The following is a 55,007-nucleotide window of genomic DNA, read 5'->3' as shown; positions in this document are numbered from 1 at the left end:
GCGCGATCTCGGCTTCGCTGCGGGCATGCCCGAGCCACTGCTTCTTCAGCGTGCCGATGCCGTGCTCGGCGGAGACGCTGCCGCCCATCTCGCGCACCAGGCCATAGATGATCGCATCCATCGCGTCCTTCGGCTGACGCTCGGTCGGCAGACCCGTCACCCAGGATACCAGGTGCAGATTGCCGTCGCCGATATGACCGTAATAGACGCTCTCGCAGCCCTTGATGCCTTCGGCGAGCGCGGCCTTGCAGCGCGTGACGAACTCGTCCATCCGGGCCACCGCAAGGCCAATGTCGTAGGAGATGTGCGGCCCCAGCACCTGGCCGAACTCGGCGCAGATGTCGCGCACCGCCCAGAATTTCTGCGTCTGCGCCAGCGATTGCGCGACGGCGGCGTCCGCGAGCAGGCCGCGCTCCATCAGCTCTTCTAGCCAGGCCTGGAAACGCGGCGCATCGATGCTCTCGTCGGTGCCCTGCGCTTCCACCAGTACGTAGAGCCCGCGTCCGGCAGCGACCGGCGGTTTGACGCCGGCGCGCGCGGTGATCACCTCCCAATAATCCGGCCACATCACCTCGAAGGCCGACAGCAGCGGGCCGAGGCCGGAGCGCGCGGCAGCGAGCAGGTCGACCACAGCGGCATAATTCTCCAGGGCGCACAGCGCGGCCATGGTCGAGCGCGGTTTTGGAAACAGCCGCAGCACCACGCGCGTGATGATGCCGAGCGTGCCCTCCGAGCCGATGAAGAGATGCTTCAGGTCGTAGCCGGCATTGTTCTTCATCAGCTTGTTGAGACTCGTGATGATGGTGCCATCCGGCAGCACGACCTCGAGTCCGAGCACCAACTCGCGCGTCATGCCGTAGCGGATCACGCGATTGCCGCCGGCGTTGGTGGAGAGATTGCCGCCGATCGCGCAGGAGCCGCGCGAGCCCAGATCGAGTGGAAAGAAGACGCCGGCCTCATCGGCCGCCTTCTGGATCGTCTCCAGCGGCGTGCCGGCCTTCACTGTCATGGTCGCGGAAGCGCGATCGATCTCCTCGATGCCGGTCATGCGTTCCAGCGAGATCGCGACCCAGCCGGGCTCGGGCGCCGCGCCGCGGCACAGGCCGGTCAATCCGCCCTGCGGCACGAACGGCAGACTTGCCTTGCGGCAGGTCGCAATCGCCGCGGCGACGCCGGCCGCATCCATCGGCCGGATCACCGCAAGCGGCGTCTGCGGCAGGCTCGCGCTCCAGTCGTTGCAATTACGCGCGGGCACCTCGTTGCCGATCAGCACGGCTTGCGGGCCGAGCCGGTCGCGCAGATCGCGCAACATGCCCTCGGAGCCTTCGAGTAGCGTCGTCATGTCGATGCGGAGCCTCTTGTTGCCGGGGTACGTGTGTTGCCGGGGTACGTCGCGGGTCGGCGCCTGCCCATGCATTTTTGGCGGCGCGACCCGCTTCACCGCGGAATTGCAGTGGTGTTGTATGTAAGGTACAAGAAGTAAATGGGAACGCCAAGCAGGTTCCGCACTTTTCAGGAAGTGCAAGCCTGATCAAAGCTTTAGAACGATTGCTCTTGCAGAGGACAGGTCATGACGGACGCAATTCGCGGGTTCTGGGTCGCCACGCCGACGCCGCTGACGGCCGAGGGAGCCGCTGACCCCGGCCGGTTGGCGGATCATGCGCTTCGGCTCTTCAAGACGGGCGTCGACGGCGTCGTGGTGTTCGGCACCACCGGCGAAGGCACCTCATTCAACGTTGCAGAGCGGGTCGCGACCGTGGAGGCCTTGCTCAAGGCCGGCATCGCCGCAGATCGCATCGGTGTCGGCGGCGGCTTTCCCGCGATCAGCGACAGCATCACCTTGACGCGTTCGATGCTGAGCCTCGGCGTGAACCATGTGCTGTACCTGCCGCCCTATTTCGATCGCAACGTCACGTCCGAGGGCCTCGAGGATGCCTTCGCCGCGATCTTCGATGGCGTCGCCGACGATCGCCTGCGCGCCTACCTCTACCACATCCCGCAGGTCTCCGGCGTCGCCGTGCCGACGCAAGTCGCGGCGAACTTGCGCAAGCGCTACGGCAAGCTCGTTGCGGGACTGAAAGACTCCAGCGGCGACTTCAAGCAATTCCAGGCGTTTCGTGCTGCTGCGCCCGAACTCGCCATCACCGTCGGCAATGAAGCCGACATCACCCGCGCCATCGCGGCGGGCGGCGCCGGCACCATCTGCGGCATGGCCAACATCGTGCCCGACCTCGTCAAGGACATGGTCGATGGCAAGGACGTCGAAGCACGCATGCAGGCGGCTATCGATATCGTCGTCAACACGCCTTCGTTCGCGGCGACGCTGAAAGCCATTCTCGCAGCACAGACCGCCGATCCCGGCTGGCTGCGCGTGCGCCCGCCGCTCCGCGGCCTCTCCGACGGCAAGCCGCTGAAGGCGAAGATCGACGCGCTGGTGAGTCCCGCGATCGCGTGACGTCCGCGAACCTTTCTCGCGTTCGCGGAGCGGCTAGCCAAGGCCGCGGCAATGGTCCAAAAGCGGCAGACTTATTCTCGCGAGGATCCGCCGCTCCATGAAGCTTCCCACCGTCACCCCTGCCGATATCCGTCGCGCGCTGCTGCTGCGCGAGGAGGTTGCGCTGCTCGATCTCAGGCATGAGGCGGCGTTTGCCACGGGTCATCCCCTGTTTGCCGCCAACATGGCGGCGGGGCGCATCGCGATCGAAGCCGAGGCGAGGCTGCCGCGCAAGGATGCAGGTATCGTTCTCTATGATGACGGCGAGGGTCTGGTCGGGACGGGCGCCGAACGGCTGCGGGCGCTCGACTACACAAATCTTCGCGCGCTCGACGGCGGCCTCAATGCGTGGCGCGCGGCCGGTTACGAAGTGTTCGAGGATGTGAATTCCTATGCCAAGGCCTTTGGCGAGCTTGTCGAGGCGCGCCGTCACACGCCCTCGCTTAGCGCCGACGAGGTCGCAAGCCTGATTACCGACAAGGCCAATGTCGCGATCCTGGATGTTCGCCGCTTCGACGAATATGCAACCATGAACATCCCGGGCTCGGTCAGCGTGCCCGGCGCCGAGCTCGTGCTGCGCGCGGGCCGCGCGGCCCCCGATCCAGACACCACCATCATCGTCAATTGCGCCGGCCGCACGCGCTCGATCATCGGCACACAGTCGCTGATCAATGCGGGCATCCCGAATCAAGTGCGTGCGCTGCGCAACGGCACGATCGGCTGGACTCTTGCCAAGCACTCGCTCGAGCACGGCGCCGGGCGGCGTGGTGCGGTCGGAGCGTTTGAGGGCGCCGCGGCCAATGCCCGCGACGTCGCCTATCGTGCCGGCGTTCGCCACATCGGCGCGGGCGAGGCGGCATCGCTCGCTGCGCAACCGCATCGGACGCTGTATCGCTTCGATGTGCGTGACGCCGAGGACTATGCGAGTGGTCATCTCGCAGGCTTCCGCCATTATGCCGGCGGCCAGCTCGTTCAGGAGATCGACATGGCGGCGCCCGTGCGCGGCGCGCGCATCCTTCTGACCGACGACAAAGGCGTGCGCGCCGACATGACGGCGTCCTGGCTTGCGCAGATGGGCTGGGAGGTCTACGTGCTCGAGGGCGGCTATGACGGCGCGCTCGAAGTGGGACCGCCGCAGGTATTGCCCAAGCCCGATCCTGCGCACCGGTACCGGCGTCCCTACGAGGGCACCGATGTCGCGGAAAGTGCGATGCAGGCCTATCTCGACTGGGAATACGGCCTCGTCGAGCAGCTCCGCCGCGACGCGACGCACGGATTTTACGTGATCTGAGCGGGTGAGGCGGGCCTGGCGAGAGGCCAAGATGCCCCGCCTTCCCGTGTCCACGCGAGAATCATATTGTCTTCAGCCTCGCCGGCGACTAAGCCGCGCGCGAAGGTGATACCCACGGAGATTCCATGCCAGCTACAGCCCCGACCCCTGAGAGGACAGCGAAAGCCCTGTTGCTTGAAGGCGTCAATGACAGCGCAGTGGACCTGTTCAAGGGCGCCCGCTTCACCAATGTCGAGCGGCTGACCAAGGCGCTCGACGGCGAGGCACTGCGGCAAGCCGTGAAGGGTGTATCGCTGCTCGGCATCCGCTCGCGCACCCAGCTTACCGAGGATGTGCTCGCCTCCGCCGACCAGCTTCTCGCGGTCGGCTGCTTCAGCGTCGGCACCAATCAGGTCGATCTGCTCGCTGCCCGCAAGCGCGGCATTCCCGTCTTCAATGCGCCGTTCTCCAACACGCGCAGCGTCGCCGAGCTCGTCATCGGCGAGATCGTGATGCTGCTGCGGCAGATCTTTTCGCGCTCGGTCGCGGCGCATGACGGCGGCTGGGATAAATCCGCGGCTGGCAGCCGCGAGGTGCGGGGCCGCACGCTCGGCATCATCGGCTATGGCAATATCGGCTCGCAGCTCTCCACGCTTGCCGAAGCCATGGGCATGCGGGTGATCTTCTTCGACCGCACAGACAAGCTGCGTCACGGCAACACCGAGCCGGTCGAGAAGCTCGAGGACCTCCTGGCCCAGAGCGACGTGGTCAGCCTGCATGTGCCGGAAACGCCGGAGACCGCCGGCATGATCGGCGAGCGCGAGCTGCGGCTGATGAAGCCGGGCTCGTTCCTGATCAACAACAGCCGCGGCACCGTCGTCGATCTCGATGCACTGGCGCGCGCGTTGCGCGATGAGCACCTCGCCGGCGCCGCCGTCGACGTTTTCCCGGTCGAGCCCTCCTCGAACGCCGATCGCTTCAAAAGCCCGCTGCAGGGTCTCACCAACGTGATCCTCACGCCGCATATCGGTGGCTCCACGGAAGAGGCGCAGGAGCGGATCGGCGGCGAGGTAGCCCGCAAGCTCGTCGACTATTACGTCACCGGCTCGACCATGGGCGCGGTCAACTTCCCGGAGGTGCAGCTCCACCTTCGCCCCACAGGTGTCCGCTTCAGTCACGTTCACCGCAACGTGCCGGGCATGCTGCGCCGGTTGAACGAGGTGTTCTTGCAGCGGGACGTCAACATCGCCGCGCAGTATCTGGAGACGCATGGCGAGCTCGGCTACGTCGTGCTCGATGCCGATCTTGGCGGCCAGGATTCGAACGAGCTGCTCCAGCAGATCCGTGGGCTCGACGGCACGATCGGCGCGCGGCTGGTGTTCGAACACTGACGCGCGCCCGAACTGGCGGCTTTTCGCATCACGACGCTGTGACGCGTCCGGGCGGGCTGCGCTGTTGCGTGGCCCGCCTTTCACTTTCTACACTACCTGTGGTTACCTGGGCGCTGAAGGCAAGTCTCATCTAACAAGTCCCGTCTAAAGTCTCATCGAACTTGAGCTTAAGTTGCGTGAGTGCGGACACGATGGCCCGAGACCTCATACCGATCGACCTTGCACTTCAAGGCGGAGGCTCGCACGGCGCGTTCACCTGGGGCGTGCTCGATCGGCTTCTCGAAGAGACATGGCTTGATGTCGTCGCGATCTCCGGGACCTCCGCCGGAGCGATGAACGCCGCGGTGCTGGCCGACGGATGGACGGCAGGCGGCGCCGAGGGCGCGCGCGAGGCGCTGGATCAATACTGGCGCCGCGTTTCGCGCGCCGCGGCATTCAGCCCGCTGCAGCGCTCGCCGCTCGATCGCCTGATGGGACGCTGGACGCTAGACACCTCGCCGGCCTATGTCTTCACCGACCTGATGTCGCGGTTGTTCTCGCCCTACGACCTCCCGGTCGATTACAATCCTCTGCGCAAGGTCCTCGCCGAGAGCATCGATTTCGAACGCCTCGCGCGTTCCGAGATCAAGCTGTTCATCACGGCGACGCGGGTGCGCACCGGCCGGGGCCGGATCTTTCGCAACGCGGAGATCACGGCCGACGTTCTCCTGGCCTCGGCGTGCCTTCCGACCATGTTTCGCGCCATCGAGATCGACGGCGAGCCCTATTGGGATGGCGGCTTCGCCGGGAATCCGACGATCACGCCACTGGTCCGTGAAAGCGAGGCCTGCGATACCATCCTGGTGCAGATCAATCCGACGGAACGGCCGGAAGACCCGCGCAGCGCAGCGGAGATCCTCAACCGTCTCAACGAGATTTCGTTCAACTCGCCGCTGATGAAGGAATTGCGCATGATCGCGCTGCTCCGTCAGGCCGCCGATCCCGGAAGCGGCGAGGGTGCGCGCTGGGCGCGGATGCGGACGCACCGGATCAAGAGCGACATCCTGACGAAGTTCGGCGCCTCCTCCAAGCTGAATGCGGAATGGGAGTTCGTCTCGATGCTCCGCGCCGAGGGCCGGCTGGCTGCAAGCGAATTCCTCGAACGTCACCGCGAGGACGTCGGCCGGCGCTCGACCGCCGATCTCGATGTTCTCCTGGCGGAGTGCTGAGACGTGGGGCTTCTCGGCATTCTCGTCGGGCTCGGCCTGCTCGTGGTGCTGGCTTTCCGCGGTTGGAGTGTCCTGCTGCTTGCCCCGTTCGCGGCGCTCGTCGCCGCAGCATTCGGCGGCGAGCCGCTGCTCGCCAACCTGACGCAGGTGTTCATGGCGAGCGCCGCGGGCTTCCTTGCGCAGTTCTTTCCGATCTTTTTGCTCGGCGCCGTCTTCGGCAAGCTGATGGACGATAGCGGCGCGGTGACGGCGGTCGCCGCCTTCATGGCGCAGCGACTCGGCGAACGCCGCGTGATCCTCGCTGTCGTGCTGGCAGGAGCGCTGGTCACCTATGGCGGCGTCAGCCTGTTCGTCGCCTTCTTCGTCATTGCGCCGATGGCGCAGTCGCTGTTTCGAGCCGCCGGGATTCCACGCCGTTTGATCCCAGCGGCGATCGTGCTGGGAACGTCGAGCTTCACCATGTCGGCGCTGCCGGGCACGCCGTCGATCCAGAACGCGATCCCGATGCCGTTCTTCGGCACGACGCCGTTCGCCGCACCCGGGCTCGGCATCATCGCTTCCCTCATCATGCTCGGCACGGGCTTGTGGTGGCTGCAGCGGGCGGAGGCCGCGGCCCGCCGCGCCGGCGAAGGTTTTGGCGCAGACACGCAAGAGGCGGCCGAGGACGTCGTTGACGATGAATTGCTGCGCGAGCGCGCCACGCTCGCCCGCGAATTCGATCCGGCGGAGATCCGCCATGGACGTCGCAGCGAGGCCCCCTCGCCGGTGCTGAGCGCGGTCGTGCCGCTCATCGTCGTCGTTGCCGTCAATCTCGTGATGTCGCTAGTGGTGTTGCCGCGGCTGGATTTCTCCTATCTGGGTGAGCCGCGTTGGGGCGGCACGTCCTTGTCCGCCGTCGCCGGCGTATGGTCTGTCTCGGTTGCGCTTGCGGTCGCGATCGTCGTGGCCATTGCCATGAACTGGACGAGGCTCGCGTCGTTGCGGCAGACGATGGATGCCGGCGCGAATGCGTCCGTCCTGCCGGCGCTGAGCGTTGCAAGCCTGGTCGGATTCGGCGCGGTGATCGCCGCGCTGCCGGCTTTCGGGACAGTGCGCGACTGGGTGCTCGCGATCGAGGGCGGACCGCTGGTGTCGCTCGCGGTCGCCACCAACATTCTGGCCGCGCTGACCGGCTCGGCATCCGGCGGCCTCACGATTGCGCTCGACGCGCTCGGCCAGACCTATGTGGAGATCGCCGCAAAGGCCGGCGTTGACCTCGCGCTGATGCATCGCGTGGCGGTGATCGGCTCGGGAACGCTGGACATCCTGCCGCACAACGGCGCGGTGGTCAGCCTGCTCGCGATCTGCGGACTGACCCACCGCGAGAGCTACCGGGATATCGTGATGGTCGGCATCGTCTCGTCGCTGCTGGCGTTGGTCATCGTCATCGCGCTCGGCAGCGTCGTGGGGTCGTTCTGACCGTGGGCAATCCCGCGCTCGCGATTGACGGACGCCCGCGCGCTGCGTTCAATGCGACGCTTGCCGTGATAACAAGAGATCCGGGTGGAAACGATGACGCGTTCTCAGATCAATATGCATGTCTGCGCCGCGAGCCTGCTGATGGCCATGGCTCATGTCGACGGCGCATCCGCGCTGACGCTGGCCGAGGATGCCGACAACGTCTGCAGGGGCCTCGCTTCGGACGCCGGTGCCATCAAGATCGACTCCGCGGCGATCCAGGCGCCGTCGCCGCTCGCCGTCGCCGAACGCGGACCGACACCGTCGGGACGTGTCACCCCGGCTAGTCCAGCTTTCTGCAAGGTGCTCGCTCACATCGAGCCAACAGACCCAAAAGCGCCGCCGATCAAGTTCCAGGTCAACCTGCCGGTCGAATGGAGCGGGCGCTCGCTGCAATATGGCGGCGGCGGATTCAACGGCGTTCTGATCACCGGCCTTGCGCTGCCGCCGTCCTATCCCTTCGACAAGCCATCGCCTCTCGCGCGCGGCTTCGTTACCTATGGCACCGATTCCGGCCATGAGACCAGGCCGGGCGAGCCGCCTCAGGCCTTCGCGCTCAATGACGAGGCGTTCGAGAACTTTTCCCATCGTGCCTACAAGAAGGTGCGCGACGCAGCCGTCACCCTGATGGAGCGCGCCTACGGCAAGAGACCTGAGAAGATGTACTTCATGGGCTCGTCCGAGGGCGGCCGCGAAGGACTGACCATGGCGCAGCGCTACCCCGAGGATTTCGACGGCATTTTTTCGCGCGTGCCGGTGATCAACTGGGTCGGCTTGCAGCACGCCGGCACCCGGTCCGGGCTGGCGACCATGGGCGACGGCTGGATCAGGCCGGCCCAGGTGAAGCTCGTGGGTGATGCGGTGCGCGCCGCCTGCGACAAGGCCGACGGCACCGACGATGCGCTGGTGCAGGATCCTGTCGGCTGCAAATCGATCTTCAAGCCTCAGAAGCTGCGCTGTGCGAGCGGCCAGAGTGACGACCGATGCCTCACCGACGCGCAGATCAAGGCGATCGACACCCTGCACGACGCTTACAAATTCCCGTTTCCACTCGCCAACGGCCTCGATGATTATCCGGGCTGGGGCGTGTCGGGCGAGGATACGTCATCCGGCGGCCCGACCGGTGGATGGACGGCGTGGTGGCTTGGGACCGCGGCGCCCGCGCAGCCGCCGGCGCCGAACAACGGCATCGCCTGGATCTATGGCGCAGGTACAATTCAATATGTCTTTGCACGCGACCCCAAGCTCGACGTCACCACCTACAAGCCCGAAGACCACAGCGCGCGTTTGCTCGAAGTCTCCCAACTGATGGATTCGACCAATCCCGACCTCCGCCGCTTTCGCATGCATGGCGGCCGCCTGATCATGCTCGAGCATATGGCCGACTATGCGCAGAGCCCCTATGCCGGCATCCGCTATTTCGAGAACGTCGAGCGCTTGATGGGCTCGGCGACGACGGATTTGTTCGCAAGGCTCTACACGGCGCCCGGCGTCGACCATGTCGGCTCCGGCGCGCCGGCAAATGTCGATATGCTGAGCGTGCTGATCGACTGGGTCGAGAAGGGCAAGGCGCCCGGCGACCTCGAGGTCACCGAGCAGAAGGTCGAGGCGCCGGCGTTCTCGGTTGTGCGCGCGCTGCCGCTGTGCCGCTGGCCGGCCTGGCCACACTACGAGGCGGGGCCGGTGACGGAGTCGGCGAGCTTCTTCTGTGCGCAGTAGGCGGCACAAGTTCCCGTGCTCACGCCTTGGTCAGCACAGCATACGCATCTCGCCGTGGTGGGCTCGCGTTGATTTGAATCAACCCGCTTGCGGATGAAGGGTTGAATGTCGAAACGAAAGCTGGAGCGTCGACATGAGCGGCCTGATGATCCCCCACGGCGCCTTCGTCTTCATCGGCGACGGCTGCAAGGCGCTGTTCCTGCGCAACGAAGGCAATCCCGCGAAGCCGAACCTGAAAACCGAGGACGTGTTCGCAGATGATAATCCGCCGACGCGCGAACAGGGGACCGATCGTCCCGGCCGTGTCAGCAAGCCGACAGGGCAAAGGGCGGCGGTCCAGCCGACCGACTGGCACGATATCGAGGAGCATCGCTTCGCCCGGCGTGTCGCAGCCGCGATGGAGCAGCTCGTCCGCGAGCGCGACGTGAAGGCGCTCGTCGTCATTGCACCGCCACGCGCATTGGCGGACCTGCGCGACGCGTTCCATGCGGACGTCAAGGCGCGCATCGTCGGCGAACTGCCCAAGGACCTGACGCGGCTTCCGGTCGACGACATCGCCCGGCATCTCGCGGCGGAGTACTAGACCAGTCTAAAGCGCGATGAGATTGGAATGAATCGTCATCGCGCTTTAGATTTTCGTTTGAGCATGATCTCCGCGCAAACGCGTTCCGCGTTTGTCGCGAGGGAAAACCGCTTCACACTTTTCCGGATCATGCTCCAGCGGCGAGAACGGTCATCATCCCGCCGCCATCGCCTGCGCGCCGCCGAGCAGCTGCGCATTGAGGCGACCGCCGGAGAACAGCATGTCGTCGAGCGCCTCATTGATGTCGGCTGAGATGACGGAATGGCCACCGTCACGCGCCAGGCTCGCCTGTGCCAGCCGCCGCATCAATTCCTTGATGAAGGCGCAACTCGTACCTTCGCTGCGCCGCGCCGCTTCGATGATGATCGCGTCATCGAGCGGCAGCCCCTTGCCGTAGAGTCGTACCAGCCTGCTGCGGCCGATCTCGTCGGGGAGAGGCACTTCGATGGCCTGGTCGATGCGGCCGGGCCGGCCGGCAAGCGCACCTTCGAGGTCCTCCGGCCGGTTGGTGGTCAGGACGAACAGGATGTCTGCATCCTCCTTCAGCCCGTCCATCTCGTTGAGCAACCTGTTCAGCAGCGATTCCTCGCACGGACCCATGTCATTGCGGTTGCGGGCGATGAGATCGACATCCTCGATCACCACCATCGAGGGCTGGAGGAGCCGCGCCAGGCTCATATACGCGCCGAGAAGGCCCATTTGCTCGGCGGTGATGATCAGGGTCGTATGCCCGGGCAAATGCGTCGCGAGATAGCGGATTGTGTGCGTCTTGCCGGTGCCCGGCGGGCCGTACAGCAAAATGCCCTTGCGCGTCGACTGGCCGAGCTGGCGCAATTGATCGCGGGTGCCGACGAATCTCAGGACGTTGCGATCAAGCAGCCGCAGGGTCTGCTCCGGCAGGATGACCTCGTCGCGTGCGACCAGCGGCAGGCGGTGTACGGTGATGCCGCGAGAGCGGCCGCGATAATCGCGGTCGGCGTCGAGCGAGAGGATTTTGCCGCGATAGGTGCGCGCGGCCTGCATCGCCTGCTCCAGCTCGCCGAAGCATCGCTGGACGAGGGCCGCGCCTGCGATGCCCGAGGGTACGGCGATTTCGATCCGAATTCCGGCCTCACGGCTGTATTCACGATGCGCGCAGAGCAGTACCGCGTAGCGGAGATCGCCCTGCGTGCACAGCCACAGCCCGTTGTCGAGGCACTTGACCGGATTGTTCTCGCCAACGTCGACATCGAAATATTGCAGCGGTGCAATCGCCTGCGCATGGCGGCCGTCACGCAGAAGTCTCGCAATCGACAGCGTCTCGTAGCGTTGTTCGTCGTTGATGCCGAACAACCGGATCGCGGAGGCGAGCAGCCGATCGATGGCCGCCTGGACGTCCGCGCGCATGTGTCCTGGAAACTGGCGAACCGTGGTGACGAGCTTGCTGAGCGGGACGCCGGTAAAATGCCGGTCCAGAACCTCGCAGGCATATTCGAACTCCTCTTCTTCCGGCTCATGGCCCGTGTTGCCTGCCGCACGCATGCAGTCGCTGCACAACCAGATCGTACGGCTCCCGAGCCGCACGTCGGTCTGCGCCTCGGGCTTGCCGCAAAGTTCGCAACTCGTCTTGACCGGCTCGAGCGTGATCCGCAGGCCGTGACCCGCAAATTGAATGTGCTGCAGCGCAGATTTGAGAAGGGCATCGGCGACGGATCGCGGGTAGGGGCCGCAACCTGCTCGTTGCTCCCGCTCAATCCGGGTCATCAGCGCGACCGCGTCACGCTCCGACTTGCCGAAAACCCGGCGCAGCAGCTCGATTACGAATTCCTCCGGCGTATCTTCATCATCATGAATCACGAGCTGGGCCGGCCCGCCGCCATCGCTGTACATATCACTCATCATGAAATTAACTCGTGCTACAACTTAAACTTGAATGGAACAAAGAAAGAACATAAAAAATGGCGGCCGTCAAGCGTGACGGCCGCTCAAAAAATGGATGGGCGACGCCTAGTGCGCCGGGCCGCCCGCCACCTTGCCGCGCCGCATCAGCAGCACCGCGATCGCGGCCAGCACCAGCACGACGCCGATCACGGCAAAGGTGTCGGAAAAGCCCATCACCAGCGCCTGGCGCTTGACCAGCTTGCCGAGCGCGATGACGGCCTGCTCATGCGCGGCGTTGGGATCCGGCACGCCATGGGCGACAAAGTAGTTCGTGAGCTGCGCGATGCGGCCGCGGACCTCCTCGCGGCCGAGCGTCACGGATTGCCCGATGATGTTGGAATGGAATTGCTCGCGCTTGGTAACGATGGTCGCGAGCACGGCGGTGCCGATCGCGCCGCCGAGGTTGCGCATCATGTTGGAGATGCCGGAGGCGGCGGCCGCGTCCTGCGGCGCGACGCTGCCGAGGCTGAGCGCGGAGAGCGGCGCCAGCGTCAGCGCCTGGCCGACCGCTCGCACGACGTTGGGCGCGAGGAACTGATCGCCCGCATAATCGAGCGACATCATGATGTTCATGAAGGAGCTCGTGGCGAACAGCAGCAGGCCGACGGTCGCGATATAGCGGGCATCGAAGCGCTGCATCAGCTTCGGCACCAGCGGAATCAAGAGAAGCTGCGGCAGGCCGGTCCAGGCCAGCACGTTGCCGATCTGCTCGGCGTTGTAGCCCTGCACCTGGCCGAGATAGGCGGGCAGCAGATAGACCGAGCCGAACAGAGCGAAGCCGAGGAAGACCGAGGCGATCGTGCCGACGCCGAAATTCCATTGCGTGAGCAACCGCAGGCGCAACAGCGGCTTTTCCACGACCAGCTCATTGTAGATGAACAGCGCGAGGCTGACGGCCGCGACAATGGCAAGTCGCACGATGAAGGGCGAGCCGAACCAGTCGTCCTTGTTGCCTTCCTCGAGCACGGCCTGGAGCGAGGCCAGGCCGACGGCCATTGTGGCGATGCCGAACCAGTCGCCTTCGCGCAGCAGGCCCAGCTGAAGCGGCTGGCGCTCCAGCGTGAAGAACAGCGTGGTGACCATGACCGCGGTCGGGACGACGTTGACGAAGAAGATGGTCTGCCAACCGTAATTCTCGGTGAGATAGCCGCCGATGGTCGGGCCGATCGCGGGCGCAAAGGTCACCGCGAGCGAGAACATCGCAAGGCCAATCGGCTGCTGGCCCTTGGGCAGCTTGGTGAAGACGAGCGTGAAGGCCATCGGGATCAGCACGCCGCCGAAGAAGCCCTGCAAGCCGCGCATCGCGATCATCGAGGGCAGGTCGTGGGTGAAGGCGCAGGCGACGGAGAATGCCGCAAACAGCGTCGCAAAGCTCAGGATGATGTTACGGAACGAGAACACGCGCGACAAATAGTCGGTGAGCGGGATGACGATGATTTCGCCGATCAGATAGGACGTCGAGATCCAGGAGCCGTTGTCGACGCCGGTGCCGATGCCGCCCTCGATGTTGAGCAGCGAGGCGTTGGTGATCTGGATGTTCAGGATCGCCATGAAGGCGCCGATCATCGCCGCGAAGACGGCGATCCAGATCGTGGCGCTGGCGCGATTCGGGTCAGTGACGACGCGATCAGGCGTCGCGGCCGGAATCGAGCGTGCGGGCGCTGGGATTGAGGGGCTGCTGGACATGGCGCGACCCTCCGGAGGTCTGGTTTGCCGTGGTCTGATTTGTCTTGGTCTGATTTGCCTTGGTCTGATTTGCCTTGGGTGCAGTCGCTGCCAGCGCGGCAGGCGCGCTGGAACGCGTCGCAATCGTCGGGATCACCGACATGCCCGGCCGCAGCGCGATCGACGGCGCGTTCTCGGCGTCGAGCGCGATCCTGACGGGGATGCGTTGAACCACCTTGGTGAAGTTGCCGGTGGCGTTGTCGGGCGGCAGCAGCGCGAACTCCTGACCGCTCGCGGGCGCGATCGAATCGACATGGCCATGCACGACCTGGCCCGGGAACATATCGACCTCGATGTCGACCGTCTGGCCGGCATGCACGTTGGTGAGCTGGGTCTCCTTGAAGTTGGCGACCACATAGGCGCCATCGGCCGGCACGATCGACATCAACTGCGTGCCGGCCTGCACGTACTGGCCGACGCGAAGTGTGCGGTTGCCGATCACGCCGTCGATCGGGGAGACGAGTGTCGTGTAGCCAAGATTGAGCTCGGCCTGGTGCTGCACGGCTTCCGCGCGGGCGAGAGCGGCCCTGGCCTGCACGATCTCGGCCTTCAACAGATCGACCTGCTTGAGGGCGGAGGCGAGATTGGCGGTGTCGCGCTGGATGGCGGCGTTTGCGCCGGCATCGCGCGCCTGTGCCTGCTGCGCATTCTGCACGCTGCCGTAGCCCGTCGCAGCGAGGTCCGTGTAGCGCTTGTTCTCCTGGCCCGCGAAGGTCTTGGTTGCAGTGTCGACGTCGATCGTCGCCTTGGCTGCCGCGATCACCGCCTGCTGAACCTCGAGCTGCGCCTCCTTGCTCGTGATGGTGGCGCTCGCGGCCGCAACGTCGGCGCGGGCCTGGTCGAGCGCGACCTTGAAGTCGCGGTCGTCGATCCGGGCCAGCACCTGGCCCGCCTTCACGTGCTCGTTATCGGCGACCTGCACCTGGACGAGATAGCCGCTGACCTTCGGCGCGATGGTGGTGTTGTCGGCTTTCACATAGGCGTCATCGGTGGAGACGAGGAAGCGGCCGACCGTCCAGTAGTCGTAACCGTACCAGCTCGCGCCGGCCAGCGCGGCAGCTGCGACACCGGCAAGCAACAGCTTGCGAAGGTTGAACTTTCTGGGTGGGGCGGACGCCGTTTCGGCGGGCAGCAGGCTCTGCGGCAGACTGGCCGGAACCCCTGTGGCTTCGATCTTGGATGGGCTGGTGTGGACGGACATGGGCGGCTCCCTGAATTAGGAAACTTGACGATTTCCAAAATACGACTAGCTTGAAAACTGTCAATAGAATGACAGGCATCATGTAAAGACATGGCTCAGGAAAAATCTTCCAGCGAATACCGCCCCCGCGGACGGCCGCCACTGCGCGATGACAGCGAGACGCGTCAGATCATCTTCGACGCCGCACGGCACGCCTTTGCCGAGAACGGCTACGCGGCGACCAGCACCGAGGAGCTGGCGCGCCGCGCCGGCATTTCTACCAAGACGCTCTATCGGCTGTTTCCGGCCAAGGCGGCGTTGTTCGAGGCCATGGTCGCCGATCGGCTCGACCGGCAGCTTTCCGACGTGCAACTCAAAGGCATCGATCACGCCGACATTGCGGAGGCCCTATCCACCGTGCTGCTCGCCTGCGCCGAGCTCGCGCTCGATCCGGAGGTCGTCGCACTGCAGCGCATCGTGCTACAGGAATCCGCCGCGTTCCCGGATCTCGCCGTGACCTTCTACCGCAACGGCATTGCGCGTACGGCGGCCGCGCTGGCGCGCTGGCTGCGCGTCCAGGTGAAGACAGAGCGCCTTGCGCTCGACAATGTCGAGGAGGCCGCGGGCATGCTGATCGGCATGGCCGTCTCGGCCCCTCAGCGCGCCGCGATCTATGGCGGTGTGCCGTTGCCGTCGCGCAAGGAGATCGAGCGCCGCGTCCGCACCGCCGCGGTCTTGTTTTTGGACGGCTGTCGCGTCGCGCCGGCTTGACGCCGCGGCCGCTTTACAGACCGGTTGCGTCGGACTATATATTTCGCATGCGAAATAAATTGCGCCGCGCGTGACAGCCGTAAGGCACCATCGGCTGATCTACCTCCTGAACGTCGCGCAGCGCCGGCTGCAGCGCTTCATGGCGGCGCAGCCGGAGAGCGAGGTGACGCCATCTCAGGCGGGCCTTCTGTTCATCCTCGGCCGACAGGACGGCGTGCTGATGGGCGAGGCGGGGGCCGCGCTCGATCTTGGGCCGGCGGGCATCTCCGGTCTCGTCGACCGGATGGCCGCGGCAAGGCTGGTCGAGCGGCGGGCCGACCGCGAAGACGGTCGCGCTTGGCGCGTCTGGTTGACGCCGAAGGGCCGTGTGGCCGAGGCGCGTGCGAAGGCGGCTGCCGCGGACATCAACGCGGCGCTGACGGAAGGATTTTCCAGCGCCGAGATCGACATCGTCGCACGCTGGCTGGCGAGCGTTCAAACCAAGTTTCCACGAGCAACAGACGAATGAGAGGAGCCGTTCCATGACCGAGCATGTCCGAACCGAGATGACCAATGGCGTGTTGACGCTGACCCTGGCGCGCCCCGATAAGAAGAATGCGCTGACGGATGCGATGTACGGCAAGCTCGCCGATACCATCGAGGGCGCCGAGACCGATCCGTCGGTCCGCGTGCTCTTGATCCGCGGAGAGGGCGACATGTTCACGGCTGGCAACGACGTTGGCGAATTCGCCGCGGTTGCCACCGGCAAATCCGAGGGCAGCCGCAACGTCGTCAGGTTCATCCAGTCGCTGGCGCGCTGCACGCGCCCGCTGGTGGCGGCCGTCCAGGGCCGCGCGGTCGGCGTCGGCACCACGATGCTCCTGCATTGCGATCTCGTCGTGCTCGCCGACAATGCGCTGTTGTCGACGCCGTTCGTCAGCCTGGCGTTGGTGCCGGAGGCGGCCTCGAGCCTGTTGATGCCGCTGCGTATCGGTCACGTCCGCGCCTACGAGATGTTCGCGCTTGGCGAGGCCGTGCCGGCGAATACCGCGCTCGAATGGGGTCTCGCCAACCGGATCGTGGCGCTCGACAAGCTCGATGTCGAGGTTGCCGCGCTCGCGCAGCGCCTCGCAAAGCAGCCGGCCGGCGCGCTGATCGCCACCAAACGGCTGATGCGAAACGGTGAGGCGCTGGTCGCGCAGATGACGGCCGAAGGCGAGCAGTTCGCACAGCGCCTGCGTACCGCGGAGGCCCGGGAGGCCTTCACCGCCTTTGCCGAGCGCCGCCCGCCGGATTTCACCAAGGTTGCGTGACCTCGCGTGAGGCCGGCGCAGCGCGCCGGCCTCCTCGGCCGTTCGTCCAGATTCATTGTCTAGACCAACCAGTCGTTGCGGCAGATTTGCATTGCAGCCAATTCAATTAGAACCTTAACGGAACGTTGGCAGGTCGCGCGGCACAGTGCCGCCGCACGAAACTGGACGCCCTGCCAATGACGATAATTAGGAAATCGGTAAGCACGCTTCTCCTGGTGCTGATGGCCCTGCTGGCCGTGGGCGCCCTGACCAGCACGGCGATCCAGATGGCCGGCGCCTTCGGCCGTTATCGGGACAGCCTTGAGACCGGGCGGCTCGCTGCCGCCGACAAGGCCATTTTTCAGGGCGTGCTGTCGCTGCGGACCAACCGCGGCGATGCGCAGAGCGCGCTGCTCGGCGAGGACGATCCGCGCGCCCGCTTGAGTGAGGTCGAGAAGCTCGAGCAGGGCGGCTATGATTCGATTGCCGCGGCCGTCGAGACCGTCGAGTTCGCCCGCCGCGACGAGCTTGCAAGCACGCTGAAGCAACGCTGGAGCGAGGCCGCGCCGCAATTCCGCTTGTTCTTCGAGGAAGCCGCGCGTCCGCGCGCCGAGCGCAAGATCGACCGCACCAACTCCTGGTACGATGCGGTGACCAAGACCATCGACACTGCGAACCTCGCCTCCACCGCGGTCTCGAACCGCGCCTGGATGAACGATCCTTTCATCGCCCGGATGATCCAGGTTCGCCGCCTCGCCTGGCAGGTGCGCGACCGCTACGGCATCCAGTGCTCGGCGTTGCGCCCCAACGTGAACGCCAGCAAGCCGCTCGACGAGACCCAGAAGCTGAACGTGGCGCAATGGAACGGCGTCGTCGGCGCAGGCTGGACCGGAATCGAGGAACTCCTCGCCGCGCCTGATGTGACCGCAGATCTCGTCTCGGCAGCCAAGGAGGCGCATGCGAAAACCGACTCGGTCGTGCAGCAGATTTCGCAGCTCACCAGGAATTTCGACGGCAGCGGCCGTCCAGCCGTTGCCGCGCAGGAGTGGAATGCGCTCTGCCAGTCGCCGTTCGGGCCGATCGTCGCCGTCGCCAACAAGGCGCTCGACCAGTCGATCGCGCGCGCGGAAGCCGTGCAGGAGACGGCGCTCACCAAACTCGTGGTGCAGTCGCTGGCCTTCCTTGCGGCGCTGACCGTGACCCTGACCGGCGTGTTCGTGGTGCGCAATCGCCTGGTGCGGCCGGTGCAATCGCTGATGGGCGCGATCGCGCGGATCAGCGCGCGCGACTACGCAACGCCGGTGCCGCAGTTGAAATACCCCGACGAGTTCGGCACCATGGCGTCAGCGCTCGAGAGCCTGCGCGAGAGCGCGGCGACGGCGGAGCGGCTCGGTCAGGAGCGCGAGGCGCAGCAAGCCCAGCAACTCGCCCGCTCGGGCGCGGTCGACGCGGCTTGCCGGCGTTTCGACGACACCGTGCAGGCGGTGATTCATAACGTTGCCGAATCGACGAGGGAGCTCGACGCCACGGCGACGGGTGTGCGTTCGCTGGTCTCGGAGTCGAGCAACCAGACGGCTGCGGTGTCCTCCGCGGCCGAGCAGGCCACCAATAATCTCGAGACCATTGCGGCCGCGACCGAGGAGCTGTCGGCATCGGTCGGCGAGATCTCTGCGCAGGTGCAGGCCAGTGCGCGCGAGGCGCGCGAGGCGGTCGCGCAGGCCGAGCAGACCAATGCGACGGTCGAGATCCTCGATCAGACGGCGAGCCGCATCAGCGAGGTCGTGAAGATGATCCACGCCATCGCCGGCCAGACCAACCTTCTCGCGCTCAACGCCACCATCGAGGCGGCGCGTGCCGGCGAGGCGGGCCGGGGCTTCGCCGTGGTCGCCGGCGAGGTCAAGAGTCTGGCGTCGCAGACGGCGACCGCGACCGAGGAAATCTCGCGCCAGGTCGCGGAGATCCAGTCCGCGACGGGGCAGGCGGTTTCCGCGATCCGGTCGATCGGCGGGGCGATCAGCGGCATCGACGAGAAGATGACGGCGATCGCTGCGGCCGTCGAGGAGCAGCGCGCGGCGACCACCGAAATCTCGCGCAACTTCCAGCAGGCCGCGCTCGGCACCCGCGAGGTGACCGATACCATCGGCAGCGTCGCCGGCCTCAACCGCGAGACCGGCAATGCCGGCACCGTGTTGACGGAGTCGGTCAAGAAGATGTCGGCCGATGCCGACCGCCTGCGCGTGGCGGTCGAGGGCTTCCTGGGCGCCGTGCGGGCGGCGTAGACTCGTCAGATCTGAAGTTCCCGCCGCGATCGGCATTGCCGCAGCTGCGCGACCGCGCTAAATGGTAGCGGTACCATGCTCGCGCGGCATTGCGGGCGGCCCACCAGAAAGTCGCGGCAAGAAATCCAGGGAGTAAGTTTCGATGTCGGCCACGCCCCAAAGCAAAGCCCAGCGTCCGTATCGGGGCGTCTTTCCCGTCGCCCCCACGATCTTCAACGAGCGTGGGGAGCTCGACCTCGAGGGCCAGCGTCGCTGCATCGATTTCATGATCGATGCCGGCTCGAATGGCATCTGCATCCTCGCCAATTTCTCCGAGCAGTTCGTGTTGACCGACGCCGAGCGCGAGACCGTGATGCATGCCGTGCTGGAGCATGTCGCCGGCCGCGTCCCCGTCATCGTCACCACCACCCATTTCTCCTCGGCCGTGTGCGCGGCGCGCAGCAAGCAGGCGGAGGCCGCCGGCGCCGCCATGGTGATGGTGATGCCGCCTTATCACGGCGCGACCTTCCGCGTACCTGAGAAGGGCATCGTCGAATTCTTCAAGGTGCTGTCGGCGGCGATCGAAATTCCGATCATGATCCAGGACGCGCCGGTCGCGGGCACGCCGCTGTCGGTGGAATTGCTGGCCCGGCTGGCACGGGAGTTTTCCAACATCCGCTATTTCAAGATCGAGGTCCCCGGCGCTGCCGCAAAGCTGCGCGGCCTGATCGAGGCGGGCGGCAAGGATATTGAAGGCCCGTGGGACGGCGAGGAAGCCATCACGCTGATGGCCGATCTCGACGCCGGTGCCACCGGCGCGATGACCGGCGGCGGCTATCCCGACGGCATCCGTCAGATCATCGATCCCTATTTCGCTGGCAAGCGCGAGGAGGCGAAGGCCGCCTATGAGCGCTGGCTGCCGCTGATCAACTACGAGAACCGCCAGTGCGGCCTGATCGCCTGCAAGGCGATGATGCAGGCCGGCGGCGTGATCAAGTCCGACGCCGTGCGCCATCCCCTGCAACCGCTGCACCCGGCCACGCGCGCGGGCCTGCTCGAGCTCGCCAAGGAACGCGACGCGTTGGCGCTGCGCTGGGGGAAGTAGCGAGCCACATATTCCGCTGTCGTCCCCGCCTGCGCGGGGACGACACCGAGCTTGTTGAAGCGGCGGCTGCAGGAACAGTAGGAATCCCTATGCGATAGCCCTGCCGTTTGGGCGAAGCGTCGAATTGGCGCGCTTCGGCCGGTTTCGCGCGACTGTGCGATGACGTAATGTTCCCGGGCCAACCAGGCCCGCGCAGCACCTCGAGACATCGCGCGTCAGCACTTCATTATGCCGTTATCCCGGGCCAGGTTGGCGCAAGCCGACGCAAACAGGGAGGCAGTGCCATGACAATGCGGCCAGATCCGACCTTCCACGCATCGCCAAGACTCGCGATGGAAGCGCCGCCCGAAAATTTCGCTTATACGTTGCTGCTCAGCCCGGATTTCTCCAAGCCCGACGCACTCGCGGTCATCGACGTCAAGCCGGGATCGCCGACCTATAGCAAGATCGTCCACACCGTGACGATGCCGAACAAGGGCGACGAGTTTCATCACTTTGGATGGAATGCCTGCTCATCCGCATTGTCTCCGCTCGCCGGACATGCGTTCATCGAGCGACGCTATCTCATCATTCCCGGCCTGCGCTCATCGCGCATCTACATCATCGACACCAGGCCCGATCCGACCCAAGCTAAGATTCTCAAGATCATCGAGCCGGAGGAAGTCTTCAAGAAAACCGGCTACTCGCGACCACACACCATCCATTGCGGGCCGGACGGCATCTACGTCAGCACGCTCGGCGGCGGCGGCAAGGACGGCACGAGCGGGCCTCCCGGCGTCTTCATCATGGATTGCGAGACGTTCGAGGTGCTCGGTCGCTGGGAGATCGATCGCGGTCCGCAGACGCTGCACTATGACTTCTGGTGGAATCTGCCGCGCGACTACATGGTGACGAGCGAGTGGGGATTGCCGCCGCAATTCGAGAACGGCATCGTTCCCGAAGATCTGCTGTCGAACAAATATGGCCACCGGCTCCATTTCTGGGATCTCCGGGCACGGCGCAACGTCCAGACCATCGATCTCGGTGCGAACCATCAGATGGCGCTGGAGGTGCGGCCCGCGCACGATCCGGTTCGTGAGTACGGCTTTGCCGGCGTGGTGGTCGATACCACCAATTTGGAAGGCTCGATCTGGACCTGGTGGCGCGAAGGCGGAAAATTCCATGCCGAGAAGACCGCGACCATCCCGCCGGAGCCTGCCGCCAAAGAAAAGCTTCCGCCGCTTTTGCAGGGGTTTGGTGCCGTCCCGCCACTGGTGACCGACATCGATCTGTCGATGGACGACAGGTTCCTTTACGTCTCCTGCTGGGGCACCGGCGAGATGCGCCAGTACGACGTCAGCGATCCCCGGAAACCCAAGCTCGCGGGCTCGGTGTACACCGGAGGCATCGTGCGCCGCGCGCCGCATCCGAGCGGCAAGGCATATGCAGGTGGCCCGCAGATGGTCGAGATCAGCCGCGACGGCAAGCGGGTGTACTGGACCAACTCGCTCTACTCGACCTGGGACGACCAGTTCTATCCCGATGGCGTTCCCGGCGTCGAAGTGATGGCCAATGTCGGTCGCAACGGCGGCCTCGAACTCGCGAGCGACTATTTCGTCAGCTTCCCGGACGGCTACCGGGCGCACCAGATCAGACTTGAGGGCGGCGACTGTTCGACGGATTCCTTTTGCTATCCGTCGGCCTAGATTGGGGAGAGGCGAGCCGGACACTTGTCTGGCTCTGGCTCGCTCTTATTGCGAGCGGCATCTATCACGGGCTCAATCCGGGGATGGGATGGCCGCTCGCGGTTTCGGCAGGGCTCATGGAACGAAGCCCGACTGCGCTGTTTGGAGCGCTGGGCGCTCTATCGGCCGGCCATCTGCTGGCGACATTCCTGGTGCTCCTGCCGTTCGCGCTGTTGCTGACCCTGGCCGAATGGCAGCGTCCGATCCAACTCGGCGCGAGCCTCCTCGTGATTGGTTTCGGCATCTTTCGCTTCATCAACAGGCGCCATCCGCGGGCACTGGCGCGGATACCGCCAACGCAGCTGGCGCTGTGGTCGTTTGCCATCGCTCTTGCCCATGGCGCCGCGTTGATGCTGGTGCCGATCTATCTCGGGCTATGCCAGGTCGCGGACCTCGACGTCGGCCACCAAGCAGCCGGCTCCCTCATCACGGCAAATCTTGCGATGGCGGTGTTGGTTTCGCTTGCGCACGTCGTCGCAATGGTCTTCGCGGGTGGTTGCCTTGCGTGGCTGGTCTACCGCTATCTCGGTCTTAAGTTCGTGTCGCGAAGCTGGTTCAATCTGGACGCGGTCTGGGCCGCGAGCCTCATCTTCGTTGGCGCAGCCGCGCTCGCACTCAATCTCGCGAGCTGGCGATGAGCCCTACGTCGCCAATGGCCACTCTCCGATGATGTGAAAGCGTGCCGCTGCGTTTTCCTGTCGGAACAGCGCGATGCGGTCGATGGCGAGCGTCACAAGGCGCAGCTCGGCAAACCGCTTCCGCAGCATCTCGACGATCGGCCCACGCCGCTCCGCATCGAGCCGGCCCGTGAGCGTCATGTGAAAGCGGAATTCTTCCATCACGTAGGGGTAGCCCCAGCGATCGAGATAATCGCGCTGCCGCTCGGGCAGCCTATCCGGGTTGCGCCTCGCGCGATCGTTCGCCGTCAGCGGCGCACGAAACGCATCGAAATCGCGCACGCAATCGGCGGCGAGCTGTGTCAATTCGCCGACGGGCTCGGCCGGGATCACCGCAATGAAGCCGCTGATGGAATCCACGATCGGACGAATCACGGGGATCGGCCGCGGCTTGCCAGCGAACGCTGCGCACGCCGCTACCAGTTCGGCCTCGGTCTTGCCCCCCGCCAGCGCCATCGGCGCCTTCAGCGTGCCGTGAAAACCATATTTGCGGGGATCGGCCGTGACGTCATGCCAATCGGTTGCAAGGTGCAGCGCCTCTGCAGGGAAGGGCGACTCGCGGCCGCCATGGGCATCATAGCCGAGCAGCCCGGCGCCGAAGCGCGATAGCACGCTCTCGGCATCGGCGGCATAGTAGATCGCGTAGCGGGGAAAACCTGTCATCGCCTCAGCTATAGCGGGTTTAGACGGCGGCGACAGCCTCACGCGGCGCCGCGGCTGAGCCCAGCAGGCGCGAGCCATCGGTGAGGTGGACGAGCTTGCCTGCAGCGATCACCGCGACCACCCGCGGCCGCAGCGGCACGGTGTCGTCGACCAGCAGGATGTCGGCGCGCCGTCCTTCCTTGATCGTTCCGCGATCGGACAGGCCCGCGGCCTCTGCCGGAGCTTCCGAGATCAGCTTCCAGGCCTGCGCCAGCGGCAGCACGCCATCGGCCGCGAGCCGGAAGGCGGCGAGCAGTTGCGCCGGATAGTAGTAGTCCGAGGCCAGCACCGAACAGAGTCCCTTGGCGATCATGTCGGAGGCTTTGGTCCAGCCAGTATGGCTGCCGCCGCGCACCACGTTGGGCGCGCCGTAGATGATGGCGTCGCCGGCCTCCGCGGCCGCGCGCGCCGTCTCTTCGTTGACCGGAAATTCGGCGATCGTGGCGCCCATGTCACGATACGCCTTGCGCACCGCCGGTGTCGAATCGTCATGCGAGAGCATCCGTACCTCGGCCGCGCGGGCCGCCGCAGCAAGCCGCGCGGTCGTCGCCGGGACGTCCGCCGCGCGAGCGGCGACGCGACCGACCAGCTCTTCGAAAGCCGTGTCGGACAGTCCGGTCCGGTCAACCAAGCGGCCGCGCTTGTTCGGCTTTGAAAGATCGCGGATGGTCGCAGCCATGTGATCGTTGAAGGCGAACAGATCGATCCGTCCTTCGGCGAGCCATTGGCCGATCTCGTCCTCCGCGTCGAGATTGTAGGTCTCGTGCCGCAGATGGAAGCGGGTATCGGCGGCAAATTGCGGCCGCAAGCGTTCGATCGCCACCAGCAGGCGCCGTGCATTGTCGCCAGAGCGCAGGCCCGGCTCCCACGACCAGGTCGTGCCGTGGAAGACGGTGGTGATGCCGTTGCTGATCACCTGCCGGTCGCTGTCGGCGAGCGCCACGTCGATCGGGAAGTCGACGCCAGGGCGCGGCATCATCTGCCGCTCGAAGGCATCGCCATGCAGGTCGACGATGCCCGGCAAGACCAAAAGACTCCGGGCGTCGATCGCAAGTGGCGCACGTGCGCGGCCGCGATCGATTGCTGCAATTTCCTGCCCGGACAGGACGAGTGAGGTTTCGACGATCTCCGAGCCGATCAGTGCCCGGCCGCCTTCAAGATAAATTTCAGTCACGCGGGGATGCTTCGCTTGCTGGGAGAGGACTGGTTGGCAACGATCCGTGCTTCGTACTTTGCGAGGAAATCTTCAATCCCAAGCTTGCGGAAATCAGGCAAGGCCTCACGCAAGCTTTCGTGATGCCAGTCCCACCAGGCGAGCCTTGCCAGGCGGTCGGCGATCTCGTCGGAGAACCGCCGTCGGACCGGACGGGCCGGATTGCCGGCGACGATGGTGTAGGCGGGGACGTCCTTGGTGACGATGGCGCCTGCGGCTACCACGGCGCCGGTGCCGATATTGCGGCCTGGCAGCACGATCGCGCCATGGCCGATCCAGACATCATGACCGATGTAAACGTGATGCTGGCGCCGCCAGTCGAAGAACTCGGCCTCGTCGCTCTCGCCCGGAAAGTAGGCACTCGCACGATAGGTGAAATGCGCCTGGCTGGCGCGTTGCATCGGGTGATTGCCAGGATTGATACGCGTCATCGCTGCGATCGAGCAGAATTTTCCAATCGTCGTGTAGGTGATCTGCGAATCGTTCACGACGTAGGAATAGTCGCCCATCGTCACCTCGTGCAGGATCGTGCGCGCGCCGACCTCGCAATAGGCGCCGAGCTTGATCTCGTGAAGCTTGGCCGTGGAATCGATGGTCGGTTGGACCGAAAGCGCTTTGGCGACCATGATGCGTCCGTCAACGGGAGAGGGGCGTTCGTCTTCGAGCGCCTTGATGACGATGTCATGACGAAGAGATGACGGGGGATGGCGTGCGTAGCATCGCCGCACTGCCCTGCCCCTGTCACACAAATGTAAAGCGGCGGCGTTAGCGGTTGGGCCCAGCTAGTTGGGAGCTCCTGCATGCTGGTGCTTGAAGGTCTGACGTGCCGCTTCGGCACAAAAGCCGCGGTGGACAGTGCTTCGTTTGAGGTTGCTCCCGGCGGCTTTGTCGGCGTGATCGGCCGCTCGGGCGCCGGCAAGTCGACCTTGCTGCGGACCATCAACCGCCTGGTGACGCCTACGGAGGGGCGCATCCTGTTCGACGGCGTCGACGTCACCGCGCTGCGCGGCAAGGAGCTGCGGCAATGGCGCGCCCGCGCCGCGATGATCTTCCAGCAGTTCAATCTCGTCGGCCGCCTCGACGTGCTCACCAACGTGCTGATGGGCCGCCTTGCCGCGATGCCGGCCTGGCGCTCGCTGACGCAGGCCTGGCTAGAGGAGGACAGGGCGCTGGCGATGTCGGCGCTCGAGCAGTTCGACATGGCCTCGCTCGCGGCGCAGCGCACCGACCAGCTTTCCGGCGGCCAGCAGCAGCGCGTCGCGATCGCTCGCGCACTGGTGCAGCAGCCTGATCTCATCCTCGCCGACGAGCCGATCGCCTCGCTCGACCCGCGCAACACGAAAATCGTGATGGATGCGCTGCTGCGCATCAACAAGCATTTCGGCATCACCGTGATCTGCAACCTGCATTCGCTCGATCTGGCGCGCAGCTATTGCGACCGTCTGATCGGCATGGCGGCGGGCCGCGTGGTGTTCGACGGCGCGCCGTCGGCGCTCACCGAGCACGTCGCGCGTGAGCTCTACGATCTCGAAGCCAGCGAAGTCATGGGTGGCGTGCCACTGCCGGCGCCCGAAGCCGTTCCAGCGCTCGGCAGCGCTGCCGCCGCCTGAGCCCCGACCCAAGTTTTTGCGTTTACCGCGTCCAACCGATCAAGAGGGTATCATGATCACTCGTCGCATCGTACTTGCCGGCGCCGCCGCGCTGGCCTTCACCGTATCTGCGTCTGCCGAAGACTGGAAAGCGAAATATCCGGAGCTGACATTTGCCGTTGTCCCGGCCGAGAACGCCTCGGGCGTCACCGAACGCTGGGCTCCGTTCATGACCTACCTCTCGAAGGAACTCGGCGTAAAGGTCACGCTGCGGATCGCCAATGACTACGCCGCCGTGATCGAAGGTCAGCGTGCCGGCAACATCCAGATCGCAAGTTATGGGTCGGCCTCGTTTGCGCGCGCCCGGCTGACCGGCGTCAAGACGGACGCCTTTGCGAGCGATCTGAACGCGGATGGCGGCACGGGCTATTATTCGGTGTTCTTCGTCAAGGCGAACAGCCCCTACAAGAGCATTGACGAGCTGAAGGGCAAGAACCTCGGCCTGGTCGATCCGAATTCGACCTCAGGCAACAACGTGCCGCGCTTCGAGCTCGACAAGATGGGCATCGCGGATGTCGACACGTATTTCAGCAAGGTCGTCTTCACCGGCAGCCATGAGAATGCGATCCTTGCCTTGGCGCAGGGCACGGTCGATGTTGCCGCCAACCAATGGACCAGCGACGACGATTCCACCCTGGCGCAGATGCTGACCAAGGGCATGCTGAAGAACGCCGACGGCTCGCCGATGAAGAAGGACGATTTCCGCATCATTCACAAGTCGGCGCCGATCATTGGCCCTTCGATGTACGCCTATAGCTCCGACCTCCCCGATGACCTGAAGGCCGCGATCGCCAAGGCATTCTTCGACTCGCCCACCAAGGACAAGGCTGCGTTCGATCGGCTCTCGGACGGCCAGAAAAAGGGTTTTCATCCCGCGACCACCAAGGATTGGGATGGCACGATCGAGCTGATCAAGTTCGTCGACGCGCTACGCAAGAAGAAGGCGTCCTGATATTCGGGACGACGCACTGGAGCCGGGTCAATCGACCCGGCTCTTCTTTATGACCGGCTGGTGATCCCAACCACATGACGATCGCGGTCTCGATCCTCCCCGAGCACCAACTTGCTGCACTGAATGCCGCTTATGGCCAGGCGGTGGCGCGCAAGCGGCTGCGGCTTCTGCTGGGAACGGCGCTGTTCACCGTCGCGCTGCTGATTGCAGCGATCGGGGCCGAGGTGAACGTCCGGACGCTCTTCACCTATTTCGGCAATTTCGTCAGCTATTTCGATCGCATCCTCACGCTCGAAAATGGCCAGCGCGTCTGGACCGACGTCGGTGAATGGCTGTGGGGCTGGCGCAAATGGCTGAAGATGTTGGGTGAGACGCTGCTGATCAGCTATGTCGGCACGCTGATCGGCGCGGTCTGTGCCTTCTGCCTGAATTTTTTCGCCGCGGAGAACACGTCGCCGGCGCCCTGGCTGCGCTTCACGGTTCGCCGCCTGCTCGAATTCGCCCGCACCGTGCCGGGCATCGTGTTTGCGCTGATCTTCGTCATGGCCTTCGGGCTCGGGCCGATGGCCGGCGTGCTGGCGATCGCCATTCACTCAACCGGCGCGCTCGGCAAGCTGTTCGCCGAGATCGTAGAGAATGCCGACATGAAGCCGGTCGAAGGCGTGCGCTCGACCGGCGCGAGCTGGCTCTCGTGCATGCGCTTTGCCGTGCTGCCGCAGGTCTCGGCCGGCTATGTCAGCTACGCGCTGCTGCGCTTCGAGATCAACGTCCGCGAATCCTCGGTGATGGGTTTCGTCGGTGCCGGTGGCGTCGGCCAGGAGCTCGTGGTCGCGATCCGAAAATTCTACTACTCCGACGTCAGCGCGATCCTGCTGATGATCGTGCTCACGATCTTCGTCATCGACATCACGACTGGCTGGTTGCGTGCGCGGCTGTTCGGCAGGGATGCACGGTCATGAAGCAGTTCGAGAAGCCCGACACCGCAGCGCTGCGGACGAAATATCCCGAGGCCTTCGAGCGGCCGGCGGCCGCGCGTCTGGCGATGCCGGCGATGATTGTGGCCGCGCTCGCCGTCTTTATCTTCGGCCTGCAGGATCTCGGCTTCGAACCGGCGAAGTTCATCGCGGGCCTCAAGCAGCTCGGCTGGATCACCATGATGATGATCCCGCCCGATCCCGGAACGTCGTTGCCGCTCTATCTGAAGGCGCTCGGCGAGACGCTGTCGATCGCGCTGCTCGGCACAACGCTGGCCGCAACGCTGGCGCTGCCCGTTTCCCTGCTCGCGGCGCGCAACATCGTGCCGCCGAACATCATCCGCTTTCCGGTGCGCCGCTTCCTCGACTCGATCCGCGGCGTCGATACGCTGATCTGGGCGCTGGTCTGGATCAATGTCGTCGGGCTCGGGCCGTTCGCCGGCGTGCTCGCGATCATGGTCTCGGACTTCGGCGCGCTCGGTAAGTTGTTTTCGGAGGCGATCGAGGCGGCCGACAAGAAGCAGGTCGAGGGCATCAGGGCGTCAGGGGGCAACGCCTTGCATGAGATCCGCTTCGGCCTGATGCCGCAGGTGCTGCCGGTCATCGCCGGCCAGGTGCTCTACTTCATCGAATCGAACACGCGCTCGGCCAGCATCATCGGCATCGTCGGTGCCGGCGGCATCGGGCTTCAGCTCGCCGAGCAGATCCGCGTGCTGGAATGGCAGAAGGTGTCGTTCCTCGTGCTCATGATCCTGGTCGCTGTCGCCGCGATCGATTTCATCTCCGGCAAGCTGCGCTTTGCCATCATCGGCAGGCGGGCTGTGGCATAGAGCGGCTGCTCTCGTAGGGTGGGCAAAGCAAAGCGTGCCCACCGCTTCTGTCGCGACCTCGGAGAGAGGGTGGGCACGGCGCAAGTGCGCCTTTGTCCACCCTACGATTCCACCAAGAACTCCACCCGCTCCGCCGCAAATCGCGAGCGTTTCGTCACCAGCGGCTTGCCGTCCGGATCGAGGTCGGTGGAATCGACCACCAGGATCGGGCGTCCGAGCGCGAGATCGAGCCGCGCGGCGTCGGTCGCGTCGACGATGCCGGCGGTGATCCGGGTCGAGCCGCGGCGGTAGTCGCGGACGCCGTAATGCGCGAGCAGCTTTGTCATCGAGCGTGTGGCGGCGAATACCGCGCCCGCATCAGGAAAGAGTTCGGCTGATAGCCAGGACGTCGAGACGCAGATCGGCGTGCGGTCCGCCAAGCGCACGGATTCGATCCGGACCAGCCGCGCCCCGGTCTTCACGCCGAGCTCCCGCGCGAGCTCCCGGCTCGCCACGTCCTCCGACGCCTCGATCAACTGTCCGCGCGGCTCGCGGCCGCCGGCGCCGACGATCTCCGAGAAGCGCGTACGCGAGCGCAGTGGATAGGCGAGCTTCTGCGCCTCGACATAGGTGCCGCTGCCACGCTCGGCGCGCACCAGGCCGCGCTCGGCAAGGGCCGCCAGCGCGCGCCGCACCGTATGGCGGTTCACACGATAGGTCTCGGCGATCTCCATCTCGCCCGGCAGCTTCTCGCCGGCCGCGAAGCGGCCGTCGGCGATGCCGCGCTCGATGCCGTCGGCGACCAGGCGCCACAGCGCGACGCCGGAAGAGGCGGTGTCCTGAAGGCTCATAATGGGGAACAGCCTATCCCGAAAATCATACGGTTGTCACGAAACAGTCATGGCGCTTCCTTATCAAGTTGTCTATTATCATAGACAACTTGAATTCGGCAAGCCTGGTGGAATGACGTGACCCCGCAAGACAGCCTCACGACGCGGCGCAAGGCGGCGATGGCCGTGCTGGCGCACGCCGAACCCGGCGACATCGCCGAGCGTCTCAGCACAATCGCGCTGCCGCAACACGACGACCTGCGCGCGCCAGAGAACGGCCTGGTGATGCTGCGCGGCCGCGTCGGTGGCGACGGTGCGCCGTTCAACCTGGGCGAAGCCACCGTGTCGCGCGCCGCGGTGCGGCTTGCGAGCGGCGAGGTCGGTTTCGGCTATACGCTCGGCCGCGACGGTGAGAAGGCCAGGCTGATCGCGCTCTGCGACGCGCTCGTGCAGTCGGTAGAATTTGGTGCCCTCGTCGAACGTGAGGTCGTCGCGCCGCTGCGCGCGGACCTGCACGCGCGGCAGGCGCAGCGCGGCGCGCAGACGGCCGCAACGAAGGTTGATTTCTACACCATGGTGCGCGGTGAGGGGTGAGGCCATGACCACGATTGCGGAGCTGCCGCCGGGTTTCGCCGACAAGGTGTTGTCGGCGCAATCGACCTTTCGTTCGGTCATGGACGCGATGGCGCGGCCGGGCTCGGTCCAGCGCATCGTGCCGGTCGCAGGCACGCCCGGTCCCATGATGCGCGGGACCGCGGCGATCGCGCTCACATTGTTCGACCACGATACGCCGCTCTGGCTCGATGCGCGAATGTCGGAGAACTCCGACGTCCCAAAATGGCTGAAATTCCATACCGGCGCGCCGGTGATCCAGGATGCTTCGGTCGCGAGCTTTGCGCTGATCGCCGACGGTGCCATGCTTCCTTCACTCGAGCGATTTGCGCTCGGAAGTAACGAATATCCGGATCGCTCGACCACGGTGATCCTGCAAGTGGAGAGCCTCGACGCAGGGGGCGCCTTCGAGCTTCGTGGCCCGGGTATCGACGGCGTGACGACGCTTCACGTAGCAATCAGGCCGGCCGACCTCTTCGTGCGCCTACGCATCAACGAGGCGCCGTTTCCGCGTGGCATCGACGTGGTGTTGGTCGCCGACGACGCCGTGGTTGCGATCCCCCGTACCACGTGTGTCGCGAACAAGGGGAGCCAGTAGCATGTATGTCGCAGTCAAAGGTGGCGAACGTGCCATCGAGAACGCCCATCGCCTGCTCGCGCATGCGCGGCGTGGCGACCAGAGCGTACCCGAAATTTCGCTCGACCAGATTTCCGAGCAGCTCGGTCTTGCCGTCGATCGCGTCATGAGCGAAGGCTCGCTCTATGACCGCGAGCTTGCGGCGCTCGCCATCAAGCAGGCGCGCGGCGATCTGATCGAGGCAATCTTTTTGGTCCGCGCCTTTCGTGCCACCCTGCCGCGCCTTGGCGCAAGCGAGCCGGTCGATACCGGTGCCATGCGGGTGCAGCGGCGGGTGTCTTCGACCTTCAAGGATATTCCGGGCGGCCAGATTCTCGGGCCGACCTTCGACTACACGCACCGCCTGCTCGATCCGACGCTCGCCGAGGGATTTGTGCCCGAGGCGCCGGCGACGGCAGAGGCGTCGACCGCGGCCACGCCGCGCGTGACGGACATCCTGGGCCGCGACGGGCTGATCGAGGCCTCGCCGCAAGCTGAAGACGGCGCGAGCGTCGGGGATCTCACGCGCGAGCCGCTGAATTTTCCGGCCGACCGCGACCTGCGCCTGCAGAATCTCGCGCGTGGCGACGAAGGTTTTCTGCTGGCGATGGGCTACTCGACGCAGCGCGGCTACGGCCGTAACCATCCCTTCGCCGGCGAGATTCGCTTTGGCGAGGTCGAGGTCGATTTCTTCGCCGAGGACGTCGGTTTTGCCGTGCCGCTCGGCGCCATCGAGCTCACCGAATGCCAGATGGTCAACCAATTCAAGGGCTCGGCCACGGAAGCGCCGTGCTTCACCCGCGGCTATGGCCTCGCCTTCGGCCAGAGCGAGCGCAAGACCATGTCGATGGCGCTGGTCGATCGCGCGCTTCGCGCACGCGATCTCGGCGAGGAGGTGCTTGCGCCCGCGCAGGACGAGGAATTCGTGATGTCGCATTCCGACAACGTCCAGGCGACTGGCTTCGTCGAGCATCTAAAGCTGCCTCATTATGTCGACTTCCAGTCCGAGCTCGGCTTGCTGCGCAAGCTGCGGCAGGAATTTGCCGAGGCCAATGACGTCGAGGCGATGAAGGAGGCTGCGGAATGAACGCGCCTGCCTACAACTTCGCCTATCTCGACGAGCAGACCAAGCGGATGATCCGCCGCGCGATTCTGAAGGCCATTGCGATACCCGGCTATCAGGTCCCGTTCGCCAGCCGCGAAATGCCGATGCCCTATGGCTGGGGCACCGGCGGCGTGCAGGTCACGGCCGCGATTCTCGGACCGGATGACGTGCTGAAGGTGATCGATCAGGGCTCCGACGACACCACCAACGCGATCTCGATCCGGAAATTCTTCGCCAAGACCGCCGGCGTCGCCACGACGACCGCGACGGAAGTGGCAACCGTGATCCAGACTCGTCACCGCATCCCGGAGACGGCGCTCGGGCCGAACCAGGTGCTCGTCTATCAGGTGCCGATCCCCGAACCCCTGCGCTTCCTCGAGCCACGCGAGACCGAGACGCGCCGCATGCATGCGCTCGCCGAATACGGCCTGATGCACGTCAAGCTCTATGAGGACATCGCGCGGTTCGGACATATCGCGACCGCCTACGCCTATCCGGTGAAGGTGAACGCGCGCTACGTGATGGACCCGTCACCGACGCCGAAATTCGACAATCCCAAGATGGACAATTGCCCGGCGCTGCAGCTCTTCGGCGCCGGTCGCGAAAAGCGCATCTATGCGATCCCGCCTTACACCCAGGTGGTGTCGCTCGATTTCGAGGATCATCCGTTCGAGCCCTATCGCTTCAACGCGCCCTGCGCGCTGTGCGGCGCCGAGAATTCGTATCTCGACGAGATCGTCACCGACGACAAGGGCGGCCGCATGTTCGTGTGCTCCGACACCGATTTCTGCGAGGAACGTCAGGCAGCCGGCCATCACGGCAGCCTGAGCGCCGCGCCGTACAAGGAGAAGGCGCAGGGGGAATCAAATGGCTGAGCCTGTGCCTGAGAACGATCAGCCGCTGCTGGTCGCGGAAGCCTTGAGCAAATCCTACGGCAAAATCGCGGCCTGTCGCGACGTCTCCTTCGCGCTCTATCCCGGCGAGGTGCTGGCGATCGTCGGCGAATCCGGCTCCGGCAAGTCGACGCTGCTCCAGCTCCTGTCGGGCCAGCTGTCCGCGAGCGGTGGGCGCGTCGCCTACCGGATGCGCGATGGCGTGACACGCGATCTTGCAACGCTGGGCGAGGCCGAGCGGCGTTTCCTGTTCCGCACCGATTGGGGCTTTGTGCACCAGGATCCCGCGCAGGGCCTGCGCATGGCGGTCTCCGCCGGCGCCAATGTCGGCGAACGACTGATGGCCGTAGGATGGAATCACTACGGCCGCATCCGCGACACCGCCTCGAGCTGGCTGGAGCGCGTCGAGATCGACGTCGCACGGATCGACGATGCACCGCGCACCTATTCCGGCGGCATGCGCCAGCGCCTCCAGATCGCCCGTAACCTCGTCACCGAGCCGCGCCTCGTCTTCATGGACGAGCCGACCGGCGGCCTCGATGTCTCCGTGCAGGCCCGCCTGCTCGACCTCTTGCGCAACCTGGTTGCCGAATTGCATCTCGCCGTCATCATCGTCACCCACGATCTCGCGGTGGCACGGCTGCTGTCGCATCGCGTGATGGTAATGAAGGGCGGACGGGTCATCGAGACTGGCCTGACCGACCTGGTGCTCGACGACCCGCGCGAGCCCTATACTCAACTTCTCGTCTCCTCGATTCTGCCGCCATGAGCCGCCCGATGACCGCCATGATCGACGTCGCCAACGCGCAAAAGACATTTACGATGCACCTTCAGGGTGGCGTCGAGCTCCCTGTCGTGCGAGGCGTGACGTTCCACGTCAATCCCGGCGAATGCGTCGTGCTCTCCGGTCCGTCGGGCGCGGGCAAGTCGTCGATCCTGAAAATGATCTTCGGCAATTATCGCTGCGACGGCGGCCGCATCGGCATCCGCCATCGAGGTAACCTGATCGATCTTGCCAGCGCCGAGCCGCGTCAGATCCTCAACGTCAGGCGTGACACGATCGGCTACGTTAGCCAGTTCCTCCGCGCGGTGCCGCGAGTCGCGACCATCGATGTCGTCGCCGAGCCGCTGATCGCGAGCGGCGTGGCGCGACCCGAGGCACGACAGCGCGCGGGCGCTCTTTTGCATCGCCTCAACATCCCCGAGCGACTCTGGCAGCTTCCGCCCGCCACCTTCTCCGGCGGCGAGCAGCAGCGCGTCAACATCGCGCGTGGCTTCATTCCGGAGCTGCCGATCCTGCTGCTCGACGAGCCGACCGCCTCGCTCGATGCCGCCAACCGCGCCGTTGTCGTCGAGCTGATCGCAGGGAAGAAGCGCAGGGGCACAGCCATGGTCGCGATCGTCCATGACGACGAGATACGCCATCTGATCGCCGACCGTATCGTCGACGTCACCAGTTTTGCCGCCGCGGCCTGAAGGATTTGGAAATGAACGCGAAGCCGAATGAAACCGTGATCGCCAACGCCAGGATCGTGCTGGCTGATGGCGTGATCGAGCAGGGCTGGATCGCTCTTGCGAACGGGCGCATTGCCGAGATCGGCGAGAGCGGGGCGCCCGCGGGCGCCGAGGACGCCGGCGGCGACCTGATTGCGCCGGGCCTGATCGAGCTGCATACCGATCATCTCGAAGCGCACTACGTGCCAAGGCCAAAGGTGTTCTGGGATCCCGTCGCCGCCGTCATCTCCTATGACGGGCAGCTTGCGACGTCAGGCATCACCACGGTACTCGATTCGCTGCGGGTCTGGCGCGAGGACGGCGCGGAGGAGGTCGACGGCCGTGCCGGCACGCTCGCCGCTGCGATCTCCGCGGCGCGCCAGAGCAATCTCCTGCGCGCCGATCACTTCCTGCATCTGCGCTGCGAGATTCCGATGCCGAGCGTCGTCGAGGAGGCCAAGGAGCTGATCGGTCGTCCCGACGTGCGGTTGATGTCGCTGATGGACCACACGCCCGGCCAGCGCCAGTTTCGCGACGAGGTCAAGCTGCGCGACTACTACCGCGGCAAGGGTGGTGGCATGACCGACGCCCAGCTCGACGAGCTCTTTGCCAGACGCTTCACCTACCAGCAGACCTATGCCGCGACGAACATGCGAGAGATCGTGGCGCTTGCGCAGGAACACAAAATTCCGCTGGCGAGCCACGACGACACCACCGAGGAGAACGTCACCGATGCGATCCGCGACGGGGTCGCTGTCGCGGAGTTTCCGACCACGGTGGAAGCTGCGCGCGGCCTGCACGCAGCCGGCATCGACATTTTGATGGGCGCGCCAAATGTGGTGCGCGGCGGCTCGCATTCGGGCAACATCGCCGCCATCGATCTCGCGCGCGAGGGGCTCCTGGACATCCTGTCATCTGACTACATTCCGTCGAGCCTCTTGATGGCCGCGCTGCAACTGCCGCAGCATGTGCCGGCGATCAGCCTCCCGGCCGCAATCCGCACGGTGACGAAGGCACCGGCGGAGGCCGTCGGGCTCACCGATCGCGGCGAGATCGCGGTCGGCAAGCGCGCCGACTTGATCCGCGTCCACGTTGCAGGCAGCGTTCCCGTCGTTCGCAGCGTCTGGCGGGAAGGAGGGCGCGTCGCATGAGCGAGAGCCTGTCGATTGCACCACAGGAGACCGCGATCGGCCCTGGACGCCTGGTTTTGGTCGTTGGTCCGAGCGGTGCCGGCAAGGATACGCTGCTTGGTCTTGCCAAAGCCGCCCTCACTGAAGCTCACGATGTGGTCTTTCCGCGCCGGATCGTGACGCGGGAGGCGTCTGCTGCCGAGGACAATGTGTCCGCGACTCCGGACGAATTTCGCCGCGGGCTGGACCACGGGGATTTCGCTGCGCATTGGGAGGCACATGGCCTCTCATACGCCCTGCCGGTCGATATCAACGACGATATCCGCGCAGGCCGCACGGTCGTCGTCAATGTCTCGCGCACGGTGATCGACGCGCTGCGCCAGGCCTATGCCAACGTCGTGGTGGTCGCGATCACGGCGCCGCCGGACGTCCTTGCCCAGCGTCTCGCCGCGCGGGCGCGACGCAGCGACGGCAACATTACGGAGCGACTCAGCCGCAACGTCGATGACGCTGCGGCGCATGCCGACGTCACGATCGTCAACGCCGGCAGCGCTGATTATCATGGCCGGCAGCTTGTCCGCGTGATCCGCAACGAATGCTGGCGCGAATAGCAAAGGAGCAGGTGGAATGACGGTGATTACGACGGTCGAAGAGCTCGAAGCCATTTATGGCGCCACCAACGACGCCTCGACCGTGAAGGTCGCCGATCACGTCACCCCGCTCTATCGCGTCTTCATCGAGACATCGCCCTTTGCCGCGCTGGCCACCATTGGCCCCGAGGGCATCGATTGCTCGCCGCGCGGCGATCTGCCCGGCTTCGTGCGCATTCATGACCCGAAGACGCTGATGCTGCCGGACCGCCGCGGCAACAACCGCATCGATTCCCTGCGCAACATCGTCCGCGATTCGCGCGTCTCGCTGATGTTCCTGATCCCCGGCTCCGGCAACGCGATCCGCGTCAATGGGCGGGCCCACATCTCGGTCGATCCCGATCTGCTGGCCTCCTTCAAGGTCGATGGCAAGGCGCCGCGCAGCGTCATGGTGATGACCATCGACGAGCTCTATTTTCAGTGCGCCCGCGCCATCGTCCGCTCCGATCTCTGGAATCCCGACAAGCGGGTCGATCCCAAGTCCTTGCCGACGCCCGGTCAGATCCTCGCCGAAATGAGCGAGAACAAGGTCGGCGGCGAAGAGTACGACCGCGCCTGGCCCGCGCGCGCGGCCGCGACGATGTGGTGATTCCTTTCCTACTCGTGGAAGCTCCCGTCACCCGGAGTTCAAGCTGCGCTTGAATTCCGACCTCTCCCCGCAAGCGGGACGAGGTGACGCCGCGGCGAGATGATTCCGTTTGCTGGTGCTGATGCGCAGAGAAGCGGCCGCACGCCGCCGCGCGAAATATGGATAGCCATTTCATTGACCGATCGGGTCAATCGCCCGATATTCCGAGCATCGAAACTGCTCCATGAGCCGAAAGCCCATAATGAGAACGACTGACCAGCGAGTTCAAGGCGACATGCGCAAGGGCATGACGCATCGCTGTTTCTCTGCGGCGACCGGCCCCTGTTGTTGCTGCTGACCGTCGCTTCAGCACGCCCTCTTCACAAAATTTCAAGGACAGGAACGCCGACGTCCTCGGCGAACGAGCAGCCATGACCCAAGCCTACATCATTGAAGTCCACGACCGCACCGCCGGCATCATCGCGCGCGATGAGCGCGGCTTTCGCTTCTTCTCCTCCGAGCGGCTGTTCGACAGCCTCGAAGGCCGCCAGTTCCGTTCGGCCCGCGATGCCGAGCGCGCCGCACGCGCCGTATTCACCGAGCGGCGCCATCTTATCAATCAATCGCTCTTCGTCTGAAGCGGCGACGACCAGGAATCATCTGCCATGATCACACGACGATACGTCCTGACTGCTGCGTTGGTCCTCGCGACTGCGCTGGCGGCTCCCGCGCGCGCCGAAGACAAGCCGACCGAAATCCGCATCGGCACGCAGAAGGGCGGCTTCTTTCCGGCGATCCGCCAGCGTCACACGATCGAGGATACCTTCAAGCCGCTGGGCATCGAGATCAAATGGGTCGACTTCCAGTTCGGTCCGCCTCTGCTGGAAGCCATCAATGTCGGCAGCGTCGATTTCGGCTTTGTCGGCGACACCCCGCCGATCTTCGCGCAGGCCGGCGGCGCCAAGATCCGCTATGTCGCCGCGGTGACGTCTGACGGCACTTCGCAGGCGATCATCGTGCCGAAGGATTCGCCGATCCATTCGCTCTCCGACCTCAAGGGGAAGCGCGTCGCCTTCGGCAAGGGATCGAGTGCGCATAATCTTCTGGTTGCGTCACTCGAGAAAGCCGGCCTCACCTGGAGCGACATCACGCCGGCGCCGCTCGCGCCGGCCGATGCGACAGTGGCGTTCGTCAAGGGCGCGGTCGATGCCTGGTCGATCTGGGACCCGTATTTCGCGCTTGCCGAGCTGAAGGAGAACGCGCGCGTGATTGCGCTCGACAAGGACATCGGCAAGCCGAACGCCTTCTACATCGCTGGCTCCGACTTCGTCGAAAAATATCCGTCGCTGGTCGGAAAGCTCAATGCGACGTTTGCGGCCGAGGGGGCTTGGGCCGAAAGCCACCACGAGGAAGTTGCGAAAGCGCAGACCGAGGCTACCGGCGTGGACATCGAGGCGGTCAGGCGCTTCGTCGGCCGCTCGAATTATCGTGTCGTGCCGCTAGATGCGGAGGTGATCAGGAGCCAACAGGCGGTCGCCGACCGCTTCGCAAAGCTCGGTCTGATCCCGAAACCGGTCAACGTCACCGATATCGTCTGGAAGTGGAATTCGGGTTCCTGAACCCGAACGTCCGCGTCCCTCAGCTCCGGTGGCGCGCCCTTGTGCGTGCCGCCTTCTTTGCGGCGGCGGAGCGAGCCTTCGCGCCCTTGGTGCGGCTCGCCTTGCGCGCGGCTGCCGAACGTGACGCTGCACTGCGTCGGCTCGCGGCGCGCTTGGCCTGCTTCGAGAGCGAGCGGTGTGAAGCGGTCGAGCGCGGCTCCTTCTTCAGCACATTCTCCACGGCGCGTGAAACGCGTGGCCGGCGCTTCGGATGCCGTTTGCCCTGGCCGGCCTCATAGGCATATTTGGCGCTGCGGCGCGTCGCCTTCTTTGTACGTCCCTTGCGGGGCGGCGGCAGGTCGACGCCGGCGCGTCGCGCCTCCGAAAGACCGATGGCGATGGCCTGGCGCGTCGAACGCGCGCCATGCTTGCCCTTGCGGATCTTGTCGATCTCGTCCTTCACGAATTCGCCGGCCTGCGTGCTTGGCGATTTGCCTTCGCGTTTGTCCTGCCTGGCTTTGCGAATGATTTCTTGTCTTGGCATGGGTCAAGTTCCCTTCGGCATTGACGAGGGCTTCCTGACCGCAACGCGCAGAATGGCAGATTGATCCTCTTTAGCCCTTCAACGCCGCCAGCAGCTCGTCGGGGCGCTCGGCCATGATCATGTGGCCCGCGCCCGGCACCACGACGGTCTTCGCATGCGCCATTGCGGCGGCCAGCGCCTTGCCGGCTTTCGCTGGCGTCATCATGTCCCGTTCGCCGAGGATGACCGTCGCCGGCACCTTCACGGTCGCGGCAGCGGCGAGCGCATTCGTGTAGGAATTGCAGGCGGACAAATCCTTGAACAGCACGCCCGGCTCGCAGTGTTTCAACACGGCCTGCGCGCCGCCATGCATCCACAGGCCCGGTGCGAGGCTGCCGCCGAGCTCGGCCTTGAAGCCGAGGCCCCAGATCGAAACCATGTCGATGGCGTCCTGGTCGTTGCCCTCTGCCGCCTTCAACAGGTCAGGCCCGACCGTCATGGTTGCGGCCGTGCCGATCAGGCTCAGCGCCGAGACCTTGTCGGCGTGGCGCGCCGCGGTCTCCACTGCGATCAGGGATCCCATCGAATGGCCGATCAGATGCGCCTTCGCAACGCCGGCCGCGCCGAGCAGGGCGGCGGTCCAGTCGGCCATCTCGGCAATGCTGTTGAGCGAAGGGCCTGCGGAGCGGCCGTGGCCGGGCAGGTCGGGGGCCAGCACGGAATAGCCGTGATGGGCGAACCACCGCGTATGCAAGGCCCAGGTCGAGTGATCAAAACCCGCGCCGTGGATGAACAGCACGGTCGGCAGCGACTTGTCGAATTCGCGGCCGCCGGTTGCGACAAACACCTCGGCGCCGTTGACGGAGAGCTTCATGGCTTTCAGACCTTTTGCGAGATGCGTAGCGCTTGGGCGAGATCGTCGATGATGTCGGAGGCCGTCTCGATGCCGACCGACAGCCGCACCAGCTCTTCCCCGATGCCGGCCGCCTTGAGCTGCTCGGCATCCATCTGCTGATGCGTGGTGCTCGCGGGATGGATCACCAGCGTCTTGGCATCGCCGACATTGGCGAGGTGGCTGATCATGCGCAGCGCCTCGATGAACTTGCGTCCCGCTGCGCGGCCACCCCTGATGCCGAAGGAAACGATCGAGCCGGCGCCGCGCGGCAGTAGTTGCTTGGCGAGGTGATAGTCCGGGTGGGTCTCCAGTGAGGGATGCAGCACCCAGTCGACGGCCTTGCTGGACTTCAGTGCGTCCAGCACGGCGTGCGTGTTCTCCATGTGGCGGTCCATGCGAACGGGCAGTGTCTCGACGCCCTGCAGGAGCTGGAATGCGTTGGTCGGCGACATGCAGGCGCCGAAATCGCGCAGGCCTTCCGTGCGCGCACGCATGATGAAGGCGGCCGTGCCGAACTGCTCGTCGAAGACCATGCCGTGATAGCCGGCATAGGGCTCGGTGAGCACGGCGAACTTGCCCGATCCGCGCCAGTCGAAGCGGCCGCCATCGATGACGGCGCCGCCGATCGCGATGCCATGGCCGCCGATCCACTTGGTCGCCGAATGCATCACGATGTCGGCGCCAAGCTCGATGGGACGGCTGAGATAGGGCGTGGCAAAGGTGTTGTCGATCAGGAGCGGAATTTTCGCATCATGCGCGATATCGGCGACCTTCGGGATATCAAGCACCTCCAGCCCCGGATTGCCGATGGTCTCGCCGATCACGAGCTTGGTGTTCGGCCTGATCGCGGCACGGAACGCATCGTGGTCGCGCGGCTTCACGAATGTCGTGGTGATGCCGAAGCGCGGCAGCGTGTGTGCGAGCAGGTTGATTGTGCCGCCATAGAGCGAACTCGAAGCCACGATGTGGTCGCCGGCATTGAGAAGTGTGGCGATGGCCAGATGCATCGCCGCCTGGCCGCTGGCGGTGCAGATCGCGCCGACCCCGCCGTCCAGCGCCGCAAGCCGCTCCTCCAGCACGCTCGTGGTCGGATTCGAGATGCGCGTGTAGATGTGTCCGGCGCGCTCCAGATTGAACAGCGCCGCCGCATGATCCGTATCCTGGAACACGTAGGACGTGGTCTGATAGATCGGCACCGCGCGAGCGCCGGTCGCCGGATCCGGATGCTGGCCCGCATGCAGGCTCAGGGTTTCGAAGGCAGGCGGCTTGGGTGCGGGCATGCTTGGCCTCGTTTGTCGGGTCGGCGGGGATAGCCGTTGTGCCACAAAACGGCGTGCTGCGTCAGCCTGTCGTTGACTGGGGCGATTACGGCGAGATGATGCGGTCGCGCATCGCGATCATCACGGCCTGCGTGCGGGTCACTGCGCCGAGCTTTTCGCAGCAGCTCTTGATGTGGGCCTTCACCGTACGTCCGGTGATGCTCAGGGCATCGGCGATCTCGTCGGTGGATCGGCCAAGCGCAGCGTGTGTCAGCACCTCGCGCTCGCGCAGTGACAGTGCAAGCTGCGGAACGTCAGGCCGGCCGCGCAGCCGCAGCGCCCGGTCGAAGGCGTAAAGCGCCATGAGGTGGAGCGCGGGCAGTTCGCGTTCCGGCAGTTCGATCGCGGCGCCGCCGAAATAGACCTGCCCCATGCGGCCGGTGGGCGAGGCGACCGGGATCATGAAGCCGTCCACCATTCCGAAGTCGCGGGCGCGCCGTACCAGCTCGGCGGCGCGCGGCTCCCGCTCCGGATCATAGGGCGCCTCCCTGAACCAGCGGAACGGCCGCACGGTCGCCTTGCAATGGCGCAGCGCCGGATCGTTCCACACGTACCGCCCCTCCGAATACATATCCAGGAAGCCGGCCGGCAACCGTTCGGCAAGAATGGCCTCGCGCGCAGGCTCCGTCGACAGCGGGGCAATGTAGGCGCAACAGAAATACTCGAAGCCGTGCTGGTCAAGCACACGCCCCATCGCGTCGAGAACGCTGGCTGCGTCGAGAAGCGTCCCGACCTTCTCGACGAATTCGAACGCGCGACTGCGGATCACGTCCATCCAGCATCCTCCGAGTGGACTTTGGCAGATCATCGTTGCGCGACCCGGCCCACGAATCGAGTGTAGGACGGCGACGCCGCACCCGCAATCAGCGGAGGCCAGCTACGCGCCCGCGAGTCCTCTCGGGCTGGTGACTTGCGTTTCGATCGCAAATTGCCGATGGAATTCGTCGCGCTCGAAGATCAGACGAAGGGACAATCCGAATGACTGCCGAAACCACCATGACTGCCGACGTAGTTGGGTTGACCAGGGTCGCGCCGGTCTCGCGCCGCGCCTTCATGAGCGCGACCGCCGCGGTCGCCGCGGGTTACACGCTCGCCGCGGGACCCGTCCGCGCCGACGTCATCGCCACCGACACGACCGGCCTTCAGGCTGGCGATGCCGTGATCAAGGTCGGCGAGGGCGAAATGCCCGGCTACTATGCGCGTCCGGCCGGCGTCAGCCGCCCGCCGGTGGTCCTCGTGGCGATGGAGGTCTTCGGCCTGCACGAATACATCAAGGACGTGACGCGGCGCCTCGCCAAGCTCGGCGCATTGGCGATCGCGCCCAATTATTACCCCAACAAGGGGCCGGACCTGACCAAGATCACCGACACCAAGGAGCTCCTGCCCGTCGTCAACGCCAAGCCGGATGCCGAGCTTTTCGCCGATCTCGATGCCACGGTCGCCTGGGCCGCGTCGCAAGGCGGGGACACCAACAGGCTCGGCATGGTCGGATTCTGCCGCGGCGGGCGCTACGTCTGGGAATATGCCGCCCATAGCGATGCGCTGAAGGCCGCCGTCGCCTTCTACGGCTCGATCGTCGATCCCGCCAATCCGGTGTGGCCAAAGAGCCCGCTTCAGCTCGCACCCGAGATGAAGGCGCCTGTGCTCGGCCTTTATGGCGAAGCCGACACCGGCATTTCGGTCGCGCAGGTGGAGCAGATGAAGGCCGCCCTCGCGCAGAACAAGAAGACGGCCGAATTCAAGATCTACAAGGATGCCCCGCACGGCTTCCACGCGGACTACCGCCCCAGCTATCGCAAGGACGCGGCTGAGGATGCCTGGGCCCAGACGCAGGCCTGGTTCAGGAAGTATGGCGTGCTGAGCTGACAGCTACGTGCGCCGCGCGCGGGCGGCGTCATGCGCCGCCCGTCACGCTGACCTACTCGCTCACCCCTGATCCTTCTTCCGCCGGACCGGAGATGCCGAGCCGCTGGGCAATCGTGACCAGTAGAGCCACCGATTGAACGTTCAGTTTCTCCATGATCGCTTGGCGATGCGCCTTGATCGTTCGCTCCGCGCAGCCAAGCTCGCGCGCGGCATGCTTGTTTGTCTTGCCCTGTACAATGATCTCGAAGACCTGCCGCTGGCGCGGGCTCAGCGTCGACAGTCGGGCCCGAAGCACATCCAATTCGCCTTTTCGCGCGCGTTCTGTCGCGTGGCGCGTCATCGCCGCTTCGATTGCACTCAGTAGCTCCGTGGAACCGACTGGCTTGGTGAGGAAGTTGTCCGCTCCCGCCTTGATCGCTTTCACCGTGAGGCTGATGTCCGGGTAGCCGGTCAGAAACACAATGGGCAGCGTCGAGCCGAGCTCGGTCAAACGGCTTTGAAGCTCAGGGCCGCTCAAGTCAGGCATCCGGACATCCAGAAGAATGCAGCCACCGGCATCCAGGTCTGGCGGCTGGTCCAGCAACTGCTGAGCCGATGCATAAGTGACGACGCGGTAGCCGGTCTTTTCCAATAGTCGTCGGATAGCTGTTCGGAATGACACGTCGTCATCCACGACATGGATGATGCCGCGCATGTTTCTCCTGGGACGAAAAGTAGCTGTGCTTGCCTGTTATTCTTGTTTGTCCGTACAGCGCCTTCACGCCCGGCCAAGTCTTCTTGGATATGATGATCCTTGGATGTGATCTATCGATTCTGGATTGTCGAAGGCTAATTAAATCTACGAAAGCTGAGAAGTGATCTTCTGATCGCGAATGCCTGCCATGTGCACGATCAAGCAAAGTGGTTTTCGATTACCGATGAAGCGCAGAGCACAGGATCGCATCTGTTGGATCGCGGTCATGTCCGCGATAGCGTGTCGCTTTTTCTTGCCACAAATTAACGAGGCTTCGGCACCCAACCCGGATAGAAGGCGAGCGGCGGGGCTTCTTAAAAGCCAAGACGACAATTGTGAAGTTTGACGAACAGGAGCGCGGTACGCTGAAGCGTGCCGGCTTTTCCGTGGCGGACGACCACGAAGCGGCTTACCTCGAAGCCCTCGTCGCGATCGGTGCGCACGACGACGAGACCTTGTGGCTGACGATTACTTTGCCGAACTCCACGCGTGTCGTGTGCGCCTTGCCGCGCGATGAGACGATCGTCGCCATCGATGAGAACGGCTGACGCCGGTCCCCAAGATCACTTGCGCCGGTCTCGCGGCTGCCGGAGACCATCGTGGGATAGGGCTCGCCGGCCGGAAAGGCCTAGCGGCGGGCGGCGATCGCCGTCAGTTCCAGCTTGACGCCCGGGCCGAGATCCGCGACGCCGACCGCGGCACGCGCCGGCAGATGCTCCGCGGTGAAATAACGCTTCCACACCTGGTTGAGTGCCGCCTTGTCGGCGAGATCAGTCACGTAGATCGTCACCTGCAGAACGCAGGAGAGATCGGAGCCGGCCCCCTCGAGCAGGGTCTTCAACTGGCGAAGCACGTCGTCGGCCTGGCCCGCCATGTCGAGCCCGGCATCCTCGGGAACGACGCCGCCGAGATAGAGCACGCCATTATGCTCGACGATCTCGTGGAGCAGTCCTTCATAGGGCAGGGAGCGTTTGATCAACATGGCATCCGTGAGGTGCAGGACGGGACATCGTCGGCGAATGGGGAAGACTGGTGCTGCCGGACAGGATTGAACTGTCGACCTCTCCCTTACCAAGGGAGTGCTCTACCACTGAGCTACGGCAGCAAATGCTGGCAAAGAATCGGGCCGCGACGTGGGCCCGCCAAGCGGGGCGATGTCTGCCACAAGCCCCCCTTCTGCGCAAGCGCGCTTGCCCTGCGAAATCGATAAATCGGCCCGGTTGCGTACCCGAAGCGGCTAATTTGACCCGAAATGACCCGCTTTGGGGCGATTTGGTTCCGCAAAATCCCCAGCCAACTGGCCAGTTGGCCGCAACCCTGAATTCGACCAATTCTGGCCGCTTCGTTGCTTCGGCCGGCCACCGCCTCTTGAGCTGTCCTCGATCGATGGCAGGATGCCATCGATCATGATGATGGGCCCGTGATGACCGAAAACGACGACAAGACGCGATCAGGGGGCGCCCGGCAGGATCGGCTGAAATCGGCGCTGCGTGAGAACCTGAAGCGGCGCAAGGCGCAGGCGCGCGAGCGCGCCGGGGCCGGTCCCTCGCGGGAGGACGAACCAACCCCGGATGAGGAGATCGCCGGTAAGGCCGGCGGCTAGATTTTTTGGAATGAGCGAGAGCGGTGATGGCGCAGGATGGACCGGAACGAACCGACAGGGACACACTGATCTCGCACTTCTCACGCCCCGAGCAGACCTTTCCGACCCTGATGCCGGCCGAGATCGAGCGCCTGCGCCAATTTGGTGAGATCAGGCATTACGAGAGCGGCGAGCTGCTGTTCGAGACCGGCAAGCGCGGGCCGGGCATGTTCGTGGTGCTGTCGGGCCGTGTCGCCATCACCCAGCGCGACGGGCTTGGTCACGTCACGCCGGTGATCGACCAAGGGCCCGGCCAGTTTCTGGCTGAGCTCGGCCAGCTTTCGGGGCGGCCCGCGCTGGTCGACGGCCGTGCCGACGGTGATGTCGCGACGCTTCTGATCCCACCGGAGCGGCTGCGCGCTCTGCTGGTCGCGGAAGCCAATCTTGGTGAGCGCATCATGCGCGCGCTGATCTTGCGTCGGGTCAGTTTGATCCAGGGCGGCGTCGGCGGCCCCGTGCTGATCGGCCCCTCGCATTCGGCCGGTGTGGTGCGCTTGCAGGGTTTTCTCACTCGCAACGGCCAGCCGCATCACCTGCTCGACCCTGACAGCGAGCACGATGCGGCCGAGTTGATCGCGCGCTATTCGCCAAAACCCGAGGACTGGCCGCTCGTCGTCACCGCCGACGGCACCGTGCTGCGCAATCCGACTGAGATCGAGCTTGGACGCGCGATCGGCATGATCGGTGGTCCCCGCGGCGAAAAGATCTATGACGTCGCGATCGTCGGCTGCGGACCGGCCGGACTTGCGACCGCTGTTTATGCGGCCTCCGAAGGCCTCTCGGTCGCCGTACTCGATACCCGCGCTTTCGGCGGCCAAGCCGGCGCCAGCGCGCGCATCGAGAATTATCTCGGCTTTCCGACCGGCATTTCCGGCCAGGCGCTCGCGGGCCGCGCATTTACACAGGCGCAGAAGTTCGGCGCCGACATCATGATCCCGATGTCGGCGCAGTCGCTGGATTGCTCGCGCGCTGGCGGCACCTTCGCACTGATGCTCGACTGCGGCGACACCTTGCGCTCGCGCGCGGTCGTGGTCGCGAGCGGCGCGCGCTATCGCCGGCCGGGAATCGAGAATTTGGAGAAATTCGAGGGCCGCGGCGTCTGGTATTGGGCCTCGCCGGTCGAAGCGAGGCTCTGTTCCGGCGAGGAGGTGGCCCTCGTCGGCGCCGGCAACTCGGCGGGGCAGGCCGCGGTGTTCCTGTCGGGCCACGCGAAGAAAGTGCTGATGATCATTCGCGGCGGTGGTTTGGGCGCCAGCATGTCGCGCTATCTCATCGAGCGCATCGAGGCGACACCGAACATCGAGCTGTTGTTCAACACCGAGATCGTCGCGCTCGAGGGCGACGAGGCTTCGCTGCTCCGACGGATCCGCTGGAGGAGCCGGCTGTCGACCGACGAGGACGCCGCCGATATCCGCAACCTTTTCCTGTTCGTCGGCGCCGATCCCGCGACCACCTGGCTCGACGGCTGCGGCGTCACGCTCGATCGTGGCGGCTTCGTCGTCACCGGCGCGCAGTCCGAGCAGAACCAGGGCCGGCTCGTCGCGCCGCTCGAAACCTCCGTGCCCGGCGTCTACGCCGTCGGCGACGTGCGCTCCGGCTCGGTCAAGCGGGTCGGCGGCGCCATCGGCGAGGGCGCGCAGGTCGTGGCCGCCCTGCACGGTTTCCTCGGCGATGCCGCGAAACCGGCGCTTTGATCTGTCCTATGGTGCGCACTCCATCTCCTCATCTTGAGGAGCGCGCCCTTGCGCGCCTCCTCGCCATGAGGGTTTAATGGTGAGACAACAAAATCGGGAGGACTAAATGGCTGAACTCGTCGTGCTCTACAAGACGCCCAAGGATGCCGCGGCCTTCGACAAGCACTATGCCGAAATCCATATTCCGCTGGCAAAGAAGCTTCCTGGCCTGAAGAAGTATGCGGTGAGCAAGGGGCCGGTCGGGACACCCGCCGGTCCGTCGCAATTCCACCTGGTCGCGATCCTGACCTTTGACAGCGTCGGCGATATCCAGAAGGCGTTTGGTACGCCGGAAGGCAAGGCGGCGGCAGCCGACGTTGGGGTATTCGCAACCGGCGGCGTCGAGATGCAGATCTTCGAAACGCGCGAGGTGTAGGCGCGACCTCTGCCGGCGGCGGCAACCGATCCTTCTCGTTCGACGCAAGACTGAGCGCCTGACATTGCCGATATGACACTTGTGCAAACACATGCATGCATTTGCCGCGTCGAACGGCGAATGCATGGCTTGGCGCATGCGCGTAGCAACATCGTGTGTGGCAATCCGATGAGGGCCGTAATACCATTCTCCCGATCTCAATGGGGAGAGTAGCCATGGTCCTTGGGTTGAGCCTGCCTGCCTTCACGATGCTCCATGTCATCATCAGCCTGATCGCAATCGTCGCCGGTCTTGCCGTGATGTTCGGACTGCTCGGCTCGAAGCCGATGCCGGTTCTCACCGCGATCTTCCTGCTGTTCACGATTCTGACCAGCGTCACCGGCTTCCTGTTTCCATTCAAGGAGCTGTTGCCGTCGCATATGGTCGGCATCCTCTCGCTGGTGCTGCTCGCGATCGCCTGCATCGCGCTCTATGGCATGAAGCTCTCCGGCGCCTGGCGACCAATCTATGTCGTGACGGCGATGACGTCGCTCTATCTCAACGTCTTCGTGCTGATTATCCAGTCGTTCCTCAAGGTGCCCGCACTGGCGGCGCTGGCGCCGGCCGTGCCGCCGGCTCCGCCGTCGGGCCCTGTGTTCGCGGTCGTGCAGGGCATCGTGCTGGTGTTCTTCGTGCTCGTGATCATCGGCGCCTGGCGCCGCTTCAGGCCGATGGCGTTTGCCTGAGCTCGCACTCGTCATTCCGGGGCATCGCGCAGCGATGAACCCGGAATCTGCGCGACGATCTCCAGATTCCGGGTTCACGCTACGCGTGCCCCGGAATGACTCCAAGAGCGATAAGGAGCAGATCATGCCCACCATCACCACCAAAGACGGCGTCGAGATCTTCTACAAGGACTGGGGCAAGGGGCAGCCGATCGTGTTCAGCCATGGCTGGCCGCTGTCGTCGGATGACTGGGACGCCCAGATGCTGTTCTTCCTCAACCACGGCTACCGCGTCATCGCCCATGACCGCCGCGGCCACGGCCGCTCCAGCCAGGTCGCTGACGGCCACGACATGGATCACTATGCCGATGATCTCGCTGCACTCACCGCCCATCTCGATCTGAAGAACGCCATTCACGTCGGCCATTCCACCGGTGGCGGTGAGGTCGTGCACTACATTGCCCGCCATGGCGAGAGCCGGGTGGCGAAGGCCGCGATCATCGCGGCGGTGCCGCCCTTGATGGTGCAGACGCCGGCCAATCCCGGTGGCCTGCCCAAGGAGGTGTTTGACGGACTGCAGGCGCAGCTCGCAGCCAACCGTTCGCAATTCTATCGTGATCTGCCGGCCGGCCCGTTCTATGGCTACAATCGTCCCGGCGCAAAGCCGTCGGAACCGGTGATCCAGAACTGGTGGCGTCAGGGCATGATGGGCGGCGCGAAAGCGCATTATGATGGTGTCGTCGCGTTCTCGCAGACAGACTTCACCGAGGATCTGAAGAAGATCAACGTGCCCGTCCTCGTCATGCACGGCGACGACGACCAGATCGTCCCCTACGCCGACTCCGGACCGCTCTCGGCCAAGCTCCTGAAGAACGGCACACTGAAGACCTACAAGGGCTTCCCGCACGGCATGCCGACCACGGAAGCGGAGACAATCAACGCGGACCTGCTGGCTTTTTTTAAGGGGTAGAGCACCTCACTTCAAAATCCCTCTGATCGCGTCGAACATGCGCTTGACGAAGGCTTCCGGCTTTTCGCGCGCGTCTTCGGTGGCCCAGACTTCGCCGCCGACGCGCATCGCGCCGGTTGCGATCATCGCGACAAGGCGCGCGCGGAGCTTTTCGGACTTCTTGTTCGTGCGCCGGGCGAGCCCTTGCGCAAGCGCGCGTTCGAGCTGCTCATATTTGAGCTGGTCGCGCGCTTGCAGGGTGGGATTGTCGCGTTTGAGCCGCGCCATGGCGAGCGCCTCGCCCGGATCCAGCCGTTTCGTCGCTGCCGCGATGGCATTTTCTGCGGCCGTCAGCATGGATTCGCTCGCAGGGCGCGCCGCGACCTCCTCGGTGAGCGAGGCGGCGATATCCTCCTGCCAGGCGAAGACCACGTCCTCCTTGCTCGCGAAATAGTGAAAGAAGCTGCGGCGTGACACCTCGGCGGCCGCGGCGATATCGTCGATCGTCGTCGCCTCGAAGCCGCGCTGAAGGAACAGCGCCATCGCCGCCCGGGTCAGCCGCTCCCGTGTTGCTTCGCGCTTGCGTTGCCGAAGGCCGATCGCGGGGGCGGATTTCTCCCTCGGCGACAAGGGCCTGGCCCGGCTTCTGGCCGTCTTCGCGGCGGTCAATTTTTCACCTCTTGCAAATTTGCACTAAGTGCACATTTGGAGCGGTCGCGGGGCGCTTCAATGAGAACCAACGTGCTGGAGACTGGCATGCCCGACTGGACCACGGCCGATATTCCTTCGCTCGACGGCAAGACCGCAATCGTCACCGGCGCAAGCGGCGGGCTCGGCTATGAGACCGCGCTGGCGCTCGCGGGTGCCGGCGCTATCGTCATACTCGCCGGCCGCAGCGAGGCAAAGGGCCAGCGCGCCCTTGAGCTGATCTGCAATCGCTTCCCAAACGCGCTGGTCGCCTATGAGGAGCTCGATCTCGCAAGGCTCGGTTCGGTCGCCGAGTTTGCCAGGCGGTTTTCGGGTAGCCATGACCGGCTGGACATCTTGGTCAACAATGCCGGCGTGATGGCCTTGCCGAAACGCTGCGAGACGGTCGACGGGTTCGAGATGCAGCTCGGCACCAACTATCTCGGCCACTACGCATTGACGGCGCATCTGTCACCGCAGCTCCGCCGTGCACAGGGCGCGCGCGTGGTCCAGCTCGCAAGCCTTGCGCATCGCTCCGGTCGAATCGATTTCGACGATCTCCAGAGTAAGCGCTCCTATCGGCCCTGGCGCGCCTACTGCCAGTCCAAGCTTGCGATGCTGATGTTTGCGTTGGAGTTGCAGCGCCGCAGCGATGCTGCCGGCTGGGGGTTCGAAAGCGTGGCCGCGCATCCCGGCTATGCGCGCACCGAGCTGATCGCCAATGGTCCGGGCACCGGTACCCTGTCGTGGCGTATCGGCCGGCTGATCCAGCCCTATATCAGCCAGTCCGCGGCCGAGGGCGCGCTGCCGACGCTGTTCGCCGCGACCTCGCCCGCGGCGCAAGGGGGCGGCTATTATGGTCCGAACGGGTTCTATGAATTGAAGGGCGCGCCGGCGCCGGCGAGAATCATGCCGCAGGCGATGGATCTCGCGTCAGCGGCGATGTTGTGGGATGCCTCGGCGACGCTGACCGGCATATCCTTCGAGGAGTTCGCAGCCGCCGCCTGACCGGGGGAGGCGATCGCGATAGCGATGGCCTCCGGACCACCGGGCGGATAGCTTCTACAGCAACCGCCGCGGTCCGGCCGCGTTAAGGCGCAGCCCCGCGAGGTCCATGTGAGGTGCAGGCCAATGCCGCCCCAACTCAAGCTGATTGCGCTCGATGCCGACGACCTCGCCGTCATCTCGACCCATGTGCAGGACGCGCGGGTGCAGACCTCCGACATCATCTGGCGGCAGGGCGAGAAGCGGCTGGTGATCGGCATGAACCGGCTGGACTGGGAGCAGACGCTGGACGGCGAGGCCGAGCCGCGCCGGCTGGTCTCCGCGCTCCGCTTCGACCGCGTCCTCGCCTGCAAGTCGCGCAATATCGACCTCGCCGCGCTCGAGCGGGTCTTGGACCTCGTCGGCATCGAGTTTCACGGTCAAAACGCCCCTGGCGGCAGCGCACTGCTCCTGTTCGCCCATGGCGGCGCGATCCGGCTGGACGTCGAATGTCTGGAATGCGAGCTGACCGATCTGGGCACGGACGAACTGGGGACGGGTGAAAGCGGGGAGGCGGACCAGGGGGCAGGACGGCGTCAAGCCGGGACGACGTCTCCCAAGGGTTGACGGCGGTGGCCCGCCGCGCCATTGAGCAGGGGACCTGGTGAGCCCGATCCACCCCCAGAGACCAGCCAAAAGACCATCGCCACATGCCCATTCGCCTCGACCGCAGCAGTGCCGATTTCGACCAGCGATTTGTGGCCTTCCTAGCCGCCAAGCGCGAGGTCTCGGCCGACGTCGAGGCCGCCGCGCGCTCAATTGTCGATGATGTGGCGAGGCGCGGCGATACCGCGCTGATCGAGGCGACGCGCAAGTTCGACCGGCTCGAGCTCGATGCGGCCTCCTTGCGCGTCTCGGCCGCCGAGATCGAGGCCGCGACGAAAGCCTGCGATGCCGCAACGCTGGATGCGCTCAAGCTCGCCCGCGACCGCATCGAGACCTATCACGCGCGCCAACTGCCGAAGGACGAGCGCTTCACCGATCCGCTCGGCGTCGAGCTCGGTTGGCGCTACACCGCGATCGAATCGGCCGGCCTCTACGTGCCCGGCGGGACCGCGGCCTATCCGTCCTCGGTGCTGATGAATGCGGTGCCGGCCAAGGTCGCCGGCGTTGCGCGCCTCGTGATGGTGGTGCCGGCGCCCGACGGCAAGCTCAATCCGCTGGTGCTGGCGGCCGCCCGCCTCGGCGGTGTCAGCGAGATCTATCGCGTCGGCGGCGCGCAGGCGGTGGCCGCGCTCGCCCATGGCACCGCAACGATCGCGCCGGTCGCAAAGATCGTCGGCCCCGGCAACGCCTATGTCGCCGCGGCAAAACGGCTGGTGTTCGGCAAGGTCGGCATCGACATGATTGCCGGCCCCTCCGAGGTGCTGGTCATTGCCGACGACAGCGGCAATGCCGACTGGATTGCCGCCGACCTGCTGGCTCAGGCTGAGCATGATGCGAGCGCGCAGTCGATCCTGATCACCGACTCTGCGCGGCTCGCCGCCGATGTCGAAGCGGCCGTCGAAGCGCAGTTGAAGACGCTGCCGCGCGCTGCCATCGCCGGCGCTTCGTGGGCCGATTTCGGCGCGATCATCATGGTGAAGAACCTTAGTGAGGCGATCCCGCTCGCCGACGCCATCGCCGCCGAGCATCTCGAGATCATGACGACGGACGCCGATGCGCTCGCGGCAAGGATTCGCAATGCCGGCGCGGTGTTCCTCGGCGCGCATACGCCCGAAGCGATCGGCGACTATGTCGGCGGGTCCAACCACGTGCTGCCGACCGCGCGCTCGGCGCGCTTCTCCTCGGGGCTTTCGGTGCACGACTTCATGAAGCGCACCTCGATCCTGAAATGCGGCCCCGACCAGCTCCGTGCGCTAGGACCTGCCGCGATGGCGCTCGGCAAAGCGGAAGGGTTGGACGCCCATGCGCGCTCGGTGGGATTGCGCCTCAATCTGTCATGAACAAGCCCGCACAGGACGACACGCAGAATCGCATCGTCGGCGTCACGCTCGACGAGGAATCGATTGGCCGCTCCGGGCCGGACATCGAGCATGAGCGCGCGATCGCGATCTACGATCTGATCGAGCAGAACCTGTTCGCGCCGGAAGGCGCCGACGGCCAGGGCCCGTTCACGCTGCATATCGGCATCACCGGCAACCGGTTGATGTTCGACATTCGCAAGGAGGACGGCTCGCCCGTGGTCGCGCATCTGTTGTCGCTGACGCCGTTTCGGCGGATCGTGAAGGACTATTTCATGATCTGCGACAGCTACTACCAGGCGATCCGGACAGCTACGCCGGACAAGATCGAGGCGATCGACATGGGCCGCCGCGGCATCCATGACGAGGGATCGCGCACGCTCCAGGAGCGGCTGAAGGGCAAGGTGCGGGTGGATTTCGAGACCTCGCGCCGGCTGTTCACGCTCATTACTGTCCTGCACTGGAAAGGCTGATCGCGGTGGCGGCGCCCCCACGCGCACGCGATCCGCAATCGGTGTTGTTCGCCTGCGCGCTCAACAGCGTGCGCTCGCCGATGGCCGAGAGCCTGTTGCACCACATGTTTCCGCACGGGCTCTATGTGAAGTCCGCCGGCGCCAGGAAGGGCGAACTGGATCCCTTCGCGGTCGCCGTGATGGCCGAGCTCGGGCAGGACATCTCCACCCACAAGCCGCAGACCTTTGAGGAGCTGGAGGACTGGGAGGGGTTGAACTTCGACCTCATCATCACGCTGTCGCCCGAGGCCCATCATAAGGCACTGGAGCTGACGCGCACGCTCGCCGCCGATGTCGAGTACTGGCCGACGCATGATCCGACGGGCACCGAAGGCAGCCGCGACCAGAAGCTCGCCGCCTATCGCGAGGTCTGCGACCAGCTCCTGCTGCGCATCCGCAAGCGCTTTGCGAAGGCCGGGGCTGCGAGCGGGTGACTCTCGTGCCCCGGCTCAGCATCTTTCAGGCCGCGCCGCGTCCGGGACACGAAACCTGCCCGTAACACCCGCGTCACAGACAGCAGGCACACGCATCTCTGGGCGCCCGAATCGCTTAAGTCTGGGTTCCCGGGTTGTGAAAACGGCCCCCTTCCGATAGGTTCCGCGCGCAATTCACCCCTGCTTCGTTCCCCAAATCACCTGATGCTCGGCCGCCCCAAATTCGTTCTTGCCTCCGGTTCGCCACGGCGCCTGTCACTGCTCAATCAGGCGGGCATCGAGCCCGATGCCTTGCGCCCGGCCGATGTCGACGAGACGCCGAAGCGGGGCGAGCTGCCGCGCGCCTGCGCCAACCGCCTCGCCCGGGCAAAAGCTGATGCGGCGCTCAAATCCGTGCAGCTCGACGACGAGCTGCGCGGCGCCTTCGTCCTCTCGGCCGACACCGTTGTTGCGGTCGGCCGCCGCATTCTGCCCAAGGCCAACCTGGTGGACGAGGCGGCGCAGTGCCTGCGGCTGCTGTCAGGGCGCAACCACCGCGTCTACACCGCGATCTGCCTCGTCACCCCGCGCGAGGCGTTCCGCCAGCGCCTGGTCGAGACCCGGGTCCGCTTCAAGCGCCTCTCCGAGGATGACATCCAGGCCTATATCGGCTCCGGCGAATGGCGCGGCAAGGCCGGCGGCTACGCCGTGCAGGGCATCGCTGGCTCCTTCGTGGTCAAGATGGTCGGTTCCTACAGCAACGTCGTCGGCCTGCCGCTCTACGAGACCACCACGCTGCTTGGCGGCGAAGGTTTTCCGATCCGCTTCGGCTGGCTCAACGCCATCGGCGTGTGAGCCTTGGGTTGGCTTAAACAAAAATCTCGAAAACAACCCCATGCAAAGTAGAAGGCCCTGGCCGGAGGGCCCTCTTGCCCATGGAATTCAAGTGCCGCCGCACCGGTGGTGAGCACCCTCCTCCACAAGGAGGAGGGTGCTCACCGCCGGTGCGGCGGCACTTGAATTTCATGGGCAAGAGAGCACTCCGGCCAGGGCCTTCTA

General features: G+C 65.1%; 57 protein-coding genes and 1 tRNA gene (1 of these 58 running past the window's edge). 42 read left to right on the top strand and 16 right to left on the bottom strand.

The genetic code is table 11. The annotated features are described in order from the left end of the window. On the bottom strand, window positions 1–1,342 hold the 5' portion of the coding sequence (locus SO140_RS11675; protein ID WP_449378189.1) for an FAD-binding oxidoreductase. It extends 65 nt beyond the left edge of the window; 1,342 of the gene's 1,407 nt are visible here — the first part of the coding sequence; its start codon is at window positions 1,340–1,342; its stop codon lies off the left edge, out of view. Window positions 1,343–1,570: 228 nt separating this feature from the next. Here SO140_RS11675 and SO140_RS11670 point away from each other — a divergent pair, with 228 nt between their 5' ends. The 7 genes from SO140_RS11670 (at window position 1,571) to SO140_RS11640 (ending at window position 10,162) form a co-directional block, all read left to right on the top strand. Beyond that, a complete protein-coding gene (locus tag SO140_RS11670) occupies window positions 1,571–2,455 on the top strand; it encodes a dihydrodipicolinate synthase family protein (protein ID WP_449378188.1) in 885 nt (294 codons plus the stop codon). Window positions 2,456–2,552: 97 nt separating this feature from the next. Continuing rightward, complete coding sequence (locus SO140_RS11665; RefSeq protein ID WP_449378187.1) at window positions 2,553–3,785, top strand: rhodanese-like domain-containing protein; 1,233 nt, start codon at window positions 2,553–2,555, stop codon at window positions 3,783–3,785. Between the two features lie 125 nt (window positions 3,786–3,910). Then, window positions 3,911–5,155 carry a phosphoglycerate dehydrogenase gene (gene serA, locus SO140_RS11660; RefSeq protein WP_449378186.1) on the top strand — a complete coding sequence of 415 codons (1,245 nt, stop codon included), beginning with the start codon at window positions 3,911–3,913 and terminating at the stop codon, window positions 5,153–5,155. 191 nt (window positions 5,156–5,346) lie between these two features. Continuing rightward, window positions 5,347–6,363, top strand: coding sequence for a patatin-like phospholipase family protein (locus SO140_RS11655; protein WP_449378185.1), 1,017 nt, complete (start codon window positions 5,347–5,349; stop codon window positions 6,361–6,363). Between the two features lie 3 nt (window positions 6,364–6,366). Continuing rightward, the gene (locus tag SO140_RS11650; RefSeq protein ID WP_449378184.1) at window positions 6,367–7,821 is read left to right on the top strand and encodes a GntP family permease; all 1,455 of its coding nucleotides are present in this window, start codon (window positions 6,367–6,369) and stop codon (window positions 7,819–7,821) included. Window positions 7,822–7,962: 141 nt separating this feature from the next. Next, on the top strand, window positions 7,963–9,579 hold the full coding sequence (locus SO140_RS11645; protein ID WP_449378264.1) for a tannase/feruloyl esterase family alpha/beta hydrolase: 1,617 nt from the start codon (window positions 7,963–7,965) through the stop codon (window positions 9,577–9,579). A gap of 133 nt (window positions 9,580–9,712) precedes the next feature. Continuing rightward, window positions 9,713–10,162 carry a host attachment protein gene (locus tag SO140_RS11640; RefSeq protein ID WP_449378183.1) on the top strand — a complete coding sequence of 150 codons (450 nt, stop codon included), beginning with the start codon at window positions 9,713–9,715 and terminating at the stop codon, window positions 10,160–10,162. Between the two features lie 153 nt (window positions 10,163–10,315). On the opposite strand, the gene SO140_RS11635 is transcribed toward SO140_RS11640, so the two are convergent. From SO140_RS11635 to SO140_RS11625, 3 genes are all read right to left on the bottom strand, one after another. Beyond that, the gene (locus SO140_RS11635) at window positions 10,316–12,043 is read right to left on the bottom strand and encodes an ATP-dependent Clp protease adaptor ClpS (protein ID WP_449378182.1); all 1,728 of its coding nucleotides are present in this window, start codon (window positions 12,041–12,043) and stop codon (window positions 10,316–10,318) included. Window positions 12,044–12,148: 105 nt separating this feature from the next. Further along, entirely contained in the window at window positions 12,149–13,768 is a 1,620-nt protein-coding gene (locus tag SO140_RS11630) for an MDR family MFS transporter (RefSeq protein WP_449378181.1), read from the bottom strand. Then, the gene (locus SO140_RS11625; protein ID WP_449378180.1) at window positions 13,710–15,008 is read right to left on the bottom strand and encodes an HlyD family secretion protein; all 1,299 of its coding nucleotides are present in this window, start codon (window positions 15,006–15,008) and stop codon (window positions 13,710–13,712) included. The genes SO140_RS11630 and SO140_RS11625 overlap by 59 nt, the downstream gene beginning before the upstream one ends. Window positions 15,009–15,098: 90 nt before the next feature. Between SO140_RS11625 and SO140_RS11620 the strand changes: the two genes are divergently transcribed. From SO140_RS11620 to SO140_RS11590, 7 genes are all read left to right on the top strand, one after another. Then, window positions 15,099–15,758 carry a TetR/AcrR family transcriptional regulator gene (locus tag SO140_RS11620; protein WP_449378179.1) on the top strand — a complete coding sequence of 220 codons (660 nt, stop codon included), beginning with the start codon at window positions 15,099–15,101 and terminating at the stop codon, window positions 15,756–15,758. Window positions 15,759–15,897: 139 nt separating this feature from the next. Further along, complete coding sequence (locus SO140_RS11615) at window positions 15,898–16,266, top strand: MarR family winged helix-turn-helix transcriptional regulator (protein WP_449378263.1); 369 nt, start codon at window positions 15,898–15,900, stop codon at window positions 16,264–16,266. Window positions 16,267–16,279: 13 nt separating this feature from the next. After that, window positions 16,280–17,050, top strand: a complete 771-nt coding sequence (locus SO140_RS11610) for an enoyl-CoA hydratase (protein ID WP_449378178.1) — start codon at window positions 16,280–16,282, stop codon at window positions 17,048–17,050. A gap of 176 nt (window positions 17,051–17,226) precedes the next feature. After that, window positions 17,227–19,308, top strand: coding sequence for a methyl-accepting chemotaxis protein (locus tag SO140_RS11605; protein WP_449378177.1), 2,082 nt, complete (start codon window positions 17,227–17,229; stop codon window positions 19,306–19,308). A 142-nt stretch (window positions 19,309–19,450) separates the two neighbouring features. Continuing rightward, window positions 19,451–20,392, top strand: a complete 942-nt coding sequence (locus tag SO140_RS11600) for a dihydrodipicolinate synthase family protein (protein ID WP_449378176.1) — start codon at window positions 19,451–19,453, stop codon at window positions 20,390–20,392. A 284-nt stretch (window positions 20,393–20,676) separates the two neighbouring features. Next, window positions 20,677–22,077, top strand: coding sequence for a selenium-binding protein SBP56-related protein (locus SO140_RS11595; protein ID WP_449378175.1), 1,401 nt, complete (start codon window positions 20,677–20,679; stop codon window positions 22,075–22,077). An 83-nt stretch (window positions 22,078–22,160) separates the two neighbouring features. Continuing rightward, window positions 22,161–22,754 (top strand): hypothetical protein, encoded by a 594-nt coding sequence (locus SO140_RS11590; protein ID WP_449378174.1) that lies wholly within the window; start codon window positions 22,161–22,163, stop codon window positions 22,752–22,754. 3 nt (window positions 22,755–22,757) lie between these two features. Here the strand turns inward: SO140_RS11590 and SO140_RS11585 are convergent, their stop codons facing one another. From SO140_RS11585 to SO140_RS11575, 3 genes are read right to left on the bottom strand one after another with little or no spacing between them, the layout of a single operon-like run. Then, the gene (locus SO140_RS11585) at window positions 22,758–23,456 is read right to left on the bottom strand and encodes a DUF1045 domain-containing protein (protein WP_449378173.1); all 699 of its coding nucleotides are present in this window, start codon (window positions 23,454–23,456) and stop codon (window positions 22,758–22,760) included. Between the two features lie 19 nt (window positions 23,457–23,475). Continuing rightward, window positions 23,476–24,669: an alpha-D-ribose 1-methylphosphonate 5-triphosphate diphosphatase gene (locus SO140_RS11580; protein WP_449378172.1), complete on the bottom strand. Its 1,194-nt coding sequence runs from the start codon at window positions 24,667–24,669 to the stop codon at window positions 23,476–23,478. Beyond that, entirely contained in the window at window positions 24,666–25,334 is a 669-nt protein-coding gene (locus SO140_RS11575) for an LbetaH domain-containing protein (protein WP_449378171.1), read from the bottom strand. Before SO140_RS11575 ends, SO140_RS11580 begins: the two co-directional genes overlap by 4 nt. 174 nt (window positions 25,335–25,508) lie before the next feature. Here SO140_RS11575 and phnC point away from each other — a divergent pair, with 174 nt between their 5' ends. The 4 genes from phnC to phnE (SO140_RS11555) all read left to right on the top strand — a co-directional run bounded on the left by phnC (window position 25,509) and on the right by phnE (SO140_RS11555) (window position 29,113). Then, window positions 25,509–26,318 carry a phosphonate ABC transporter ATP-binding protein gene (phnC, locus tag SO140_RS11570; protein ID WP_449378170.1) on the top strand — a complete coding sequence of 270 codons (810 nt, stop codon included), beginning with the start codon at window positions 25,509–25,511 and terminating at the stop codon, window positions 26,316–26,318. Between the two features lie 52 nt (window positions 26,319–26,370). Next, window positions 26,371–27,309, top strand: a complete 939-nt coding sequence (phnD, locus tag SO140_RS11565) for a phosphonate ABC transporter substrate-binding protein (protein WP_449378169.1) — start codon at window positions 26,371–26,373, stop codon at window positions 27,307–27,309. Window positions 27,310–27,383: 74 nt separating this feature from the next. Further along, complete coding sequence (gene phnE / locus SO140_RS11560) at window positions 27,384–28,268, top strand: phosphonate ABC transporter, permease protein PhnE (protein WP_449378168.1); 885 nt, start codon at window positions 27,384–27,386, stop codon at window positions 28,266–28,268. Continuing rightward, window positions 28,265–29,113 carry a phosphonate ABC transporter, permease protein PhnE gene (phnE, locus tag SO140_RS11555; protein WP_449378167.1) on the top strand — a complete coding sequence of 283 codons (849 nt, stop codon included), beginning with the start codon at window positions 28,265–28,267 and terminating at the stop codon, window positions 29,111–29,113. Before phnE (SO140_RS11560) ends, phnE (SO140_RS11555) begins: the two co-directional genes overlap by 4 nt. Window positions 29,114–29,214: 101 nt before the next feature. On the opposite strand, the gene phnF is transcribed toward phnE (SO140_RS11555), so the two are convergent. Further along, window positions 29,215–29,943, bottom strand: a complete 729-nt coding sequence (phnF, locus tag SO140_RS11550) for a phosphonate metabolism transcriptional regulator PhnF (RefSeq protein WP_449378166.1) — start codon at window positions 29,941–29,943, stop codon at window positions 29,215–29,217. A gap of 159 nt (window positions 29,944–30,102) precedes the next feature. Between phnF and phnG the strand changes: the two genes are divergently transcribed. The 11 genes from phnG (at window position 30,103) to SO140_RS11495 (ending at window position 38,609) form a co-directional block, all read left to right on the top strand. Continuing rightward, on the top strand, window positions 30,103–30,516 hold the full coding sequence (gene phnG / locus SO140_RS11545) for a phosphonate C-P lyase system protein PhnG (RefSeq protein ID WP_449378262.1): 414 nt from the start codon (window positions 30,103–30,105) through the stop codon (window positions 30,514–30,516). A 4-nt stretch (window positions 30,517–30,520) separates the two neighbouring features. Then, window positions 30,521–31,132: a phosphonate C-P lyase system protein PhnH gene (gene phnH / locus SO140_RS11540; RefSeq protein ID WP_449378165.1), complete on the top strand. Its 612-nt coding sequence runs from the start codon at window positions 30,521–30,523 to the stop codon at window positions 31,130–31,132. 1 nt (window position 31,133) lies between these two features. Continuing rightward, window positions 31,134–32,237: a carbon-phosphorus lyase complex subunit gene (locus SO140_RS11535; protein WP_449378164.1), complete on the top strand. Its 1,104-nt coding sequence runs from the start codon at window positions 31,134–31,136 to the stop codon at window positions 32,235–32,237. Then, the gene (locus tag SO140_RS11530) at window positions 32,234–33,130 is read left to right on the top strand and encodes an alpha-D-ribose 1-methylphosphonate 5-phosphate C-P-lyase PhnJ (RefSeq protein WP_449378163.1); all 897 of its coding nucleotides are present in this window, start codon (window positions 32,234–32,236) and stop codon (window positions 33,128–33,130) included. Before SO140_RS11535 ends, SO140_RS11530 begins: the two co-directional genes overlap by 4 nt. Beyond that, the gene (phnK, locus tag SO140_RS11525) at window positions 33,123–33,917 is read left to right on the top strand and encodes a phosphonate C-P lyase system protein PhnK (RefSeq protein ID WP_449378162.1); all 795 of its coding nucleotides are present in this window, start codon (window positions 33,123–33,125) and stop codon (window positions 33,915–33,917) included. Before SO140_RS11530 ends, phnK begins: the two co-directional genes overlap by 8 nt. Before the next feature lie 8 nt (window positions 33,918–33,925). Continuing rightward, window positions 33,926–34,624 (top strand): phosphonate C-P lyase system protein PhnL, encoded by a 699-nt coding sequence (gene phnL, locus SO140_RS11520; RefSeq protein WP_449378161.1) that lies wholly within the window; start codon window positions 33,926–33,928, stop codon window positions 34,622–34,624. A gap of 11 nt (window positions 34,625–34,635) precedes the next feature. Next, a complete protein-coding gene (locus SO140_RS11515; protein ID WP_449378160.1) occupies window positions 34,636–35,793 on the top strand; it encodes an alpha-D-ribose 1-methylphosphonate 5-triphosphate diphosphatase in 1,158 nt (385 codons plus the stop codon). Then, a complete protein-coding gene (phnN, locus tag SO140_RS11510; RefSeq protein ID WP_449378159.1) occupies window positions 35,790–36,383 on the top strand; it encodes a phosphonate metabolism protein/1,5-bisphosphokinase (PRPP-forming) PhnN in 594 nt (197 codons plus the stop codon). The genes SO140_RS11515 and phnN overlap by 4 nt, the downstream gene beginning before the upstream one ends. A gap of 16 nt (window positions 36,384–36,399) precedes the next feature. Beyond that, a complete protein-coding gene (locus SO140_RS11505; RefSeq protein WP_449378158.1) occupies window positions 36,400–37,011 on the top strand; it encodes a pyridoxamine 5'-phosphate oxidase family protein in 612 nt (203 codons plus the stop codon). A gap of 410 nt (window positions 37,012–37,421) precedes the next feature. After that, window positions 37,422–37,628 carry a hypothetical protein gene (locus SO140_RS11500; protein ID WP_449378157.1) on the top strand — a complete coding sequence of 69 codons (207 nt, stop codon included), beginning with the start codon at window positions 37,422–37,424 and terminating at the stop codon, window positions 37,626–37,628. Window positions 37,629–37,655: 27 nt separating this feature from the next. After that, on the top strand, window positions 37,656–38,609 hold the full coding sequence (locus SO140_RS11495) for an aliphatic sulfonate ABC transporter substrate-binding protein (RefSeq protein ID WP_449378156.1): 954 nt from the start codon (window positions 37,656–37,658) through the stop codon (window positions 38,607–38,609). Window positions 38,610–38,628: 19 nt separating this feature from the next. Here SO140_RS11495 and SO140_RS11490 read toward each other — a convergent pair whose 3' ends face one another. From SO140_RS11490 to SO140_RS11475, 4 genes are all read right to left on the bottom strand, one after another. Continuing rightward, window positions 38,629–39,132 (bottom strand): DUF6496 domain-containing protein, encoded by a 504-nt coding sequence (locus tag SO140_RS11490; protein WP_449378155.1) that lies wholly within the window; start codon window positions 39,130–39,132, stop codon window positions 38,629–38,631. Window positions 39,133–39,202: 70 nt separating this feature from the next. Then, the gene (locus tag SO140_RS11485) at window positions 39,203–39,985 is read right to left on the bottom strand and encodes an alpha/beta fold hydrolase (protein WP_449378154.1); all 783 of its coding nucleotides are present in this window, start codon (window positions 39,983–39,985) and stop codon (window positions 39,203–39,205) included. A gap of 5 nt (window positions 39,986–39,990) precedes the next feature. Continuing rightward, entirely contained in the window at window positions 39,991–41,286 is a 1,296-nt protein-coding gene (locus SO140_RS11480) for an O-acetylhomoserine aminocarboxypropyltransferase (RefSeq protein ID WP_449378153.1), read from the bottom strand. Between the two features lie 85 nt (window positions 41,287–41,371). After that, window positions 41,372–42,100, bottom strand: a complete 729-nt coding sequence (locus SO140_RS11475) for a helix-turn-helix transcriptional regulator (protein ID WP_474800383.1) — start codon at window positions 42,098–42,100, stop codon at window positions 41,372–41,374. Window positions 42,101–42,303: 203 nt separating this feature from the next. On the opposite strand from SO140_RS11475, the gene SO140_RS11470 reads away from it, so the two are divergent. Next, window positions 42,304–43,191, top strand: a complete 888-nt coding sequence (locus tag SO140_RS11470) for a dienelactone hydrolase family protein (RefSeq protein ID WP_449378151.1) — start codon at window positions 42,304–42,306, stop codon at window positions 43,189–43,191. Window positions 43,192–43,243: 52 nt separating this feature from the next. On the opposite strand, the gene SO140_RS11465 is transcribed toward SO140_RS11470, so the two are convergent. After that, entirely contained in the window at window positions 43,244–43,885 is a 642-nt protein-coding gene (locus SO140_RS11465; protein ID WP_449378150.1) for a response regulator transcription factor, read from the bottom strand. A gap of 374 nt (window positions 43,886–44,259) precedes the next feature. Between SO140_RS11465 and SO140_RS11460 the strand changes: the two genes are divergently transcribed. After that, entirely contained in the window at window positions 44,260–44,472 is a 213-nt protein-coding gene (locus SO140_RS11460) for a hypothetical protein (protein WP_449378149.1), read from the top strand. Between the two features lie 80 nt (window positions 44,473–44,552). On the opposite strand, the gene SO140_RS11455 is transcribed toward SO140_RS11460, so the two are convergent. After that, window positions 44,553–44,903, bottom strand: a complete 351-nt coding sequence (locus SO140_RS11455) for a RidA family protein (RefSeq protein WP_449378148.1) — start codon at window positions 44,901–44,903, stop codon at window positions 44,553–44,555. 51 nt (window positions 44,904–44,954) lie between these two features. Then, window positions 44,955–45,029: transfer RNA gene (locus tag SO140_RS11450), tRNA-Thr, on the bottom strand. Window positions 45,030–45,347: 318 nt separating this feature from the next. Here SO140_RS11450 and SO140_RS11445 point away from each other — a divergent pair. The 5 genes from SO140_RS11445 to SO140_RS11425 all read left to right on the top strand — a co-directional run bounded on the left by SO140_RS11445 (window position 45,348) and on the right by SO140_RS11425 (window position 49,349). After that, window positions 45,348–45,527: a hypothetical protein gene (locus tag SO140_RS11445; protein ID WP_449378261.1), complete on the top strand. Its 180-nt coding sequence runs from the start codon at window positions 45,348–45,350 to the stop codon at window positions 45,525–45,527. A gap of 26 nt (window positions 45,528–45,553) precedes the next feature. Then, the gene (locus tag SO140_RS11440; protein WP_449378147.1) at window positions 45,554–47,260 is read left to right on the top strand and encodes an FAD-dependent oxidoreductase; all 1,707 of its coding nucleotides are present in this window, start codon (window positions 45,554–45,556) and stop codon (window positions 47,258–47,260) included. A 106-nt stretch (window positions 47,261–47,366) separates the two neighbouring features. Further along, window positions 47,367–47,675 carry an EthD family reductase gene (locus SO140_RS11435; RefSeq protein ID WP_449378146.1) on the top strand — a complete coding sequence of 103 codons (309 nt, stop codon included), beginning with the start codon at window positions 47,367–47,369 and terminating at the stop codon, window positions 47,673–47,675. Window positions 47,676–47,890: 215 nt separating this feature from the next. Next, window positions 47,891–48,400, top strand: a complete 510-nt coding sequence (locus tag SO140_RS11430) for a hypothetical protein (RefSeq protein ID WP_449378145.1) — start codon at window positions 47,891–47,893, stop codon at window positions 48,398–48,400. A gap of 124 nt (window positions 48,401–48,524) precedes the next feature. Continuing rightward, a complete protein-coding gene (locus SO140_RS11425) occupies window positions 48,525–49,349 on the top strand; it encodes an alpha/beta fold hydrolase (RefSeq protein ID WP_449378144.1) in 825 nt (274 codons plus the stop codon). A gap of 6 nt (window positions 49,350–49,355) precedes the next feature. On the opposite strand, the gene SO140_RS11420 is transcribed toward SO140_RS11425, so the two are convergent. Continuing rightward, entirely contained in the window at window positions 49,356–49,997 is a 642-nt protein-coding gene (locus SO140_RS11420; protein WP_449378143.1) for a TetR/AcrR family transcriptional regulator, read from the bottom strand. Between the two features lie 87 nt (window positions 49,998–50,084). Here SO140_RS11420 and SO140_RS11415 point away from each other — a divergent pair, with 87 nt between their 5' ends. The 6 genes from SO140_RS11415 (at window position 50,085) to SO140_RS11390 (ending at window position 54,803) form a co-directional block, all read left to right on the top strand. Next, window positions 50,085–51,023, top strand: coding sequence for an oxidoreductase (locus SO140_RS11415; protein ID WP_449378142.1), 939 nt, complete (start codon window positions 50,085–50,087; stop codon window positions 51,021–51,023). 123 nt (window positions 51,024–51,146) lie between these two features. Further along, a complete protein-coding gene (locus SO140_RS11410) occupies window positions 51,147–51,626 on the top strand; it encodes a DUF2948 family protein (RefSeq protein WP_449378141.1) in 480 nt (159 codons plus the stop codon). A gap of 83 nt (window positions 51,627–51,709) precedes the next feature. Further along, a complete protein-coding gene (hisD, locus tag SO140_RS11405) occupies window positions 51,710–53,005 on the top strand; it encodes a histidinol dehydrogenase (RefSeq protein ID WP_449378140.1) in 1,296 nt (431 codons plus the stop codon). Continuing rightward, the gene (locus SO140_RS11400; RefSeq protein ID WP_449378139.1) at window positions 53,002–53,496 is read left to right on the top strand and encodes a UPF0262 family protein; all 495 of its coding nucleotides are present in this window, start codon (window positions 53,002–53,004) and stop codon (window positions 53,494–53,496) included. The genes hisD and SO140_RS11400 overlap by 4 nt, the downstream gene beginning before the upstream one ends. 5 nt (window positions 53,497–53,501) lie before the next feature. Then, window positions 53,502–53,969, top strand: coding sequence for an arsenate-mycothiol transferase ArsC (locus SO140_RS11395; RefSeq protein ID WP_027520710.1), 468 nt, complete (start codon window positions 53,502–53,504; stop codon window positions 53,967–53,969). A gap of 204 nt (window positions 53,970–54,173) precedes the next feature. Continuing rightward, a complete protein-coding gene (locus SO140_RS11390; RefSeq protein ID WP_449378138.1) occupies window positions 54,174–54,803 on the top strand; it encodes a Maf-like protein in 630 nt (209 codons plus the stop codon). The last annotated feature ends 204 nt before the right edge of the window (window positions 54,804–55,007 follow it).

The organism is Bradyrhizobium sp. UFLA05-108 (genome assembly GCF_059803455.1).
Note: the sequence above shows the minus strand (reverse complement) of the source record. Positions and strands in the feature narration are given on the sequence as shown.

Excerpts from the sequence above, each read along its gene's own strand:
- SO140_RS11670 (WP_449378188.1), top strand. The coding sequence starts at position 1,571 with ATGACGGACGCAATTCGCGGGTTCTGGGTCGCCACGCCGACGCCGCTG.
- SO140_RS11665 (WP_449378187.1), top strand. The coding sequence starts at position 2,553 with ATGAAGCTTCCCACCGTCACCCCTGCCGATATCCGTCGCGCGCTGCTG.
- serA (WP_449378186.1), top strand. The coding sequence starts at position 3,911 with ATGCCAGCTACAGCCCCGACCCCTGAGAGGACAGCGAAAGCCCTGTTG.
- SO140_RS11655 (WP_449378185.1), top strand. The coding sequence starts at position 5,347 with ATGGCCCGAGACCTCATACCGATCGACCTTGCACTTCAAGGCGGAGGC.
- SO140_RS11645 (WP_449378264.1), top strand. The coding sequence starts at position 7,963 with ATGGCCATGGCTCATGTCGACGGCGCATCCGCGCTGACGCTGGCCGAG.
- SO140_RS11640 (WP_449378183.1), top strand. The coding sequence starts at position 9,713 with ATGAGCGGCCTGATGATCCCCCACGGCGCCTTCGTCTTCATCGGCGAC.
- SO140_RS11635 (WP_449378182.1), bottom strand. The coding sequence starts at position 12,043 with ATGATGAGTGATATGTACAGCGATGGCGGCGGGCCGGCCCAGCTCGTG.
- SO140_RS11630 (WP_449378181.1), bottom strand. The coding sequence starts at position 13,768 with ATGTCCAGCAGCCCCTCAATCCCAGCGCCCGCACGCTCGATTCCGGCC.
- SO140_RS11625 (WP_449378180.1), bottom strand. The coding sequence starts at position 15,008 with ATGTCCGTCCACACCAGCCCATCCAAGATCGAAGCCACAGGGGTTCCG.
- SO140_RS11620 (WP_449378179.1), top strand. The coding sequence starts at position 15,099 with ATGGCTCAGGAAAAATCTTCCAGCGAATACCGCCCCCGCGGACGGCCG.
- SO140_RS11615 (WP_449378263.1), top strand. The coding sequence starts at position 15,898 with ATGGCGGCGCAGCCGGAGAGCGAGGTGACGCCATCTCAGGCGGGCCTT.
- SO140_RS11610 (WP_449378178.1), top strand. The coding sequence starts at position 16,280 with ATGACCGAGCATGTCCGAACCGAGATGACCAATGGCGTGTTGACGCTG.
- SO140_RS11605 (WP_449378177.1), top strand. The coding sequence starts at position 17,227 with ATGACGATAATTAGGAAATCGGTAAGCACGCTTCTCCTGGTGCTGATG.
- SO140_RS11600 (WP_449378176.1), top strand. The coding sequence starts at position 19,451 with ATGTCGGCCACGCCCCAAAGCAAAGCCCAGCGTCCGTATCGGGGCGTC.
- SO140_RS11595 (WP_449378175.1), top strand. The coding sequence starts at position 20,677 with ATGACAATGCGGCCAGATCCGACCTTCCACGCATCGCCAAGACTCGCG.
- SO140_RS11590 (WP_449378174.1), top strand. The coding sequence starts at position 22,161 with ATGGGATGGCCGCTCGCGGTTTCGGCAGGGCTCATGGAACGAAGCCCG.
- SO140_RS11585 (WP_449378173.1), bottom strand. The coding sequence starts at position 23,456 with ATGACAGGTTTTCCCCGCTACGCGATCTACTATGCCGCCGATGCCGAG.
- SO140_RS11575 (WP_449378171.1), bottom strand. The coding sequence starts at position 25,334 with ATGGTCGCCAAAGCGCTTTCGGTCCAACCGACCATCGATTCCACGGCC.
- phnC (WP_449378170.1), top strand. The coding sequence starts at position 25,509 with ATGCTGGTGCTTGAAGGTCTGACGTGCCGCTTCGGCACAAAAGCCGCG.
- phnD (WP_449378169.1), top strand. The coding sequence starts at position 26,371 with ATGATCACTCGTCGCATCGTACTTGCCGGCGCCGCCGCGCTGGCCTTC.
- phnE (WP_449378168.1), top strand. The coding sequence starts at position 27,384 with ATGACGATCGCGGTCTCGATCCTCCCCGAGCACCAACTTGCTGCACTG.
- phnE (WP_449378167.1), top strand. The coding sequence starts at position 28,265 with ATGAAGCAGTTCGAGAAGCCCGACACCGCAGCGCTGCGGACGAAATAT.
- phnF (WP_449378166.1), bottom strand. The coding sequence starts at position 29,943 with ATGAGCCTTCAGGACACCGCCTCTTCCGGCGTCGCGCTGTGGCGCCTG.
- phnG (WP_449378262.1), top strand. The coding sequence starts at position 30,103 with ATGGCCGTGCTGGCGCACGCCGAACCCGGCGACATCGCCGAGCGTCTC.
- phnH (WP_449378165.1), top strand. The coding sequence starts at position 30,521 with ATGACCACGATTGCGGAGCTGCCGCCGGGTTTCGCCGACAAGGTGTTG.
- SO140_RS11535 (WP_449378164.1), top strand. The coding sequence starts at position 31,134 with ATGTATGTCGCAGTCAAAGGTGGCGAACGTGCCATCGAGAACGCCCAT.
- SO140_RS11530 (WP_449378163.1), top strand. The coding sequence starts at position 32,234 with ATGAACGCGCCTGCCTACAACTTCGCCTATCTCGACGAGCAGACCAAG.
- phnK (WP_449378162.1), top strand. The coding sequence starts at position 33,123 with ATGGCTGAGCCTGTGCCTGAGAACGATCAGCCGCTGCTGGTCGCGGAA.
- phnL (WP_449378161.1), top strand. The coding sequence starts at position 33,926 with ATGACCGCCATGATCGACGTCGCCAACGCGCAAAAGACATTTACGATG.
- SO140_RS11515 (WP_449378160.1), top strand. The coding sequence starts at position 34,636 with ATGAACGCGAAGCCGAATGAAACCGTGATCGCCAACGCCAGGATCGTG.
- phnN (WP_449378159.1), top strand. The coding sequence starts at position 35,790 with ATGAGCGAGAGCCTGTCGATTGCACCACAGGAGACCGCGATCGGCCCT.
- SO140_RS11505 (WP_449378158.1), top strand. The coding sequence starts at position 36,400 with ATGACGGTGATTACGACGGTCGAAGAGCTCGAAGCCATTTATGGCGCC.
- SO140_RS11500 (WP_449378157.1), top strand. The coding sequence starts at position 37,422 with ATGACCCAAGCCTACATCATTGAAGTCCACGACCGCACCGCCGGCATC.
- SO140_RS11495 (WP_449378156.1), top strand. The coding sequence starts at position 37,656 with ATGATCACACGACGATACGTCCTGACTGCTGCGTTGGTCCTCGCGACT.
- SO140_RS11490 (WP_449378155.1), bottom strand. The coding sequence starts at position 39,132 with ATGCCAAGACAAGAAATCATTCGCAAAGCCAGGCAGGACAAACGCGAA.
- SO140_RS11485 (WP_449378154.1), bottom strand. The coding sequence starts at position 39,985 with ATGAAGCTCTCCGTCAACGGCGCCGAGGTGTTTGTCGCAACCGGCGGC.
- SO140_RS11480 (WP_449378153.1), bottom strand. The coding sequence starts at position 41,286 with ATGCCCGCACCCAAGCCGCCTGCCTTCGAAACCCTGAGCCTGCATGCG.
- SO140_RS11475 (WP_474800383.1), bottom strand. The coding sequence starts at position 42,100 with ATGGACGTGATCCGCAGTCGCGCGTTCGAATTCGTCGAGAAGGTCGGG.
- SO140_RS11470 (WP_449378151.1), top strand. The coding sequence starts at position 42,304 with ATGACTGCCGAAACCACCATGACTGCCGACGTAGTTGGGTTGACCAGG.
- SO140_RS11465 (WP_449378150.1), bottom strand. The coding sequence starts at position 43,885 with ATGCGCGGCATCATCCATGTCGTGGATGACGACGTGTCATTCCGAACA.
- SO140_RS11445 (WP_449378261.1), top strand. The coding sequence starts at position 45,348 with ATGACCGAAAACGACGACAAGACGCGATCAGGGGGCGCCCGGCAGGAT.
- SO140_RS11440 (WP_449378147.1), top strand. The coding sequence starts at position 45,554 with ATGGCGCAGGATGGACCGGAACGAACCGACAGGGACACACTGATCTCG.
- SO140_RS11435 (WP_449378146.1), top strand. The coding sequence starts at position 47,367 with ATGGCTGAACTCGTCGTGCTCTACAAGACGCCCAAGGATGCCGCGGCC.
- SO140_RS11430 (WP_449378145.1), top strand. The coding sequence starts at position 47,891 with ATGGTCCTTGGGTTGAGCCTGCCTGCCTTCACGATGCTCCATGTCATC.
- SO140_RS11425 (WP_449378144.1), top strand. The coding sequence starts at position 48,525 with ATGCCCACCATCACCACCAAAGACGGCGTCGAGATCTTCTACAAGGAC.
- SO140_RS11415 (WP_449378142.1), top strand. The coding sequence starts at position 50,085 with ATGCCCGACTGGACCACGGCCGATATTCCTTCGCTCGACGGCAAGACC.
- SO140_RS11410 (WP_449378141.1), top strand. The coding sequence starts at position 51,147 with ATGCCGCCCCAACTCAAGCTGATTGCGCTCGATGCCGACGACCTCGCC.
- hisD (WP_449378140.1), top strand. The coding sequence starts at position 51,710 with ATGCCCATTCGCCTCGACCGCAGCAGTGCCGATTTCGACCAGCGATTT.
- SO140_RS11400 (WP_449378139.1), top strand. The coding sequence starts at position 53,002 with ATGAACAAGCCCGCACAGGACGACACGCAGAATCGCATCGTCGGCGTC.
- SO140_RS11390 (WP_449378138.1), top strand. The coding sequence starts at position 54,174 with ATGCTCGGCCGCCCCAAATTCGTTCTTGCCTCCGGTTCGCCACGGCGC.